Below are 57671 nucleotides of genomic sequence, written 5' to 3'. Positions count from 1 at the left end.
GTACGAAATGAACGCAACTATCTCTGATACTGCGGAATACGGCTGCTACCTGTACAACCACGCATGTCTGCCACTGCTGGAAGACTTCATGAAGGGTATCGACACTGATGTTATCGGTAAGGGCCTGGATGTTGCGGACAACGGCGTAGACAACGCCCGCCTGATCGAAGTGAACGCTGCTCTGCGCGCTCACCCGGTTGAAGCGATCGGTGCTGAACTGCGTGGCTACATGTCTGACATGAAGAAAATCGTTTAAGATTTTCGCCACCGCCATGATTGTCTGAGCCACTGGCCCGGACAATCTGGCAAATGAAGGCCGGCGCGCTTCTTAACGGAGCTACCGGCCTTTTTTATTGCTTAAACCTTTTGCAAAGTGTCCCTCCCCCGCGGCACTTTGCAAAGCGTTTTACTGTATTCAACCTGCGACTGGCCAAAGACTCTATTATGACTATCCGTTTTAACACCCTCAGCGTCGACTTTGACGAACGTTTTCAGCTGGAGCAGATCAACTGGCAGATCGACCCTCAGCAACACTGGGTCATTACCGGCACGAACGGGGCGGGTAAGTCAGCGCTGGCGGCGGTGCTGGCCGGTGCCGGCGAGATTATCAGCGGCAGCGTTGAGGGGATTCCTGCAAAAGTAGGTCTGGTGTCGTTTGAAGCTCAGGCGGAACTGATTGCCGCTGAACTGAAAAAAGACGATGCCGATATTATGGATGTTATTGCCGAGGGTACATCCGTACGGGATATTATCGGACAGGTGTCAGAAAACCAGCCACTGATTGATGATCTGATCGCCCGCTTTAAACTGGAGTACCTGCTGGAGCGGGCATTCCGCAAGTTATCCACCGGCGAATCCCGCAAGGTCATGCTGATCCGCGCCCTTGCCAGCGAACCGGATCTGCTGGTGCTGGATGAACCCTTTGACGGTCTGGATGTGGATACCCTGGCCATGCTGCAGGAGTATCTCAGTTCACTGATCGAAACCGTCCCGATGGTAATGGTGCTGAACCGCTTTGATGAATTCCCGGACTTCATCACCCACATTGCCTACATGGACCACGGCCGTCTGCAACTGACCATCGATAAACAGGATGCACAGGCCTACGACGAACTGTACAAACTGCTGCACCTGAAAACCACCGACCTGCAGGTGCCGGACGCTGATCCGGAAACCGCCATTCCGGCACTGAACCCTGAAGACCCGCTGGTTCGGCTAAACGGCATCAACATTAAATATGCCGATAAAGCCATCATTGAAGATCTGCACTGGACCATTAACCCCGGCCAGCACTGGCAACTCAGCGGCCCGAACGGCAGCGGCAAAACCGGCCTGCTGTCACTGATTACCGGCGACCATCCCCAGTGCTATGTAAATGACATTTTTGTGTTTGGTTTTCAGCGCGGCAGCGGTGAAAGCATCTGGCAGATCAAACAGTTTATCGGCTATGTTTCCACTGCCCTGCAATGGGAATACCGGGTCAGCATCAGCCTGCGCAACGTGATTATCTCCGGCTTCTACGACAGCATTGGCCTGTACAGTAAGTACACCGATCGGCAGCGGGACATTGCCGATCAGTGGCTGGCAGTACTGGGTATGACCGACCGGGCGGATCAGCCGTTTAACAAACTGTCGTACGGCGACCAGCGGTTACTGCTGATTGCCAGGGCAATGGTAAAACACCCGCCGCTGCTGATTCTTGACGAGCCCTGCCTGGGGCTGGATGACATGAACCGTCAACTGGTACTCAGCCTGATCGAAAAGATCTGTGCAGACAGCGAAACCACCGTGCTGTACGTGAACCATCATCCGGAAGATAAAATCCGCGGTATCGATCAGTATCTGGCACTGGAAAAAACCCAATAGCTGCCAAACTCAGTTGCCTGCCCCCGCCGGGCAGGTAGCCTCTTTCCGCCAGATACCTCTGTGTAATCCTCTGTTTTTGTTAGCAAAACCAACTTTTGACCACACCAAATAAGAATAGTTTGCAATAACATTTGCATTCTTTTACCATGCCTGCCGCTGTATTTTTTCCCACACGTAAAGCGTGTCAGAAAACAGCTTTTATAACGAACCAGCCAGCAGCCCGGAGTGCTTTCATTCTGTGCCGCAAGCCATTCGAAAAATAACTAAGGGGCGCTGCCCTGTTTGCTTCTGACGATTGGATGGCTCCGGTATGCAAGGCCTGCAACACTATTTCCGCGCCCGTACGGATACACTGCGTGCGCCCCGAAAATCGCTCTCGGTACAGTACACCGCATTTTTAATCCACAGCTTTGTGGGCCTCAAGCTGAGCCTGTTATTTACCGTTGTATTACTCAGTGGTGCACTTGCAGTACTGGCGCTGGAAATCGACTGGCTGCTGTATTCTGAATTCCGGGCATCCTCCGGCGAAGTTCGTCTGGGTGCCGGGGAACTGCTGGACCGCCTGCAGGCCGCCTATCCGGAATTCGGCCTGAGCTTTTTTGAAACCATGAACCAGCATCCGGGATTTGCTTCCTTTGCCATGTTTAACGATGCGGCCGGTGGTTTCCGTTATGCCTGGATCGATCCCTATACCGGTGAAGTTAATGGCGACACCCCGGTACTGACTCCCGGACGCTTTATCGGTTTTTTACATTCCACACTCTATCTGCCGGTCATTGGCCGCAGTGTTGTGAATGTCTTCGGAGTACTCACCCTGGTGTCACTGATTGCCGGCCTGTATGCCTATCCTAAATTCTGGCGCTTCTTTTTCCGTATGCCCCGCACCGGCAATGCCCGGGTCTTCTGGTCTGACCTGCACAAACTGATCGGCCTGTGGAGCCTGTGGTTTGTACTGATCATCGGTGTGACCGGTACCTGGTGGTTCTACAAAAACCCGCTGGTCAGCCATCTGGGGGCACCCTACCCGGTGGAATCTGCAAACATCAAACCGCTGCTCAGCTATGATGATATGGATAACATCTCCGGCACCATGCTCAGCGCATCCAGCATGATCACAACCGTCAGAAAAGCCTATCCGGACGCCCTGATTCTGGGCATTAACCCGCCGGAACATAATGCTGATCCTTACACAGTGACCTTCGCCGGAGATGCCTGGCTGGTACCGGATGGCCGCCAGAACAAACTCTACCTGAATCCTTTTACAGCAGAGATTATTGCCAGCCATACGGTGGATAAATACACGGCGGCACAACGGGCTGATATGGCGATGTCGCCGTTACATCTGGGGAACTGGGCGTCCGGTAACCCGGCCGACTTGCCGGTAAAACTGATCTGGTTTGTATTTGGCATGGGCATGACCGTGCTCTGCATCAGCGGACTGATTATCAACCTGAAGCGTACCGCCCGTGCTGCCCGGATTGTTTATTCCCGCAATAAGATCATTCGCCGGCTGCATAAATCCTGGCGGATTATCCGCCCGTGGGGACGGCCTTTCGGCCTGTTCAAATACATGAACGTGCTTTTAATTCTGGGGATCGGTGCCGGTTGTGGCATTGCCCTTACCCTCAGTAGCCAGGGTACGAAAGGTGCAGGCTTCCTGTACCAGCCCCAGCCGGTGGGGAACTGGGAAGTATCAATGAATGCGGTGGCCGGCCTGCTGGAAAAAGATCTCAACCCGATCCGGCCTGATGCCACCGTTAATTTCAACGTAGAGCTGCCGGACGGCGCTGCTGAAGCGTTCAAGTTCGCCTATTTGCGGGTCGGCGAACCCCGGACACTCCGTGCCCCGGGTATCCTGATTCACGGACCCAAAGGATCACGGCATGCGGATATTCACCTGCCCCGTACCCTGACCGGCAATGAAAAAATCTGGCTCACAGCCATCGGCTGGAACGATCAGGTATATCAGACACAATGGTCACTGAACGCCAACGGCAAGGAGACAATCGATGGACGCTAAAACCGTTAGCCGGCTGTTATTCACCGCCGCGACACTGCTGACGGCAACCCTGCCGGCATACAGCTTTGCACATGGTGCTGATGTCAGTTGCGAAGCAGAAGACAGCCACCACAGCTGCACACTTGAACTGGACGAAATCAGCCCTGCAAATCTGTCCATTGAAGTGATGAGCCTGGATCTTTACCGGCTCAGTAAAACCAGCAGCAATTCAAAAGGGGAATTTAACTTTATTGCCCCGAAACAAAAGTATTTCCTGCTCATTGATGCCGGACCCGGCCATGTATTCGATGTTGGTCCGGACAACTTTGCAGCGAACTGAATTTTAATAACCAGAATCTACCCCAGGCCCTCCCCAGCTAACGCCAGGCACCGCCTTTACTCTTTTTTCCAGGTATTCCACCCCGATTTTAAGAATAAGGAACACAGTTCTATGAATTCCCGCCTGAACTATTCTGTGCTGGCGCTGGCAATCTGCAGCGCAAATACGGCACTGGCAGCCGATACACCGGACACGGTCTCGCAAGATACTGTCGTCATCAACGCCAAGGCTCTGGGCTACGCTGAAACCGGTTCGGCCAGTGCTAACAAGTCTTCCCGGCCTGTCAGTGATTCGCCGTACTCAATTTCCGTCATCAATCAGACTCAGCTGCAGGATACCGGTGCCCAAACGCTGCAGGACGCCCTGACCTATAACGCGGGCGTCTTTGCAAGTGAATTTGGCGTCGACAGCCGGGCTGATACTGCGGTCATCCGTGGCGCGGGGGTTTCTTACTATCTGGATGGCCTGCGTACCGACTTTGGTCACTACAACCGGGCCCGTATCGAAACCTATATGCTGGACAACATTCAGGTACTGAAAGGTCCCGGCTCTTCTCTGTACGGCCAGGGCTCTCTGGGGGGCATTGTCGCTGCAGACTCGAAAACACCTGAAGGTGAAGACCGCACAGAAATCTGGTTGCAGGCCGGTAACCGCAGCCGTGCTCAGGTCGGCATTGATACGCAGGGCAGCGTGGCAGGCCGTGACGACCTGAACTACCGCCTGGTGGCATTAGGCCGTAAAGCAGACCAGCAGGTAGATCACGTTGAAGATGACCGCCTGCTGATTAACCCGTCTCTACGCTGGCAGATCAACGAAGATGCGGATCTGACCGTCATTGCCCTGACTCAGCGTGATAAATCAGGTTCCACCCTGCAGTTCCTGCCGCAGGAAACTACTATAGGCCTGCCGGAAAGCCAGCGCTTACCGACCGACACCTTCCTGGGACATCCTGATTTCGATAAATACGATACCGAAACAGACTCCATCACCCTGAAATACAATCAAAAAATAAACGACACCTGGAAATACAGCACCAACTTCCGTCATCTGAAAGGTGAAGGTGAGTACAACAGCCAGTATGCAATTTCCAAGCAAGGAATCATTGATGCCCTGGTCGCACAGGGTCAGACAAACGCGTTCGCAACCGCGCTGATTAACGCGCAGTTCCCGGGCAACAATGTGCCAATGTTGTCAGAAGCCATCCACCGCAAACTGAGCTCGACTGTCTGGGATCACCAGTTCACCACGAACTTCACCACCGGTGCAGCAGAACACGAACTTATTCTTGGTGTCGATCTGAGCCGTAACAAACTGGAAGAATCCCGCTGGAATAATCAGACTGAACTGCTGACCGCGATCCAGACCAATGACACAGCCACACTGGCTACCTTGCAGGTTGACCCGTTCAATCCGAACCCAAGCCTGCCTAGCAATGTAAACCTCACTAAGCGGCCAACCAATACCCTGAAGCAGGAAGGTATCTATATTCAGGACAGCATCCGCATTAATCAGTGGGATTTGAATGCAGGTTTGCGCTGGACCCATTACTCCAGCAAGTTTGATAACGGTACCAGAACGTCTGACAGCAAGGTATCCGGCCGCTTAGGTGCGCTGTATAACTTTGACAACGGCGTGTCTCCATACGTCAGTGTTGCAACCGCCTTCGAGCCGACAACCGGCAGCGACAGTAACAACAATCCGTTTAAGGCACAGGAAAATATCCAGTATGAAGCCGGTATCAAATTCCAACCGGACAGCAGCCTGTCACTGCATACGGCCATCTACCACACCACGGAAGAAAACCGTCTGGAGCGTGATCCGGATAACCCATTGCTGGGCAGCCGTATTCAGCTGGAAGAAGTCACAATCAAAGGCTTCGAAGCAGAACTGCGTAAAGACTGGGATCGTTTCAGCCTGCTGGCCAACTACACCCATGCCAAAACCGAAGTTACCAAAGACAGCACCGGCAAGTTCCTGAACAATGAACTGGCAGGCCGGCCAAAAGATATGGCGTCCGTATTCGGTAAATACCGCATTAACGAAGCGCTGGAAGTAGGCCTGGGCAGCCGCTATATCGGCTCCAGCGACAACGGTCTGGGCACCCTGCGTACACCTTCTGTGACACTGTATGATGCACTGGCCAGTTATGACATTGCCGACTGGCAGCTGTCTCTGAACGTGCGTAACCTGGCAGATAAAGAATTCATCTCTTCCTGCAGCGGCGACAGTGCCTGCTACTACGGCGAGCGCCGTACCGTACTGGTCAACGCCCGTTACGAGTTCTGATAAAGCCGTCACGCAAAAAAAAGCCGGACTGCCTGAGCAGCCCGGCTTTAAGCCCCTGCAAAAGGCTTAAACCTGTCTGTTATCTCACCGGATAACACTTAAATCGCAATCTTCAGCGCCAGCCCCAGTAAGACCACCCCACTGACTTTATCTACCGTTGCTGCGCCTTTCTGCATTTTGGTCAGCAGACCCGTACGCGCCAGCAATACAGTCAGAAGAATGTACCAGCCGGAATCAATCACGGTCACGGTAGACATCATGATCAGTTTGTCGGCCAGCAGCAGATCCGCCGACACAAACTGTGAAAACAGTGCAATGAAAAATACCGCCAGTTTAGGGTTCAGCACTGATACCATCAGCCCGTCCCAGGCGGCTGCAGATACCGGTACCTGCTGGCCTTCAAGTGCAAGCTGACCACCTTTGGAACGCAACGCCTTAATCCCCAGCCAGGCCAGATAAGCCGCGCCAACATAGGTAATCACCTGGAAAATCTGCGGAGTTTCCACCACCAGTACAGCCAGCCCCCAAATGGTCAGCATGGCCCACATCGCCACACCGATTGCATGGCTCAGGGCCGCAACCACCGCATGGCGGGTACTGTTACTTAGCGCATGGCGCAGCACCACAGCCAGACTTGGCCCCGGCGACATAGCCCCCAGACAACATACCGCCACCAGCGATAACCAGGTTAATAAACTCATTGCACCCTACCTGACTGAATTCTCAATGCAGGCAGTGTAGTGGCTTACAGACTATGCGAGAAATGCATTTTTCTTATGAATCGCTATGATTTCAAATCATACTCATGCGGCGAATAAAGGGACGCCTTGATCTGACCCGCTATGCATTCCCGCAGCCAGCGGTGTGCCGGATCAGCATCATGCAGCTCATGCCAGTAGAGGTAGTAATTAAATGCCGGCGCAGCAACCGGCAATTCACGGAACGTCAGCGGATAAAGTTCTGCCGCATTACGGGCAATATGTGCCGGTGTGATCAGCAGCATATCGCTGCCCGCCAGTGCCGGAAAAGCTGCCGCAAAGAATGGCACCTCGTAGCGAACCCGGCGCTGTTTACCCTGGCGTGTCAGCAAGCGGTCAAAGAAAGAGTCTTTATCCCCCCCGCTGCTTAACTGCAGGAACGGATACGCCAGCATTTCATCCAATTCAAATGCCTCCTGCCGGGTCAGCGGATGGTCTTCAGCCAGCAGGCAGACCGGTGAGTCCTGCCCCATGTGGAGATTGCAGAGGCTGTCGGCACTGTCCAGGCTGACAGTGGACACCAGATCCAACGCCAGTTGCCCGACCTTGTTGAGCCAGTCCGGTTGCCACATCCTGTAAGCAATATCGATTTGCGGGGCTTCAAGCGCCAGTTGCTGAAGAATATCCGGAAAGATGAACTGGGCGACATAATCGCTGCAGGCAAAACTGAAACGCCGCTGACAGGCCGCCGGATCAAATACCGGCGTCTGCTTCAGTTCACCGATCTGGCCAAGAATATCCTGCACCCGGGGCAGCAGTTGTTTCGCCCGGGTGCTTAACAGGTATTCATTCCCGTCACGGATCAGCAACGGGTCATCAAAATATTCCCGTAACTGGCCCAGCTGCCGGCTCATGGCCGACTGGGTCAGGTGCAGCTGATCCGCAGCCCGGGTAACATTCCGGGTTTGCAGTAATACCTGTAACGCCTTAAGTAAATTAAGGTTTAAGTGATCCATAGGAGTTGCCAGCAGATAATCCGTTTGAGCTGTTATGGTACCTTAATTACCCGCTTTGCAGCACGACACAACTGCCGGGCCGCCTTCAGTTAACCCGGTAAGGTTTATAACGGGCCAGCACCTCTGCCAGTTCATTAAACACAATGTTCAGCTGTGTCAGTTCATCGCGGGCCTGTTCTTCATCCCCCCGGCTGTGCATGGTTACCAGCCGGACAGCCAGCGCCTGAAACTCGGTCTGAGCTTCTGCCAGACGCTCCAGCCAGACCGGATCAAACACCTGTTCCTGACGGGCCCGGGTAATCCAGGCACGGAAATGACAGTTATCCGTTTCCATGATGGCCCAGGGGTCATCTTGCATCCGCGGTGCCAGTATTTTCGCCTCAAAATTCTGATACCAGTGCTTAGTGGTCAGCCGCAGTAACTGAATCTTATTGTCTTCATCGCTGCGCACGATTTGCGAGAAACGCCGCCACTGGGCATTCGGCGAATAGTCTTCCAGCCAGCGGGGAATTTCACTGGCCGGCATTGGCCGGGCAATGCCGTAACCCTGAGCCTCATTACAGCCCATGCTCAGTAACATCAGGCCATGCTCCGTGGTTTCCACACCTTCAGCAATGACATCACGGTTAAAGGAATCTGCCAGCCCCAGAACACCGTCGATAATGGCGTAATCGTTCGGATCCACCAGCATATCCCGGACAAAGCTCTGGTCAATTTTAATGGTACTGGCGGATAAGCTGCGCAGGTGCGCCAGTGAGGAATATCCGGTGCCAAAATCATCCAGGGCTATTTTCACCCCAAGGGTATTCTGACAGTTGCGGATAATGTCACTGATCACATCCAGATCCCCCAACGCACTGCTTTCCAGCACCTCCAGCTGCAAAGAACCGGTATCAATATTGGCGTAACGGGCCAGCTGGGTGGCAAAGTTTTCCAGAAAACGGCCGGAACGCAGGTGGTTGGAAGAGATATTAATGCTCACTTCCAGTGCGAGCCCCATTTTTATCCAGTCACTGAGTTGTTGCAGTGCTTCACTGATAACCCAGTCACCGATCTGTATTTCCAGTTCGGAACCTTCCACCGCCGGCAAGAAGTAGAAAGGCGATAACAAGCCTTTTTCCGGATGCTGCCAGCGGATCAGTGCTTCTACGCCAAATACTTTGCCGGTACGCATGTTCACTTTTGGCTGGTAATACAGGCAGAAGTGGCGCATATCCAGACTGGTAGCGATTTCATCCAGCAACTGATTTTGCTGAATAAGTTGCTGATCTTTTTCAGTATTAAAGAAGTGGTAACGGTTACGCCCCGCCAGTTTAGCCTGATACATGGACTGGTCAGCATGGCGCATCAGGGTATCCAGATCCGCATGGTCGTCCGGGTAGAGCGTCACGCCGATGGAAGCACTGATACTGATCACGTGGCCATCGATCATATACGGATGGGACAGCAGGCCGATAATCCGCTGCAGGATTGATTCACAATGTTCCAGTGACTCGATATCCCCCAGCAGCATAGCGAACTCATCGCCCCCCTGCCGGGACACAGTATCCTCTTCCCGCAGGGTGGTATTAATTCGTTTGGCCACCTCAATGATTAACTGATCACCCACTTCATGGCCATACTGGTCATTTACCGGTTTGAAATCATCCAGATCCAGGAAGCAGATCGCCAGCTGTTTACTGTGTCGTTTACTGTGGGCAATGGCCTGCCTGAAACGGTCCGCAAACAGGGTTCGGTTAGGCAACCGAGTCAGCTCATCATAGTGGGCCATCAGCCGCAGCTTATTTTCCTGCTCTTTATGCTGGGTAATGTCAGACGCCAGCCCCACATAGTTGATCACTTCTCCGCGACTGTTACGCATCGCAGAGATCTTCATCAGAATGGCATAGATATAGCCATCCTTATGGCGGTTCCAGATTTCCCCCTGCCAGTGACCGTCGTTACGCAAGTGCATCCACAGATCATCATAAAAACTGCGGGGATGACGGCCGGAGCTGAGCAGCCCCGGTTTCTGGCCAATCACTTCATCGGCGCTGTACCCGGTGAGTTCAGAGAAACGGCCGTTGACTTCAACAATCGATCCCTGAATATCGGTCACCATGATCGACTCATGGGTTTCATTAAAAATACGGGCCGAAAGCTGCAGCTTTTCATCGGTTTTATGCCGCTCAATGGCAATGGCCACCAGTTGAGCAGCAAACTCGATGAGCTTGATATCTTCATCTTCCGGGGCATGGGGCTGGTTGTGATAAATCGCAAATGTCGCCAGCACCTTGTTGTTAGCACCCAGCACAGGCTCAGACCAGCATGCCCTGAGATTGGCTTTATCAGTCAGCTCCAGGAATGGCGCCCAGTTAGGATGATTATCAATATCGGAGACAATCACCCGCTCCCCGGTATACGCCGCACGGCCACAGCTGCCCACCATTTCACCGATTTCAACACCATCAATGGCATCATTATAAAAAGCTGGCAGGTTCGGCCCCGCACCGGTATACAACCGGTTGGTCTTTTCATCCAGCAGCAACACACTGCCCAGGCTTCCGGGGCTCTGCATTTCGATGGTTTCAATAATGGCTTCGAGAATAGCTTCCAGCGAGGAACCTTCCAGCAGCAGTTCCAATACCCGGTTCCGGGTCATATCCAGAGCTTCAATTTTCTTCTGCCGGGTTATATCTGTATTGATTCCGATAACCCGCGAAGGCCGCCCATCAATCCATTCAACCGCTTCGCCAATGCCCTGCTGCCACATCCAGCCTCCAGCTGCGGTCTGAATACGAAATTCCGTTTCACAGGCTTCCCCATGATTCATCAGACGGTCGAACTCTGCCAGTATCCGCTCTTTATCCTCCGGATGCAGTGCCGCTTCCCATACCGGTACCGTGAGCTTAAACGTCTGCGGGTCGTAACCCAGCATCCGGGCGTACTCATCACTTACTAATACATCGCCACTGGCCACATCAATATCAAACCAGGCCTGATGGGATGCTCCCATTGCAAGATTCAGACGTTTGAGGCTGTCATTCAGGGTGCGGGTACGCTCATCAACGGTTACTTCCAGCATGGCATGGTTGTTTTTTAACCGGCTGATCAGCACTGAAATCAGAGTAATAAAACCGCAAAAAATCACCGCAATCATGATTTCCAGTGTTAGCAGAAAATTATCCCGATAGCCTTTTTCCGGAGACACGCGGAACATCCACAAACCATTTGGCACCCGGATGTCATAGCTTTCAAAGTCGTCTATCAGCGGCGCATCAGAACCGGCAATCAGTTCTTCTTTGCCACTGAGCGCATCGAGCCGGGATAACTGGTACGCAAACCCGCCGGATTCCAGCCGGAAAAGCGATGCCTGATCCAGAATTTCCGGAAAACGGATTAAAACAGAGGAGAATCCCCAGAAAATGTTTTTGCCCTGCTGATCAGACAAATAGACAGGTAAACGGCCGATAGCCCCCACCCCGCCCTGCTTCAGCTCGATAGGGCCCTCAAGGGTAAGCTGGCCGGTGGCCCGGGCCAGAAATGCAGGTTTATTTTTGCTCTGATCCTGTAACAGGTCATACCCGATAACGGCCTCATTTCCCGACTCAGGAATAACCTGACGGATGACCCCTGCCGGGGCCAGTTCCAGCGCCGATGCACCGGAATAGAACGGCAACATTTCTACAGCCAGCTTCTCAAACCCCTGGGTACTGCCATTCTGCATACGAACCATGGCCGCAGCCGGGTACGTCGCTGACAATGCCTGGCTGATATTCGCTTCAATCAGGCTGACATAGCTGGTTGAAAGCTTCTCCAGCAACATATGTTTTTGCTGGTAGCGGTAACTTTCAACAAAATAAATGACACAGCCGCTGATGATAACTGCCATAAGTAAAATAAGCCGGATCATCAGCGAACGTTTAAGTTCGTATAGCATTTACTACCTTCGGGTGTCTCAGGTCTGTAATACTCCCACAGACATAAAATGCTTTCCCTGCAATCACTTATAAACCTGCGCCGGCGAATAAAACACCTGTTTATAGACGCGTGTCGCAGAGTATCGTGAATTTCCGGTACCCGCCAGCAATCTGTTACCCAAGCTGACCGGCAAAACGAGACTTTTTACTGGCAACGCGCACTAAAGATTAACTGAATCTGAACAATTTATTGATCCAGATTAAGAAAACCCTCCTTTCCTCTCCGGACTACCGGACATTCAGATAGAATCGGTCGGCTAAATATGCTCCCCAGGGACCCGGCGTTGAAAAGTAGTCAGGTATGAAACTGAATAATAAAAATAAGCTGCTGTGCAGTATTCTGAGCCTGCTGGTTCTGGGCCTGCTCGCATCAGCACTGGTTGCTTATTTACATATCAGCAGTGCACAGCGTCAGGCACTGCAAAATGAGCATTTGGTCAAAGCCCGCGCCACCACCGAAAAACTGACCCACTGGCTCAGTGAAAACCTCGCCATCGTCAGCCACTATGCCGATGTTATTGCCGAACATCCTCTGGGGCTGTACGACAATCCTGCCCTCCAGGATTACCTCAGCCAGAGTACGGCCACCGGCCGGTTCGACTACATCAGCTACAGCCTGGAAAGCGACGGCTATATGTGGATCAACGACTGGGAAATCCCCCAGGGCTACAATCCCCGTCTGCGCCCCTGGTATATCAGCAGTAAGCAGGCCATGCGCCCCACCATCCCGGAACCCTATCTGAGCGTCGATGCCGATCCTCACCGCTATCTGGCTGTGACCGCACCTTTACTCCGTGATGGTCACTTTATCGGCATGGTACTGGGTGATGTACCTATGGAGTTCGTCAAGAATACCGTCATGGACACCCGACTAGACTTCAATGGCGAAGTTTTCATTACCAACCACCAGGGTAAAATTCTGATTCACAAAAATGAACAGATGGAAGGCTTAAGCCAGCAAACCCTGCTGGGGGAAAACCTTCCGGCCAGCAGCAAAGACGCTCAGGAATCCCTCAGCCCTGACCTGCAGCAAGCCGGCAATTCACAGATCCTGGAAACGGAAAATTACGTATATACGGTTTCATCAATCGGCGTGGCCGGCTGGCAACTGGTGCTGGCCCAGCAGAAGAGCATTCTCAATAAACAACTGCTCAGATCGACCCTTAATCTGCTCAGTGCATTTGTGGGTATTTTCCTGATGACGCTGACCCTGCTGTTCATTTCGAACCGCCATGTGTTTTCCCCCCTGCTGAACCTTCTGGAACAGGACGCCAATACCGGACTGGCCAATAAACGTACCTTCAAGGATCACATCAGTCATCAGTATATCGACGCCAATATTCCCGGCATGCTGCTGATCATTAACGTTAACAACTTCAACCTGCTGACCGCCGCGTTATCCGGCCCTGCCATCGCGCAGCTGCAAAACGAAATCAAATCCCGGATCCTGCAAACCTTACCGCCGGATATTCAGCTGGGCATGTTTTCTGAAAACCGCTTCATTGCTTTTCTGCCGAATCACGGCCATATGGAGCAACGTGATCAGCTGTTTAAGCTGCAGCAGCTGCAGGAAACTCTGACCCACTATTACACCGTCAAAGATCAGCAGATCACCTGTACGTTCCGTCAGGGTGTCAGTTTCTTCCCACAGCACGGTACCCATATTGAACAACTGATTGACCGGGCGTTTTCAGTGATGGGGAACGCTAAAAAAAACGCCAGCAGCGGGAATATTGCAGTCTACAGCCCCGACGTCGATCAGCAGCTCAGTGAAGACCTGCGTATCTTCAGCGCCATTCATAACGGCCTGCGCAACCATGAGTTTGAGCTGGCATTCCAACCCCAGTACGACCTTAACCAGGAAGCCTTTAAAGGCGTTGAAGTTCTGCTGCGCTGGTATTCAGGCGAGTTAGGCAGGCAAGTATCCCCCGCTGAGTTCATTCCTATTTCTGAAGCTTCAAACCTGATTATCAGTCTGGGGGACTTTGTTATTCGCGCCACACTGCAGCAAATTACCCTGTGGCGCGAACAGGGCATTCATTTTGACACGGTCAGCATCAACATTTCCCCGAAGCAACTACTACAGCATAATTTTGTCGATAAGCTGGTTGCTGCAACTGAACGGTTTCAGGTGCCTCCGGAACAGATCGAACTGGAGATCACTGAGTCCCTGTTATTTGACGACCCTGACCTGTGCATTGAACTTCTGCAACAACTCAGGTCGCTGGGGTTCACCATTGCCATTGATGACTTTGGTACCGGTTATTCATCCCTGCAATACCTCAAGCTGTTACCGGTGGATAAGCTGAAAGTAGACCGGGCCTTTATTAAAGAACTGGAGACCGATCCGAAAGATCAGGTAATCATCAGCATGGTGACGGACATGGCCAAGGCACTGGGATTCTCAACCCTTGCAGAAGGCGCTGAATCAGCACCACAGGTTGAGATACTGCGTCAGGCAGGCTACGACATGGTTCAGGGATATTATTACGCCAGACCGATGTCAGCGACCGCACTCATCCAGTTTATCAACAGGCAGACCTGACCCTTATCAGGCCAGAACACGGCCAGAAAAAAGATTCAATAACCGTTGTTTAATCATCCCGGTGAAGAAGTACGCGTTTCGGGTAATGACTGCTTAAAGCTGTTGTAAACGCATGATATGCTTCGCTCAATCAGATTTTACTTCAGTAATACGTCATCCGCACGACCCGGTATACATCAACCAGAGTGAAGTACATTAATGGCTGGACTAAAAGCAATCATTGTCGACGACGCCCGTTTTATTCGCGACCTTGTCACCAAGATTCTGCGGGATGCATTCCCGGACTCCCAGGTAAAATCCGCCGAAAACGGTGAAGCCGGCAAACAGCTACTCGCCAAAGAAACCTTCGATATTGTCCTGTGTGACTGGGAAATGCCAGGGATGTCCGGCCTTGAACTGTTACAGTGGACCCGCCAGCAACCCAGCTATCAGACCGTGCCTTTTCTGATGATCACCAGCCGGGGTGAACGGGAATACGTGCTCAAGGCCGTCAGCTCAGGGGTTAACGACTACATCGGAAAACCTTTTGAGCCACAGCAACTGGTGGACAAAGTAAAACTCTGGCTGGCAAAAGGCGGGGAAACCAGCCCAGCCGCCCGTCAGCGGGCTGCACAGTTACTGGCATCCGTTGATTCACCGGCAGCGAAAAAAGCCGCGCCCAAGCCTAAAGGGATGGCGCAGTTACGCTTTGGCGGCACCACCCATAAATGTGCCATCAAGGAACTGACCCTTCAGTTCGCCAAAGTCGCGATCAAACATGAAGGTAAGCTCCCGGCCATTTTTGAACAGGCGGTTGTGGATATTGAACAGCAAAACGGTAAAGGCGTGGCCCGGATCAACGGTTTTGTCCGTGCTATTTCTGCACTGGAGCCGGATATGAACTCCAGCTTCATTGACGTCAACATTCACTTCAGTGATAACGATGCGGACAAGATGGAAGTTCTGTCCCATTACATGTCGAGAATGAAATAAGCTAAACCTTACACACAAAAAAGCACCGCATAGCGGTGCTTTTTTATTTCATACCGGCTGTTCAGCCATCAAATGCCTGGCCAACTTCAGCATCTTCCAATACTTCTTCTTCCTCAGCAGACGCCGCCACCCACTCCATAATGGCCGGATGCGCCATCACGGTCTCAACATAGGCTTTACTCAACGGGCTGATCGCCGGACCATAAGTATTGAACCGCAGCGCAACCGGTGCGTACATGAAGTCAGCAATGCTCAGCTCACCAAACAACCAGGGACCAATTTCCTGATGTTCATAACGTAGCTCCTGCCACATCAGGTCGATACGCCAGACGTCTTTCAACGCTTCGGTAGAGAGGTCAACAAAACGCCGCGCCCGGCAGTTCATTGGCAATTCTTCACGCAAAGCCATAAAGCCGGAATGCATTTCACAGCTGATCGCCCGGGCCTGTGCCCGTTTAGCCGGGTCAGAGGGCCAGGCTTCGCCGTTCAGGCAGGTATCGTTGAGATATTCACAGATCGCCAGCGAGTCCCAGACTTTTACGTCACCATCAATCAGCGCGGGTACCTTAGCCGTCGGTGAAACAGCTTTGATCTGCTCTGCAAATTCCGGGGTTCGCAGCGCCAGACGGCGTTCATCGAACTCTATGTTGCAGGCCTTCAACATCAGCCACGGCCGTAAAGACCAGGATGAATAATTCTTGTTGCCGATGATTAATTCCAAAATACGTCCTCTTGTATCATGTGCGCATTGCGCATTTATGCCATAGACAAATAATTCTGTTGCGTCTGAATGCGCCCTATCCATGCCTGAATTGCCGGATACCCGGACAAATCAAAGCCGCCCTCATCCGCCACATGGGTATACGCATACAACGCAATATCCGCTGCTGACAGCTGGTGATCCACCAGAAAGGGGCTTTCCTGCAGCTGCTGTTCCATCACCTGCAGTGCCCGGTGACCGCCGGCCTGCTTGGCTTCATATTCTGCACGGCGGCTCTCCGGCAGCCCCAGATAACGGGCAATGAACCGGGCAACGGCAATGTAGGGTTCATGACTGTACTGTTCAAAAAACATCCACTGCATAATTCTGCCCCGGGCAAAACGGTCTTCCCGCCACAGTGCCGTCCCTTCTGTCAGATAACTCAGAATGGCATTGGACTCAGAAAGATAGCGGCCATCGTCCAGCTCCAGTAACGGAATCTTGCCATTAGGATTCTTCTTCAGAAACTCAGGGGTATGGGTCTGGCCCTGCAGAATATCCACAGCGACCCATTCATACTCAAGCTCCAGTAATGCTGCGGTCAGCAAAGCTTTGTAACAGTTACCTGACTGAGCATCGCCATAAATTTTCATGGGGTTCCTCTCCCTTCCTGTGCCGGTTACACGTTCGCCAGACCGGTCTTATCAGCTGTCCGGCCAGCACATCTTTTACCCGGCTATTCTGGCCTCTTGCATTTACGGCCACCAGCGAATAGTTTTGATGCCTCCCATTCTGATTGCTAATGAATACCTTATGGACATTGATGCTTTGCGCAGTTTCATCGCTTTTGTTGATACCGGCAGTTTTACCCGGGCGGCAAAGCAAATCTTCCGCACCCAGGGTGCGGTCAGCATGCAGATGAAAAAGCTCGAGGAAGAAACCGGGCGTTGCCTGTTTACCAAAGAAGGTCGCAATCTCAGCCTGACAGATGATGGCCGGAAACTGGTGAGCTATGCCCGGCGGATTCTGGCCCTGCACGATGAAGCATTGGGGGAATTTTCTCTGACCGCCGGCATGCAGCCATTACGCATCGGCTGCCCGGATGATTATGCCCAGGAGATTTTTCCGGATCTGGTCACCATGCTGCTGGAAGAATATCCACACCTGCCAATTCGCCTCCTGTGCGACAACAGCAGTGGCCTGCGACAGGCGCTGGATCAGGGCAAACTGGATCTGGCCATTCTGACCAGGGCACCGGATAAGGAAGAAGGTTACCTGCTGCGTCACGATCACGGCGTCTGGGTGCATGCCGGCTTTCCGGAATTACAGCACCAGGCAGTATTGCCACTGGTCCTGTATGAAGCGGACTGTAAATTTCACTCCAGCGCGGTAGACGGCCTGGAAAAACAGGGGCAGCGCTTTCAGGTACTCTGCGCGTCCAGCAGCGCCACGGCAATCAAAAGCCTGCTGCGCCGCGGTATCGGAATTGGTGCACTGGCATCTTCAACCATTGATGCCGGGCTGGAACCCTGCACCCGCTCAGACCTGCCAACCCTGCCGATGGTGGATATCGTACTGGCCGTTGCGCCTACCCCTCACCCGCTGGTCGGCACATCGATGGCCCGAAAACTCAGTAAAAAAATGCTTAGCCAGAGCGCAACCTGAGGCCATCTTTCTCCGGTTGCGCCAGCAATGAATTCAATTGCGACATCACTACCCAAAGTGACAAAGTAATCCCCGCCGCACCCTTGCTCCTGCTTATCTCATCAGCATAAAGTGCCCAAACCAAAGTCTAATACGTGTCATTAAAAAATCTAAAACAGACCGGCGAGCCTTTGGATGCCTCTTCGGAAAATGCATTTCACAATGCCGCATAATAATTAGATGTCTGCTCAGGAGTAGTCTGATGCCAATTCGCAGTCAGTTCATTTTAGCCCTACTTATAAGTATCGTGATTCCGGTCGCCTGTATCACCTCACTTGCCATATTTGAATTCAGAAAAAGTGCCGTCGGTAACTTTGAGCAAGCCAGCCTGAGCGAAATACGCCAGGTGGATAATGCTTTCAGCCTTTACCTGAACGGTTTAGCCGAAGATGTTGCTTACCTGGCCAAAAAGCCTGAACTGAGCCAGCTGGACGGCAGTGCTGCCAAGTACGTGGACAAAGCCCCTGCTCAGATGACACCGCTTCAAAACGGTGAGAAAGAAGCAGCGGTATTCCGCCTGTTCGACACCTTCGGCCAGGCCCGCCCTGATCTGACTTACGTATTTCTGGGCCTGAGCGACGGCGCCTACATCCAGTGGCCAAGCGGTAAAAACGGCCAGAATTACGACCCGCGTAAACGTCCGTGGTATGCATCCGGAGAAGCGGCCAACGGCCGGATTATCCGCGCGCCGGCCTATAAAGATATCAACACCGGTGCACCACTGGTGGATTATCTGGTGAAATTCAAAACAGAAAGCGGTCTGACCGGTGTCGTCGGGGTGGATGTAACCCTGGACAAACTGACCGAGATGATCAAACAGGTTAAGTTTGGCCAGTCCGGCTATGTCATGATGATTGAAGATACCGGCACTATTCTGGCGGACCCTTCCAACCCGGATAACAACTTCAAGCCAGTCAGCGAACTGGGGGATGCCTTTACCCGCCAGATTGCTGCTGAAGGTATTTCCGAAGTGGAAATCGATGGCCAGAACTGGTTTGCCACCGTATACGTTTCCCCGACTCTGGGCTGGAAGTTTGTTGGCCTGGTACCTGCCGGTGAAGTGTTCGCTGTTATCGATGAACTGGCCGGTCTGATTCTGCTGATGAGCCTGGTGTTAGTCGGTATCTTTATTGCGTTTGCTGCCTGGTTTGCCAACCGGATCACCAAACCGATGCATGTGATCACTACAGGACTGCAGGAAATCGCCAATGGTGAGGGTGACCTGACTCGCCGGCTGGATATTAAGGGTAAAAACGAATCCGCCCAAATGGCCGAAGCCTTTAACAGCTTTATCGGCACCATCAATACCCTGATCAGTGAAATTAAATCCAATGCAAATCAGGTAGGCAGCTTTGCTCAGGAAGCCAACGAAGTTTCCACCGAGGTCAGCCAGGTCGCTACTCAGCAGTCCCGCTCCATTGAGGGGGTTTCCACCGCCTTCTATGAAATGGTTACCGCCTCCAATGAAGTGGCTCAGCACTGTACCCTGACGGCTGATGCTGCAAACAACAGCCAGCAGCAGGTGGAAGAAGGCCGTAAGCTGATCGTGAATACCTCCTCTCTGGTGAATGAGCTGGAAGCGATTATCGTCGATTCGAACCAGGCGATGGCTGAGCTGGCGGATGAATCCCGCAACATTACCAGCATTCTGGAAACCATCCGCGGCATTGCCGGCCAGACTAACCTGCTGGCCCTGAACGCCGCGATTGAGGCGGCCCGTGCCGGTGAAAGCGGCCGTGGTTTCGCGGTGGTTGCCGATGAAGTCCGCACACTTGCACAGCGCACTTCAGAGTCTACCGAAGAGATCGACACCCTGATCACCAGCCTGACACAGCGGACCCAGGTGGTCTCTGAGAAGCTGTCCAGCAGCCTGGAAGGTTCGAAGCAAACGGTAGAAACCACTCAGCAAACTAAATCGGTCTTCGAGGCCATTGAGCAGTCGGTTGACAGTATCCGTGATCTGGCCACACAGATTGCCTCTGCTGCCGAAGAACAGAACCTGGTCACTGAGGAAATTAATAAGAACATTCATGATCTGAATGATGAGGCCAGCCGGGCTCAGGGAATCGCTGAAGACTCCCGCCAGACATCAGACAAAATGAATGAGATTTCCACTGATCTGAACACCCTGGTCGGTCGGTTTAAAACCTGATCAGCTGACGAGAACTGGCGGTAAGGTTACTTATGAGTCACCTTACCGCCGATAATTTTATACGCCGGCACACCACGAATCAGGGTTTCCCGGGCAAAGCTGATGCCACAGCCAGGGCACTGACAGGCCACCTCGGTATAGTCAGCAACAATCCGCTCCACAAAGCACTTTACCAGTGCCCCTTTACCGCCTTTACGGTACCGGAATAAAGGTGCCCTGCACTTGGCACAATAAATATCCACCGACTTTTCCGGCAGTTTTTTGTTCGGCTTAGCCATCTATTACTCTGTTAATAACTTTCCCTGCCCTTTACCGCTACCGGTTATAACGGCATCGCAGCCGTGACTGGCTCAGGGAATCGTGCGGTAAATTTCATCAGATGCGCCTAATAATAACAGTGGCGGCTGATAGCCCACCAGCTCAGCGCTCTTGAGGTTCACCGCCATTCTTACCGGTTCAACAAACAGTTGGGGTAACTGGTTAGGTTTGGCACCGTTAAAGATTTTCCCCATGGTCATGGCATGGAAATCCCCCACCGCCCGGTGACCGGCCTGAGAAATGCTCATCAGGATTCCCTGACGCACTTCCCTGCCGCCGTTCTGGGAAAACGTCGGGATTTTATGCTGATTCACGATGGATATCAGCCGGGGCAAACTGTTATCGGTAATCCCTCCCTGGGTCGTGACATAAATCGCATCCGTGTTTTTCACCAGGGTTTTAAAACAGTCAATCACACTGGCTTCGGCCTGCCGAGTATCACTGATATCACTCAGGGTATAACAGGGAACCAGTGTAAAACCGCGGCGCTTTGCCAGTCGCTGCGCTTCACTCCAGCCAGCATAGCTGCGCCCGGCGTCACTGTCTTCCAGTGCGATACCTAAACGCCGGAACCCGACCAGATCGTGAAACACCCGCAACTGGCGTAAATACCGGTCCGGATCGACCCTGGCATGCACGTGATCAAACCCGGAATCATCAGCGCTTTTGACAATGCCGGCAGAGAGCGGATTACTGGTTGAAATAATAAGCGTATTGGTCGCGTGATGGTCATTGGCCAGATCCTGTCCGGCCCAGGTACCGGCGGCAATCATCAGATCAATGTCCTGCTGTTCATTGAGACGGGACAATACTGCCTGTTGTACGCTTTTGCGCCGGTCATCATCCCAACCGGCGCTGTAATGGGCATCCGGCACAAAATGAATATAACGGCCGCTGGCTTCTTCACTGAGCCAGTGCCACAGATCGGCGGTTTGTTCCCCGGAGGTTTCCGGTAACGGCTTAGCCTCCAGCCAGCCCCTTTGCATCATGGCTCTGATGGTCGCGGTAAAGATCTTCCGGTAGTAAATGTATTCCCCGCCCTCCAGATAGCCAATACGCCAGGGTTTGCCGTTGTTGGTCGCCGGAGCCGATGAAAAGTCTGGAAGTGTATTGGCCGCTGCCGGGCCGCCAATAAACAGAATGCTGCCCAGTAGCAGTGTGATAAAAGTCCGGATCAGCATGGACCTGCCCCCTCAAAAATCGGTATATCGTGGTCCTTGCGCGGGCACTGTGTGCCTCTTTCTTGCCGTCCTGCTCACTGGCTGTTGATATCAGTTTCTGATAACCGGGACAACCTTACTGCACCTCCGGTGAAACTGTGTCTGCATGTTCAGACCGGTGGCCTTTTCTGACACCGGTTAACAGGCAGTAATACAGTTCTCAATTCCAGTATAGGCAAGCATATAGTGACGGCGTAGAATAGCAGCAAAATTATTACCCAAACCAGTGAATCCCTGCCATGACCATCGAAAGCGCCATCAGCTTCTTTATTGCCATTTTTATTTTTGGCATTACGCCGGGCCCCGGCATTTTCGCCATTCTGGCCAAGGCAATGGTTCAGGGTGGCCGCGCCTGTTTCCTGCTGGCGCTGGGAATGACAATCAGCGATATCTGCTACCTGATTCTTGCCTGTATGGGCCTGGCCACCATTGCTGAGCACTGGGGGGAAGTCTTTACGGTGATCCGCTGGGTCGGTGCAGGGTATCTGCTGTATCTGGGCTATAAACTCTTTACCAGCCCGATAAGTGACGCTGACAGCACAGAGGGTCACAGGAACCGCAGTGGCGACTTTCTGCAGGGCTTTCTGATTTCAGCCTCAAATCCTAAAGTTATTCTGTTTTATATTGCGTTTCTGCCCACCTTTATGGATCTGCAAAGCTTACAGGTTACCGATATCGCACTGGCATCGGTGCTGACCTTAGTTGCCCTCATGGCCGGGTTGATGCTTATCGCTCACAGTGCACACTGGGCCAGTGCAAAACTTAAATCCGACCGGGCTCAGCAAAACCTAAACCGCAGTGCCGGCAGCATTATGATGGGCGCTGGCGTATATCTGATTGCCAGCCGCTGATATCAGCGCTGTATCCCGTCCGTACTTTTTTACGCTGCAACCGTTAAACAGGCTTAATTCATGAACCAGCTGAATGCTCCGCAGGGCACCTTCACCCTTAACCGTTATCCCCTTCGGGCCAAAGATACCCTGCGTGCGTGGGACGCAGCGGACGAATATATTTTGCAGTTTATCGCCGAAGCGCAGGCCAGCGGTGAAGTATTTCAAAACGTACTGATCATCAATGACAGCTGCGGTGCGTTGGCCACTGCCCTGGCCCCGATGCAACCGGTGGTCATGAGCGACTCTTTCGTTTCCCATCAGGCCATCCGGCAAAACCTGCAAAGTAACCGGCCTGAGGAAGCCCCACTACACCTGATCGATTGCCTGCAGTCACCGGCTGATTTTTTGCCAACTACCGGGGCACCTGCCGATCTGGTAATACTGAAGATCACCAAAAGTCTGGCCCAGCTGGAAGATCAGTTACACCGGATCCGTCCGTTACTGAGTGAAAATACCCGGGTGCTGGCTGCAGGTATGGTCAAAGCCATCCATACTTCCACACTGGATCTGTTCGGGAAAATTATCGGCCCCACCCATACGTCACTGGCAAAGAAAAAGGCCCGCCTGATCCACTGCCAGCCGGATCTGTCGCTATCTCCGGCAGCGAATCCGTTTCCTAAAGCATTGCCCCTGCCTGAGCACCGTCTGGATATCGTTAATCACGCCAGCGTGTTCGCCCGCGACAAACTGGATATCGGTACCCGCTTCTTTCTGGAAAACATGCCCGCAAGTGATGAGCCAAAACACATCATCGACCTGGGCTGCGGTAACGGTTTACTGGGTATAGCAGCGGCCGGAACTCACCCGAATGCTACCTTTACCATGGTGGATGAATCCTTTATGGCAGTGGCATCTGCTGAACAGAATTTTGCCCAAAACCACCCTGACCGTACGACAAACTTTCAGGTTACCGACTGCCTGACCGGCATTGCTGACAACTGTGCTGATCTGATCCTCAATAACCCGCCCTTTCATCAGCAAAACACCATTGGCGACTTTATCGCTGTACAGATGTTTAAAGACGCCAAGCGTACCCTGAAGACCGGTGGTGAACTGCTGGTGATCGGTAACCGGCATTTAGGTTATCACGTAAAACTGAAGCGACTGTTCGGTAACTGCACCACGTTGGCCAGTAATAAGAAATTTGTCATCCTGCGCTGTATTAAACGCTAACCCCGGATTAAAAACGGCGACAACACCCTGAAACACAAGGTATTCACCTTAAAATCGGCGCTGAAAATAATACTGCCAACTGGATTAATAGCAGTTATTATGTAATTTGAAGCACGCAGTTTGCGTAGATAAATACCAACCAGGTTATCGTTACAGCCGGGGAAACCCGGATCAGACATTCAGCCTGCTGAGCCGGACGCATCACGGATAGCTGATGCCAATCAGGATTATTCCGGCACCTTCGGACACCCGATACAGCCTGAAGTCTGACCTGAAAATACAACGTTCTTATTTGCCTTAAGCGCCGGACAGCTATGCCGCAATCACACATTCGCCAGCCTGGTTTTCTGAATTTTACTGTGCGGCGCACGCTGCAGGTTATGCTGTCGCTGTCTGTGATTATGCTCGGTACAAGCGGATTGGCGCATGCCCAGCAAGAAACAGCGCCGGACGAATACATGGCGTATAACGATGATGCTTACACCATCTCCGAACTGAATTATCTGGCCGATATCCCGCTGATTTCAACGGCCACCCGACTGCCACAGCAACGCCACGAATCACCGGCTGCCATTACCGTTATTGACCGGGCCGTGATTGAAGCGTCGTCAGCTCTGACCATCCCCGACCTGTTCCGTTTAGTGCCGGGCATGATGGCCTACCACACCTCGACGAATACATCGGCGGTTGCCTATCACGGCATGAGTGACAGGTTCCCTTCCCAGATGGAAGTAATGGTCGACGGCCGCTCTATTTATGTACCGCTGTTTTCCACTGTCATCTGGGACACTCTGGGTCTCACGGTAGACGACGTAGATCGTATTGAAGTAGTCAGAGGCTCCAACAGTGCCACCCATGGTTCCAATGCCTTCATGGGGGCAATCAATATTATTACCCGCTCAGGCCTGTCCCAACCCGGCAGTAGCCTGAAATATACCAGCGGCAGCCTCAATACCCAGAACTTTGAAGCACGGCATAGCGGCAGTTACTCACTTGGCAGTTACGCCCTGTCTGCCGGTGAGCTCAGTAACGACGGCAGCGACACATTTGAAGATAAAGCAAACCGCCGGTACCTGAACTTTAATACCGTAGTCACCCCCAATTTACAGGACACTCTGACAGTTAACCTGGGCTTCGGCGAAGGCTTCACCGATGTTGGGGACCTCGACAGCGCACCCAATTTGGAAGAACGCACCTATCACAGCAATACCCAGCATATTAAGTGGCAGCGTATTCTTCAGAATGAAGCTGAATTTGAAGTCCGCTATGCCCATAGTTATAACAACCTTGATGCCGACAAACTGGATATCCCGACCGTTCAGCAGGCTCTGGAATTAACAGATCCGGTACTGATTGCCCTGATTCCAAACTTTATTGCTGCGAACCCTCTTCGAAAAACGGCTGAAGTCGGTGATATCGAGCAACATGAGCTGGAAATGACCTGGCGGAAACAAACTTCACCAGCCAACCGATTTATCATTGGCAGCGGCTACAAATTCAACCGGGCCCGCAGTCTGGAATTACTGGATACCCGGGACTGGGTCAGTGAAGAACGTACCCGGATTTTCGGTAACTGGGAATACAGCGGCATCAGTAACTGGGTATTCAATGCTGGCGCAATGGTGGAACATGCCACTGCCGGCAACAGTGGCACCCGGATATCACCGCGCCTGGCAGCAAATTATCAACTGACTCCTACCAGCGGATTACGCAGTTCTGTCAGCCAGGCATACCGAATGCCTTCATTGCTGGAAGCAAACCTGCAGACAGTCATTTACAGCCCCGCCGGTTTACCTGCCGGCACCCCGTCAATCTATCAGATTGAGTCCCTGGCCAATTCTGATATTGAACCTGAAAGGCTGAGAACCCTGGATGTGGGATATTTTAAAAACTGGCCCGAATATAACAGCCAGATGGATCTGCGGCTGTTTTACGAACGCATAGATAACGGTATCGAGACGGCTTACCGGCCCCTCACCACAGCAACCGCCAGCAGCGACCACCGCTACCGGATTGAAGATAATGGCGCTGAATGGAATAACCGGGGCTTTGAAACCCAGATCCGTTACCAGCCCAACATGCTGTATAACCCGCTGATTTTATTTAACTACAGCTATATTCACGTGCGGGGATTCCGTAATCGGGGTCACAGTACTGTTGGCAACCCCGACAACATTGACCGACTAGAGAACCGAACGCCGATGCACACCGCTTCGCTGCTGGCCAGTATTACCCTGCCGGATGATCTGCAGCTCAGCGTGAGTCATTTTTATATGTCTGAAGTGGAATGGCTGGAAGGCAGTAGCGGTGGACCGAATGAACGATACAACCGTACGGATATTAAGGTCAGTAAGGGCTTTAAATATTCGAACGGTAATGCACTGAAGCTTAACTTTATCGTACATAACTTACTGGATGAGCCATATCAGGAGTTTTATGCCGAGAATCTGTTTGGCCGGCGGGCTTATGTGCAACTGGAACTGAGCTTTTAAGCGGCCACGGAATGTTATCGCCGTGCTGCCGATCACTGTCAGAGTTAGCATATGGACAGGTGTGAACTGACCAGAAAGCCCCTGAACTTGGGGGGCAGAATAATACTTAGCCTGCTTGCCCTGCTATGTATTATTAAACTGTGTGTTGCCAGCGCTGCAGCACAGGCGCTTATCGTCCTGAGTAATGCTCAGCAGCCTTATCAGGTCGTCAACCGCGAAATTATTCTGCAATCAAAGGGTGCTGTTCCTCAGACCATTTCACTGGAAAACCTACGTCAGCGCCCTGCCGGTTATCTGCGACAGTTTAATCCGCTGATTACTGTCGGCAGTGCTGCCGCTGATTATATCTTTGCCAGCGCCCCTGCCGGCAGCCAGATTATCAGCAGTTTCATCCCCAAGCCCGGTTACCGGCGTTTGCTGAACCGTTATTCCGACCGGCTCCGGCAAATTGGCCATACAGCGATTTTTCTTGATCAGCCTTACTACCGCCACATTACGCTGGCACGGGCGGTACAACCTGACGCGCGTAATCTGGGGGTAATACTCGGCCCCACGACAGGTAAAGACCTGCCGGCACTGAAAACAGCCAGTGAGGCAATGGGCTTCAGACTCAGTCATGATGAGTTGGTGAGCAATGATAATCCGTTACAAATGCTGCAACCGATCATGGCACGCTCTGATATTTTCCTGGCATTACCGGATCAGGCAATTTTCAACCGGACAACCGCCAAGTGGATTCTGTTTATGAGCTACCAGCAGCATATTCCGCTGATTGGCTTTTCCCGCAGTTATGTGGATGCCGGAGCGCTGGCTGCTGTGATTTCCACCCCGGAACAGATCGGCCAGCAAACCGCCGAGGTTCTGAATATCTACAATGACACAGGCACCCTGCCGCCGGCCGGTTACAGCCGTTATTTTTCCGTCATTACAAACCCTCAGGTAGCCCGTAACCTGAATATTGAATTACCCGCGCCTTCTCAGCTTGAAGCCCGCCTGAAAGAGGTTGAACAACGATGAGTCTGCTGCAGAACGGTTTCGCAAAAGGCATCCGCCTCAAAGTATTTACCATCACACTGGTCCCCCTGCTGGTGATGACCCTGATACTGGCCGGCTATTTTATTTCCACCCGGATTGCAGACAACGAAACCGCCCTGATTGAACGGGGCGCCACCATGTCCCGGCTGATGGCCGCGGCAGCGGAGTTTGGCATCATTTCAGAACTGACACCCCAACTGAAAGCCCTGAGTAAGGGACCAATACAGGAATCCGACGTTAAAGACGTGATCTTCCTTAACGCGACAGGACAACTGATTTATCGCTCCACAGACATCGACTTCCAGTTCATTCCCCGGCCAACGCCGACATACAACCGGCAAAACGGTTACTGGTTGTTCGCCACACCGGTGATGGCAACCGGCATTCTGATAGATGACTCGCGGGAGTATTCTGAACCCCAAGCGCCGGAAATACTCGGCTGGGTTGTCATTGCGATCTCCAGTGAATCCATGCGGGAGCGTCAACTAGATATCATTATCAACACCCTGATCTTATTACTGATCGGCATTCTGGTGACCTTTATTGTGGCAGCCCGGGTTGGACACACCCTGACAGATCCGATTATTGATCTCACAGAACTGGTCGGCAAACTCCAGCAGGGGCAGTTATCGGCCCGGGCCACAGAGCAGTCTGATGCCGAAATCGGCTCTCTGGAACGGGGCATTAACCTGCTGGCAGAGCGGGTTCAGGCCTCGAATCAGTTACTGGAAAGCCAGGTGGATAAAGCGACCCAGCGGCTGCGCAAAACCATGCAATATCTGGAAACCCAGAACCATGCCCTGCATAAAGCCCGGGAACGGGCTGACCAGGCCAATATGGCGAAGGACGAGTTCCTTGCACGGATGAGCCATGAATTACGCACACCACTCACCTCGGTACTCGGCTTTACCGGCCTGCTGAAACAGACCGATCTGAGTTACGAACAGCAGGAGCATTGCCGGATTATCAGCCAGACTTCCACCATGTTGCTGGCCATCATTGACGACATTCTTGATTTCGCCAAGCTGCAATCTAATGCGATTCATCTGGAAAGCATTCCGTTTAACCCGGAAGAATGCATTCACAGTGCAATTGAAATGCAGGCACAAAGCGCCGCAACCAAGGGGCTGGAACTGATCTATCAGGTCAGCAATGATATTCCGCCGGTGGTACTGGGAGATCCGATGCGCCTGCGTCAGGTAGCTACAAACCTGATCGGAAATGCCATCAAATTTACCGAACACGGCCATGTAATCGTGAGCCTGAAGCGCCTTGAAAGTGAAGAGGACGCTGTACGGATAGAATTGACAGTGCAGGATAGCGGGATCGGTATTAATCCGGAGCAGCAGGCGCATCTGTTCAGCGCATTTTCACAGGCAGACTCATCCATCACCCGCCGCTTTGGCGGCTCCGGTCTGGGACTGGTTATCGTCCGCAAACTGCTGGAACTGATGGAGGGCGAAATACGCCTTAACAGCATGCCCGGACAGGGCACCGAGTTTATCTGTACCCTAAACTGCCTGCCAGCCGCCTCCGCGCTGACAGGTAGCGCCGCTCACTCCCTGACCCATACCAAAGAACTGATTATTTTTGACCGGCACCGCAGCAGCTTACAGGCTCTGGCCCAACTGGCAGAAAACAGTGTGGCGCGGGTATATCCATGCCGTACTCTGGAACACCTGAGTAATTACATAGAACAGGCAGCCGGAGCAAACAGTGCGCTGATCTTTGGCCTGAGCGCCGATCCGGAAACTGCACGCGAGCAAAAACGGCAAATCCCGGCGTTATTCCGGGGCTTTAAAGGCAATATCCTGTTACTGGTGCCTTCACTGAACAATGATGTCAGTGAACTTACCCGGGGGCAGAACCACCACAATATTACCGTGCTGACCAAACCCCTGCGCCGGGTAAACCTGAGCAAATGGCTGAGCCACTCGGCAACCAAATCCGGCCGCTCACAACTGGTCAGCAAACTGCCAACCCTGACGCCAGGCACCAGGGTATTAATAGCCGAAGACAATGACTTCAACCGCTTACTGCTGAGCCGGATTATGAGCACTGCCGGCGCGGTAGTATCAGAAGCGATTAACGGTTTGCAGGCAATACAGCTGGCAGAACAGCATCAGCCTGACATCATTCTGATGGATGTACACATGCCCCGGATTGACGGTATTGAAGCCACCCGGCAGATTCGTGGCCTGATGCCGAATGTGCCGATTATCGCGCTGACAGCCAATGTTGTCTCCAGTGAAGAACAGGCCCTGCACGAAGCCGGCGTTAACCGCATTGAGTATAAGCCCATCAACGATACCCGCTTACTGAATGCCATGCGCCTGTTACTGAAGCAGGAACAGGGGAGCTTACCGCCGGCGGCCCGCCCTCACGACGAAACCAGCGCAACGGATCTGAGTAATTACAAACTCAGTGCGGAAGATCTCCATGCGGAACTGCTGCGCCAGTTAGCAGCCCTGCAACAGGGATTTTCCGCTCAGGATATCGGTAAATTACGCAACCATGCCCACCAGCTTACCGGGTTGGCAGGCCTGTTCGAATTGCCGGCACTGGAGCTGGCCAGTATTGATTTAAGCCAGGCCGTAAAAGCGGCAAATATAAAAGACAGCTGGCACTGCCTGTGGCGGTTACAACGTCTGATTGAGCATCATCAGTATCAGGACAATACTGAAGATGACTAAGCTATGAATTAAAAAACCCGGACTAAAAACCCGGACTAAAAAAGCCGGGTCAGAAATCCCGGCTGATCGGAGTATGCTTAATAATGTCGATGAGCTCGTCCGCCTGTTCCTGAATATATGCCCTGCCGGCGGCATCATATAAGCGACCGTGTAATCCGGGCTTAACCGGTAAATCAGTTAAGCCTTCATCGAATTCGTAACAGTTACGGCGGATCTTCTCCAGCGCCTCATCATGGAAAATCGGCGAGCCCAGAAAAACCGCCCATGCCTGCTGATCAGTACTGCCTTCACTGACGCCTTTTAACAGCGCCAGCACAGATTCCCGGCTCGGCCGGTAGGTGGGCGTACGGCCAAATACCAGCGCAGCAATCAGCAAAAGCAGAAACAGTAAGGTAACGAGAAAAACAGCCAGAAACTGCATGACTGATCAGTGGTAACGGTCAAACGGATGCTGACGCAGCTTCCCGGCGGCAATCAGAATGGCCTCTTTGTGCTCATTTTCCACTTCATCCATTAACTGCATATGGGGCAGTTTCTGTTTGGTTTTTAGCGCTTTCCATTCCTTTAAGCGCGGAATATGCCGGGTCTTCTCGTACACTTCACTGAAGACAACAAAGTCATCATGCCGACACAGCTGCGGGTCCAGATTATCCAGCAGCATCCGGCACCGTATCGAACCTTCGATCACAGACATTTCATCGTTCATCAGCGTCTGGGCAATGACCTGAAGACTTTCCACCAGATACGCACGGTGTTCCTGTGCCTTCTGCGCCACTTCTTCCAGACGGCGCTGATTCTCTTCTTTGCGGGCTTTCTGCTCACCCAGTAAACGCACAATAAACCACAGAGCACCGGCACTGATCGCCAGCCCGACAATAATTAATCCGTAGACCACAGTCTCAGACATTCACAACCTCGATCATTTTCATTCACTATGTTGTGTATTATCCCCTAAAACCGGCCACAGCTATAGAGGCCGGGCCGGTTCTGACTCAAATCTGTGGATACTCTACGGAAATTTTATTTAAAGCTCCGCCGTCAGCTGTAATTGCTGAATGAAGCCGGCACGGTAACCAAACCGGTCTGCACCTTTGCCGTCACGGGCAAGATCAGCCAGAGACTGCCAGCTGAACGCTGATAACGCCTGATGATTACGCAGCTTCTGACTATACCCGGCGACTGCAGCAGCAAAGCGGTAATCCTGGCTGCAGGCAGTAACCGGCTGACAACGACTTGCAGCACGAACGGCCACCGCCTGCTCCTCACTGTTACCGCCCTGCCGGGTCTTATAGCGCAGGCGGATATAACCCAGCTCACCCTCATTAACGTCTTCAGCACTCTGTTCAGCTGGCTGATAACGTAACGGATAAGTTTGCGGCTGGTTCTGCAGCACTAACTCATACAGGGCAGTAACAGTTTGTCCGGCACCCACTTCACCCGCATCGGTACGTTCATCCAGAAAGGCCTCATCATCCAACTGGCGGTTTTCATACCCAATCAGACGGTAGCTTTGCACCACCGCAGGATTAAACTCCACCTGTATACGGGCATCCCAGGCCAGGGTATGGAAATTTGCCGTCAGCTGTTCGCTCAGGACTTTGCGGGCTTCCTGCAGGGAATCAATATAGGCCGCGTTTCCGTCGCCGGCGTTACTTAATGTTTCCATCAGGTGATCGTTGTAATTACCATCACCAAAGCCAAGCACACTGAGGCTGACACCTTGCTTTCGCTGTTCACTGATGTACCGTTCCAACTCTTTAATGCCAGTCATGCCCAGATTAAAATCACCGTCGGTGGCCAGCAATACACGATTCACGCCTCCTTCAACCAGGTGTTCCACCGCTGTGTTATACGCCAGCTTTAAACCGCCTTCGCCATAAGTACCACCGCCGGCATCCAGTGCATCAATAGCCTGCAGAATTTTGCTGCGCTCGTTACCCGGCGTTGCATCCAGCACCTGATTCACACTGCCGGCATAGGTAATCAGACTGATCCTGTCATCAGCATCCAGCTGTTTTACCAACAGCTTCAGTGACTGTTTAACCAGCGGCAGCTTATTGGCATCATTCATTGAGCCGGACACATCCACCAGAAAAACCAGATTTGCCCCTTTATCACTGTTGACGTCCCGGGCTTTCATGGCAATTTTCAACAAACTGGCCTGAGCATTCCAGGGGCTGACACCCAGCTCATAGTCCAACGACAACGGCTTACCGGTATCCGGCTCGGGATAATCATAATTAAAGTAATTCACCAGCTCTTCGGTTCGTACCGCATCTACCGGCGGTAACTGACCACCGTTAATGAAACGCCGCACATTGGCAAAGCTCGCCGTATCCACATCCAGACTGAAGGTACTCAGCGGTTGTTTTTGCGGCGACAGGTAAGGGTTATTATCAAACTGCTGATAATTTTCATGGGATGGTTCAGGGTGAACAATGCCGGGTGGGAAAATCCCAGGGTTAACAACGTGCGCCTGCATGGACATAGCATCCGCCTGCATGCTTCGTTTCACCATCTTCGAAGCACTCATGACTTCCTGTTCCTGCATGACTTCCGGCACCGGCTGCATCTGTACTACAGGTTGCTGATTCGCCTGCCGGGCACAGCCGGCAACGGTTGCAATAACAACAGCCGATACGGCCAGCGCAATGTGTGTTTTCCTGACTGACATACTGAATTCCTCGCATAAAGTATTAGCACCTATGCTAAATTTTCAGCAGGCTATGTACTGATACCAGTTTCATATAAAAACGGGCTTCTGATTTTATATTTTTTATGTTATGGCAAACCTGTACAGTAAAATTCACCGGTTGAAAGCACAGGGCTGGACCTGGGATGAATTTCTGCATCAAATCAGCCTGATTTATCCGCCGGGGATTGATGAAAAAACCCTCTACGGGCTTTACCGTCAGCCACACCGCAAAGCCTCCAGACATATCCGCCAGGTTCTGGAGCAGCTTCATGACCAGTGTTTCCCCTCCCCTTTCCCGGCGTCTGCAGAAGCACTGATCGGACTCTATAACCGCCAGTTTAATAACCCCCGTCATCCGGACCTTGCTGCTGAGCAGCAGGCCCTGAGCATTTACCTGCACGAAGCCCGGCAATACGGGCCGCTTCTGTACCGGGCAAGGCTCTACTGGCTCAGCGGCAATATTCAGCTGGATCAGTTGGGCGTTTTCCGGAAAAACGGCAAGCTCAGACAATTAAAAACCGCCCAGCAACAGGGCATTGAGTTTTATCAGCAGAGCCTGTCATTGCTGGAAGAGGCGCAGCAAAATACTGAAATACAGGCGGATATTGATGCCTTTACCTTTTATAAATTACGGCAAAACATGCTGGCCTGTTATCTGAATGCCCTGACACCGGAGACCCGCAGTGAAAGCAGCAAGTTGCTTGAATATCTGGAAGCCTGTGATTTTATCTGCAGCACCAAGCAGGTACTGGCAGCAGAGCCTTTTCAGTGGTTACCTGCCCGCAATGGCTTACGGTTCAGTTCACTGACCCATAATGCCGAAGATTGCCGCTGGTTTTATGAAGCTATGTGCATCGCCAATAAAGCCTTTACTGACCTGCACTACAGCCCTGAAAATACACCTTCTGTTGCCAGCAGCATTGAGTTTCGCTGGGCAATCGAAAATGTTTTATGAAATCTGACATGGAAAGGAACGGGATATGAGCCCAGTACGTCTGTTTATTGCTTTTATTATCAGCCTGTTGCTGATCAGCTGTGCGGTCGATTATCAACAGGAACCCGCACCTGAGCGGCAAACTCAGCAACAGCAGGGCAAACCCGCCGCCAGCAGTATCGAACAGGAATCACGTGAAGCGGTACAGGATGCAGCCGAACCAGCCCTGAAACGGGCACCGGCCGATGATGATGACGATATGTTACGTCTTGATTAAAGCTTCCAGACCAAATTCAGAAGCGGCCGGGCGGCGCTTCTGAATCTGCTGAAAAATAACCTGTTTGTCAGGTTTACAGCTCGTCGATACGGCGACGCAGCTCATCGACTTTGCGGGCAACAACCTTTTCCAGGTGATCCAGCTCTTCGATTAAGTGTTCTTTCTTGTCTTTTGCTTTCTTCTCACCGGCAACTAACTGGTCCAGTTCAGCAACGGCTTTCAGAAAATACGGAGACGCTTCCGTTGTATCGCGGAACGGCACAAAACCGCTATCTGTCGGAACCGCTTTATGGGCACGCTTAAACTTAAATTTCTTGCTCTTTGCCATCCACTCGCCCTGATGGCGGTGCAGATAGATCTTCAGCACGTCGATATCATTTTCGATGCGTGAAGAGTAACGCTGGATATCGTACGGATCTTCGATACCCATTTCTTTCAATGTTGGAAATTTTTCAGCAGACATCAAACCACTCCTTGTAACAAATTGACAAACCAAAGCCATTATAGGGTAGCCAGAGCCAATTCTTAAGAGAGTATTTCTAACGAATGACCCAGAATGAGTTCATCAATTAACATTAGCGAAAAAAACTGAAAGCAGGTAACTGAAAGTGAATCATTACTTACTTGGTACAGGCTTTATCTAATAGGCTCAGGGAGGTACGTCAGGTGATTCAGCAATGTTTTGAAATCCAGCCCCCAGCACTCAGTTAAATCATCCGCATTGCTTTTTAACACCGCTGCTGCCGTACAGGGCTGGTGCCGACAATAAATCACAACGTTCTCAAAATCTTCCATATGAAAGATGACTACATGTGAAAAATATTGACGAATAATTGTGACAACCTGAAGCAGCACTTCCTGCTCTGTCAGCAGGAGATTCACAGTAAGACAGCCGGTAGCACTCATCCGCTCATAGAGGTTAAGCCAGAGAGATTCTTCCTGTAGACGATCCTGACAGCGATCTGAGCCGAACAGATCAACACAGATCAGATCATAACGTTCAGTGCTTTGCTGCAGATACTCAAATGCATCAGTCTCAATAACCTTAACGTTTTTCGGAAGCGCAAAATATTGATGGGCGGCGGCTAATACATGAGCATTAAACTCGACGGACACAATCTCACAACCGGGTAAGTGCTTAGTCACGAAACGTTCAACAGCCCCGCCGCCAATGCCCAGATTCAGTAAGCTACGGGGTTCATTACCCAGCAGCAAACTCATCATCATTGCCTGGACATAGGCGAATACCGGCCTGGCCGGCTCACCGGTATCCATAGCGGCTTGCAGATAATGATCATCAAGCTGAAGCCAGCGAATATTGTTTTTTTCAAGCACCCTCAGTGATGAAGCGATATCGTCGAAGATGACCGTACCGTCGGTGAAACAGTGGCTGAATTCTTCCCGGCTTAAAAACATGCTCAGATCCTATTTACTTTATTGTGCCGGATAGACACAGCGAATGCCGTTTGAACCGTATAAATCAGGATTGCCTGTCACCGGCTTGGCAAAGCGGTTTGATACCCGTTGGGCCGGTGGTTTTTCATCCCAGGAACCACCTTTAACCACTTTGCGCTGACCTTCCTGTGGGCCGGTTAGCATCCCTTTGGCATAATACTCGCGGTGTGCCCGGGGATGATACCAGTCCATCAGCCATTCACTGGTACCGCCTATCATATCAAACAACCCATAATCATTCGGCGGAAAACTCCCCCGGGGCCAGGTCAGGTCACGCCAGCAGCCATCTGTTTCTGTATCAGCTTTACCGGGCGCAAAAGGATCAATAACCGCACGGGAGCAGTCCACTGGTGCATTACCCCATGGAAACTCAGCAGAGGAACCTGCTCTGGCTGCCCATTCCCATTCAACATCATAAGCAAGGCGGCCCCCCTGCCACTGACAATACTGCAGCGCCTGTTCCCAGTTAACACAGTTCTGCGGATAGTTATCACGCCCCGGCGCACCATAATTACAGTAGTGGGTCCGGCGGTAATCAAACGGAACCGTGCATATCCCGGCATCCACACAGGCACGGTATTCCCCAACGGAAACTTCATGGATACCGATACGGAAATCGTTCACTGTCACCCTGACACCGCCGGCCGGACCTTCATCAGTATCACACTCGCTGTCCCCCACGGAACAGCCAAGCTGATAACTGCCTCCCGGTATAAGTACCGTTTCCGGAGAACTGCTGAACCCCTGCGGGGAAACCAGCAAACCAAGCAGTAAAGCTGCATTTATGAGCCATTGCTTCTGTTGTAACGTCATATCATCGCTCAGATTTAATCCGGTAACATACTGACACAGCCGGTACCGAGCAGGCCAGAAGGCAGGCTTAACTGACATAAAAAATGGTGTATCGGACATAGTGAAGATTCTTCCACCACCTTAGCATTTCCCGCTTCCGTAAACTGTTCAGGTATATTCACATGAGTCACTCAGCATCTAAGGGGTTAATACACACCTCAAGCAACCATAGCTGCGCAAATACAATTGAACGTCTGGAACTGCAGATCACAGAAAAACAAATGGCGGTAATTGCCAAAGTTGATCATGCTGCAGCCGCAGAAAAAATAAACGAAACCCTGCGCCCAACCACTCTTCTCCTCTTCGGTAACCCGCAAGCCGGTACACCGGTTATGCAGAACAGCCAGACAGCCGCTATCGACCTGCCACAGAAATATCTGGTATGGGAAGATCAGCAGGGTCAGACCTGGATAACCCACAATGATCCGGCCTATATTGCCGAGCGCCATAACACAGAAGGTCTGGATCCGTTACTGGATAAAGTTTCAACTGCGCTACAATCTATAGCGACAGCAGCAGGAGAATAGCGGGTAACCTGAAACCATGAACACAAGTGATGCTTCCGGACTCACGGCTCAAGTCCTAGCCAGGCTGGCAGGACTATTAATACTGCTAATGGCCGTCACAGGGTGCAGCAGCATCAGTAAACAACCCGCGGCACATTCTATTGACGATGGCAGCATTATCGTCAGCCTTCATGATTACCCCCTCACTAAACATGAAAACAGTGCCTTCAAGCAGGTCAAAGCACAGATGATAACCGGTAAACCTACGGCACTGGTTTTCAGAGTAATCAGTGACCTGCCACTCACCCCCACATGGTTCAGCCACCTGCGAAGTATTGAAACCCTGGAAATATATTCCCCGAGAAGCTTCCTGACCCGGGCAACACTCGATAGCCCCTGGCCGTTTACAGACAGGGATATTATCAGTTGCGTGACCACACAGTTCGAGCCAGAGAGAATCATTATCAAGCTTAAGGACTGCCATGCTGAACACCCTCAACAGGACAGCACCCTGCGGGTCACCGCATCGGATTCCCGCTGGATCATTACCGGTAAGGGCGATAAAACACGTATTGAGTATGAGGCCTGGACCGACCCGGGTGGAAATGTGCCTGCGTTCATCTATAACGCATTACTGACAGAGACAACATTGGAAACGCTGAGCAAACTGAAGCAGCTACTCAAAACAAAATCACTGGCCGATTACAGCTACTGAACCGGCCGGCGGCTATCAGAATATGGCATCGCCCTGCTGATCAATCATCTGGCGGGCCTTACGTACCATCTCATCACGACAGGACTCCGCTGAAGGCAATAAATCCGCCCGTACAAAGGTGTGCGACTGATCACCCTTTGTGATCTCACCACAGATACGGTACTGACTGCCTTCCTGCTGTGGTGTCGGTGTAATCGTATAACCTTCATATTCGACCGGTGGAAAACTTTCTGTCACCGGCTCAGCAGGTGCTGAACTGCCTGAAAACATCGACTTTAACGCTGAAAAAAGACTCACACCATTCTCCTGATTAACCAACAGTTCTGTGTATTCTACTGTTGATAGTACTGCCTAGTGAAGCTTCTGCGCTTCAGACTCAATACGTTGCTGCTGTTTTGAATAGATTAAATCCCGAATCTCATGCTGCGGGTTATAACCATTCACTACATTTAACAAAACAGTCCGGACACGATCATAATCGAACTCATCCAGAGCACAACTCATATCAGCTAACACAGTCTCTAACTCATCCCAGCTCAGCATCACTTCGGATGCCCGCATGATCATCTCATGCTCAGTACGCTGAACGTTATCGCCAATCAGCAACTCTTCATAGAGTTTTTCACCGTCACGTAAACCGGAAAAAACAATCTCAATCTCACCGTCCGGATTTGCATCATCTTTCACTGAGTGCCCGGACAAATTGATCATTTTCTTTGCCAAAGATTTGATCTTAACAGGCTCGCCCATATCGAGTACAAATACATCCCCGGAACATCCCATAGAACCCGCCTGAAGTACCAGGCAGGCTGCTTCAGGAATGGTCATAAAGTAACGGGTAATCTCCGGATGCGTCACGGTAACAGGACCACCATCCTGAATCTGCTGCTTAAACAGCGGAATAACAGAACCGGAGGACCCCAACACGTTACCAAAACGCACCATGGCGAAACGAATCGCAGAGGTATCTTTTTCCCGCAGCGCCAGGCCCTGTAGAACCAGCTCAGCAAAACGCTTACTGGCCCCCATAACATTGGTAGGCCGTACAGCTTTATCAGTAGAAATCAGAACAAAGTTTTTAACGCCGCAGTTAATTGCAGCTTCAGCGGTATACCAGGTACCCAGCAAGTTATTACGAATCCCTGACAGAATATTCGCTTCCACCAGAGGCACATGCTTATACGCAGCAGCATGGTAAACAGTATCAATTGCGTACCCATTCATAACTTGTTCCAGCAATGCTTTATCCAAAACATTACCCAGAATCGGTATCAGCTGAATGTCTTCAGGCAGTATAAGCCGAAGCTCACGTTCAATGCTGTATAACGCAAATTCTGTTAACTCATAGATAACAACGGTAGTTGGTTGCTGCGCAATGATTTGCCGGCATAACTCTGAACCGATAGAACCACCCGCACCGGTTATAAGCACATTCTGGTTGCGTATACAGCGGTCAAGCAATGTCTGATGGGGCTTAACTTCCTCTCTGCCAAGCAGATCGGCGATATCGATTTCACGGACGTCACTGATGGTGACTTTGCCTCCAGCTAAGTCGGAAAGGCCGGGAAGGGTAAGAATGCGGATTTGAAGATTACTCAAAGAATCGACTACCGACTGACGTCGGACCCGCGAAGCCGAAGGAATTGCCAATAGGATGGAATCTACATCGTATCTCTCTACCAAAGCAGTGATTTCTGATGACGTATAAACTCTGAGTCCATTAACGTCTAAACCCGAAAGATTCTCATCATCATCAACATAAGCAATGGATAAAAACTCTTCGGAATGATATAACGCTGTAGCTAACTGCCGACCTGCAGAGCCTGCACCATATATAAGTACCCTCTCAGATTGACGTTTTGCCTTTTGCTCTCCACCAGGAAAATTGTAAAGAATGATCCATCTGGCAATCATTCTGCTACCGCCTACTGCAAAAATAACAATAAACCAAAAAATAAATATGACAGATCTGGGGGTGCTTTGCTCAATAGCTAAAAAGTAAGTAAAAACAGCCCAAACTAATATAGATAGAGTAACAGCTTTAATAATTACCCATTGAGCCTGATAGCCTATATACCTCACAACAGCTCTATACAGCCCCATTTTTATAAATATAGGAATTGCAACTAAAGGGGCTAAAACATATGAAGGCCAGTGAATGAAATCCTTAGCCATCATATCTCCATACCGTAGCGCAAAACTCAACCAGCATGAAAAAGGTAAAACCAAGAAATCAAAAAACAAAAAACATAATTTTTTTTTGTTCCTAGACATATTTAACACAGCAGATAACATCTAAATTACTCTTTGTTAAAAATCTTACTCGGCGATTCAAAAGAATCAAAACCTGCTCCAAACTTATTCACCAAAAAAATAACTGGAACATAAGCGACAAAAGAAACAAAGAAGCCATCAAGAACTTCAAAAGCAATAAGAATAGAAAGAGGTAGAAGCCATAAAATATTAATCATAATGACATATTTAACAACAACTTTATGAGAACCAAAGTATTGTGCGGCATGTTGATAGGCATGACTTCGATGAGCAATATGAATACTTTCCCCCCCCAGTAAACGACGAACCAGTGTGCTTGTAGCGTCTGAAATAAAAACAGCTAACAAGGTAATCCAACACCAAAATAAAATATTATTTTCAAGTGTAGCTAAGACAGAAACAGTTGACATGATAAAACCAAGAAACCCACTACATGCATCTCCCATGAAAATTTTCGCAGGAGGAATATTCCAAGACAAGAAACCTAAAATTGAAAAAAATAGTATAGTTAATATAATAGAAGAGTTAAGAAATCCACCATCATTAGCTATTAAACCACAGATAACAGCCCCTATACAGACAAATAAAGCCTCTATACTGGCTAATCCATCAATTCCATCCATGAAATTAAAAAGATTAAGAATCCAAACAATATAAAAAATGCCGAGCACTGCACCAAAATATGAAAAATCGATTGTATAACCAAAAAATAATAAATTTGGAAAATAATTCAGCGTAAAAACAAAAATAGAAGCCGAGAAAAAGTGAACTGTAAGACGCCATTTAGCTGATATATGACCGAGATCATCTAAAAAGCCAATGAATGCCACTAATACACTACCAAAAACAAACGCGAGTAAACTATAAAATGGTAATAACTCAAATATAAAAAAAGCTGTACATGCAAAGAAATATGAAATAATAACGGCTACCCCCCCCCCTCTAGGAGTAGGTACTGTATGAGAGCTTCTTTCGTTAGGAACATCTATTATATTATTACGTAAAGCATATTTATAAATCAAAGCTGTTAAGCACCATGAAGATACAGCTGTTAACAAAAATATAGAGAGATATAAATATAGCATAAAGTAAGCCCACTAAATTTTATTAAGCGATGTTAGTAGTTTTTTAGCTAGTACTGAAAAAGAATGATTTTTTAAAACAAAGTGTCGGCCAAGCAAACCCATTTTATTTTTTTCATCTTTATTCATTCTAGCCAATTGCTCCATACCAATAGATATATCTTTAGCCAAGTTACTTGGAACCACAATGCCTGCTCCTGATTGTTCAATTACGCTATTTGGAGAGTCAATTGCAAATAAAACAGGCTTAGCTTCAAGCATGTAGTCAAAAAGCTTATTCATACTAACCCCATATTTGTATAAGGGAGATTTTTTTGCAGAAATAACACAAACATCTGACTCTTTAATAAGTTGACTTGTACAGCTTTTGCTGACTTTATCGAGAAAAAAAACATTTTTCAAATCATGTTCTAGCGCTACTGAATAAAGGCACTGTTTTAACTCACCATCACCAACGAGAACTAATGCATAGTTTTCTGATACATATTGCATTGACTCAATTAATATTTGCAGATTATTAGGAATACCATGCGCTCCTGCATACAAAAAAACCTGTTCAAAACTTGAACAAATTTTTTTCATCTTTTGCAAAACCTGATGGTCATGTTGAGTCAAGTCACATTCTTTTGACTTATCTGACAAGTATATACCATTAGGCAAATACAAATACTTAGATTCAGAAACACCTTTGTTTTTTAAGTACTCTATGCCATTAGGTAAAACAGAAATCACTAAATCAGAATATTTATAGGCAATTAATTCAAAAAATTTCAACAATAAGCAAAAAGGATGATAAGGAGACAAGCCGAGTAAATTAGTCAAACTTAGAGGCCAAATATCTCTTATTTCAAACGATAACGTGGAGCCATAACGCTTCGAATATAGCCAACCAGCTAAAAAGTGAAACGGATGTGCAGAGGAAACGATAATGTGTTTAGGCTTGTCAAAATTAAATCGACAAACCGGATTCAAAAATAGTAATGAAATTGCAAACTGCAACATATTTAAAACTCGTGCTAAACCGTTTCCCTTATATGCTCTTGTTTTGATCCAGCAATAAGAAACCCCATCAACATTTTCAATAACTGCCTGTTTCTTTTGCATCCCATTATTTTTTTTTAAATGATGATAACTAGCAGCAAAAACAACGACATCTTCGTTAAGATCCTGTATACCACGCGCTAAATAGTAAGGCCGAAAAGACATGCCAACTTTTGGGTGGCCTGCATAATGATGTAAGTACCAAACACTCATGTCGAAACCTTATTTACTTTTTGAATAGCAAAATGTATACAAACAAAAATTGATATTCTTTAAAGTAACACGACTATAGAATATCCATAAAAGTACATTGCGTAACTGCAACTTTAAGTAGTCTATCTCAACAAAATATTTTTTACTGCGGTTATGACATGATCAACTTCGCAATCGGTCATAGAAGGAAATATCGGTAGACTAACATGTTGATTTGAAACTTTAGAAGAAACAGGAAAATTATGATCCTCAAGATGATACTTTTTTTTCCAATATGGCATTCTATGCAACGGGATATAATGAACTGACGTTCCCACTCCTAAACCCATCATTTTTTTTATAAAATCATCTCGCGATATAGTATTAGAGTCATCATCTAATTGTAATGAATATATGTGCCATGCATGTATATCATTAGCAGCAACATGCTTAGGAGTAATAACAGGCAACATCTCAAAAGCATCGCTATATTTTTTTGCAATTACTGCTCGTTTTTCTTGATATGAGTAGGCTTTCCGTAACTGATGAATTCCAATTGCTGCACACATATCCATCATATTATACTTATAGCCTGGAGCAATAACTTCGTAATACCAACTAGGTTTATTACTTGTAAACCTATCAAATGCATCACGATTAATACCATGTAGCCGCATTACCTTAATTCTATCTGATATTTCTTTATTATTAGTTGTAACCATTCCACCTTCACCAGTTGTTATTGTTTTATTTGCATAAAAGCTAAAAACAGTGGCGTCAGAAATACTACCGATCATCCGATTATTACTAGTAGAAGGTAAAGCGTGAGCAGCATCTTCAACAACTTTAATTGAATACTTATGGGCAATTTCAGTAATTTTAGTAATATTAGCAGCCTGACCAGCATAATGAACAGGGATAATTGCTTTAACACCTGTATGCGTTAATAACACATTTTCAATACATTCAGGACTAATATTATAACTATCACTTTCAATATCAACAAAAATAGGCTCTGCCCCAAGATATCTAATAACTTCGGCAGTAGCTGTAAAAGTATGCACGGTAGTAATGACTTTATCACCAGGACTTATACCGATTGCCTCTAATGCTAAATGAAGCCCTGCTGTTGCAGAATTTACTGCTAAAGCATACTTACATCCAATAAAATCAGAAAACATTGCTTCAAATTTATTCACCTTCGGGCCGGTTGTTAACCAGCCAGAGCGCAATGTATCAACGACCTCTGAAACTTCCTCTTCATCTAAAACAGGTCGTGCATAAGGTATAAAATCTAATTTTCTTGGCATAATTAAACAACTTAAAAAGGTTAAACATACATATCAATCTAGTCTTGCAATTACATATAACCTAAGATTAATACTAGTGATATTTTTTCTAATACAATATTCACGATATAAACAGCTATAAAAAACCAGCTAGCAAAATTAATATAACACAATCAAAGATTATTAAAAAACTTAGTACAAACTAAAAATCAATTATAATCTTCTATCAAAGCAGATATAATTTTACAACTAGACAAGCCATCACCATATATACTTTGATCAAACTCAACGTCCAAACTTTGTAAATTATTAAACACCTCTAAAACTGATTTCTTGGATGTACCTACTAAAAAATTAACGCCATGCTCAACCAGCTCAACCCATTCGGTTTCGTCCCTAATCGTCAAGCATATTTTCTCAAAGAAAAATGCTTCTTTTTGCAATCCACCACTATCAGTAATAACACAAAGTGAATTTTTTATGAGCCAAATCATATTTAAGTAACCCAATGGACTCATGATTAGAAAATTAGATAAATCTATTTCTAACTCTATTAATTTATTTTTTGTTCTAGGATGCAATGGTAAAATAACTTGTACTTTTTTTGATATAGCATTAAGTGCTGAAATAATTTCAATAAGTTTTTTTTCAGAGTCAACATTCTCAGCTCTATGTATAGTACAAAGTACATATTTATCAGCGAGATCATAATTTATGGGTTTACTGGCATACTGACTATAAAAAAATGCTCCATCCTGCATCACATCTCCCACAAGAAAATGCTTTGGCCGCCCTCCCCAAGACTTTACTCCTTCATTATTCAAATTCAACACAGCAGACTCTGTAGGACAAAAAAGAAGGTTTGAAATATTATCAGTCAAGATTCTATTTATTTCTTCCGGCATTTTCTTATTAAAACTTCTCAAACCAGCCTCTACATGTGCAACTTTAATCTGCAACTTAGCAGCAGCTAGTGCACCAGCTAATGTTGAATTTGTATCACCGTAAACTAATACGTAATCAGGCTTTTCCTTGATTAAAATACTTTCAATTTCTTCAATCATTCTTCCCGTCATTGCACCATGACTTTTGGAAGAAATACCCAAATTATAGGCTGGCTTAGGTATTTTTAATTCATCAAAAAAAACATCACTCATATTTGAATCGTAATGCTGTCCAGTATGAACAATAATTTCCTGGATATCGCTATACGATGAAATGACTCTACTTACGGTTCCAGCTTTAATAAACTGAGGCCTAGCACCTAACACTGTAACGATTTTCATAGTTAACCCTCTAGCTCATCAAGCTTCAAAAAAAGCGACTTAATATTATTATCCCACAAATACTTTTCATTCAAAGCACTTCTATTGAAATCAAAAACTTGCTGTTTATCTATATAATTAACATTCATGCAAAACTTCATACACGTTGCCAAATCAGACTTCACATCCGATACAAAAAAAGCGTTTTTATTGGATAATATTTCTCGGTTTGATGGCAAATCAGATGCAATGATTAGCATTTCACTTGCTAAAGCTTCCATCAATGATACAGATAACGCATCGCTAGTTGGAACAGTTACAAAAGTATGTGAGCTTCTCATAACAGCTAACAATTCATTTTCAGATAAATATCCTAAAAAAGTGACATGATCTTCTAACTCCAACTGATTAGCCAAATCTTCTAGCTTTCGCCGTTCTGGTCCATCATTTGTTATAATCAACTGAGCGTCAATATTTTCTTTTACCAAATCGCTAAAGGAGTATATAATCTCATCAACATTTGAGTTTTTAATTAATGTTCGAGCACTAACAAATGTAAAACTGTTATTTTTTTTTACATTTTCAACTATTATCTCTTTGCGAATCCCCATTGGAAAAGTAATTAATTCGCAATTCTTACTTAACTTTTCAATTTCAGTCGACACAGAACAACTATCGGAAGTAATGACGTCAGATCTATTCAATACAAATTTTGTAATACTCTCCAGCAAGAAATTCTTTTTGGGAGTTATTAAGATATCAGTACCCCATGCTGAAGCCACAAATTTGAATTTAACAAAAATTTTTGCAATCGAAGCTAAAAAACCATAACTAGTAAGAAAATGAGCATTTACAAAATCAGGTGAAATTTTTCGTATAACTAGTATCAACTTAAATAATCGATATAAGTAAGCCCACTTACCTCTTGGATTAAGCTTTCCGACAGATAATGATATATGATTTTCATATACATAATCTTTAGAGTCATGCCAAGAAACAACAAAAACTTCAAAGTTTCGTGATAATGCTAAATACCACTTAAACAAATGAGGAGAACCTGCATCACCCATTAAAACATATGATTTCTTATGCATAGCCACTTATATGCTTTGAATAACCTGACATTCCAATGAAAGTCGCTCCTTCCAAGGTAAAAGATTATTTTTAGCATATTCTTTCGCACCTAAATTAAGCAATCTTACTTTCTCAGGAGTATTTTTTAACACAGTGATTCTATTAATAACATCACGAACAATTTGATCTTCATTATTCGATGATGAAACTAAACTACCATTATAACCATCTATTATAAAATCCGATGTTCTTCCACTATTGTATGTCAATATTGCTTGTCCACACCATAAAGCTTCAAGCAAAGGATTCCCTACATTCGACAAATCATATAAAGAAACAAATAAATCGCAGCTCCGCATAATAGAGCTTACTTCGTCATTATTAATAAAACCTATAAATCTAGTATTTTCTGGATCTGATATACTTTCATAATACTCTTTCATATCACCATCCCCAGCAATAACCAGTTTAATTCCTGGCATATTTTTTACAGCTCTAATTATACGATCAACTCTTTTCCACCCTACTAATCTTGACGCACAGAATAAAAAAAACTCATTTTCTTTAACATCATACATTTCACGAATGCTGTTAATATCAATATTATTTGCGTGTTCTGACACCCCATTTACTACAAACCAAACTTTCTCTTTGGGAACTTTAAAATAAGCCGCCGAACTATCTCCTGATGTACCATCATTAGTAATTATATATTTATCAGCAGGAAGCTTAAATGCTAGTACTTCTTGGTAAAGTGCTAACATTCTTCTTTTTTCACCTAAGTAAGGTGAAGAGAAAACCCCATAGAACCGCACAATAGTTTTCAGATCTTTAAAGAACAATGACAACAAGTAAGCAGACAGTGAAAACTCTATTGTTGTATAAACAACTTTATTACCTTTTACTTTTCTTAAAAGCCTGAAAGCAAATGTGAAATAAATAATATTATAATATAAATACTCTATTATGCCCCACACAAACTTTAATACCTTTCTCTCTCCAATGCTAACTAAAGGCCTGAAGAAAAAATAATCCATCAAACTAGAATCATTAATATTAGACTTTTTCTCAGTAGTAAAAACTGCTCCTTTTCCACCTAACTCTTCATACGTATTGAGCAACATATATAAAGAAGGCATACCTACATTTTTCTTACCTGACAAGAAAATATCTTTAACCAAAAAAAGCGTATAGTTACTCATTCATTAATACTCAAATAACGCCTTATTAAAAACAACATCACTCTCAGACTTATGTATTTCTTTGTTATAAAAATCGAGAAGCTCAAATAAAACCCTTCCATCTTGTGATTCAAACTCTAAAGAACCATAACTCTCTCTTACAGGATAACTTAATACATTAAAATCAACCTCATAAGACTTTGACAAATACGTCAACTTTACAAACTCATCTTCTGATGTTGGATAAACCCGCAATTTTTTAATTCTTTTTTCCCGAACCGGCAGTAAATCATCCTCAATCATCGAGTTTATATAATTATCTAAGAATGGATAACCAAATACCTCTTCTAATGTATACTCGAATGATCCACCAGTCCTGTTACCAAAATCTATCCAATAAATATTTTCCTTAAAATCAATTTTAGCCTCTAAATGCCAAGCTCCATTTATCACACCAACTTCGTCTAAAAATATTGTCGCAAAATCAAATAGTTTTTTACGTAGATTTTCACTTATTAAAGGATCAAATAAAAACCAATGTGTATGCACCACACCACTATCATCTGATAAATATTTCTCTAAAGTTACTGAGAAGGGAAAATGTTTTCCATCAATAGAAATCCCCTCAATATCAAACTGATCACCCTCGACGAACTCTTCAAAAATATATTCTTCATCCGCCCCTTTCAAATCTTCACAGTAAGCTAACGCATCGCACCCTGAATTAAAAACCTTAACACCCAAATTACCCGCACCATCAACGGGTTTAATAACACATTTCTGGCTGTAATTCTTTATATATTTCCAATGTTCTTTTACGCTTAATGAACACTTAGAGTTTATAGTCTTTAACTTTTGAGGAATTAATGATTTATCATTACTAACTTCAGCACTATTTAGTCCAATCGAGCGTACACCTAATCGTTTCGACAGTATTGAGCTTGCTGATAGATAGTGTTCTCCACAGCCTGTCAAAACACCTTCAACCTTAAACCTCTCTAACTCATTACGTACGAGATCCACATCAAAATTTTCATAGTTAACTAAAATTAGTTTCGATGCCAACGATGCTTCAAAAATTTTCTTTTTATCAGTTACAACAACAACACTAAACTTTCTATCGACCAACTTACTTATAATATTGAATGTTGTCCCTGTTTTCCCCCCAGAAAAAACAACAACAACTCGCTTCTTCATAAACAAGCTGGCAATTCTTTTCAAAAGAACCTGAGAAAACGGAATAAACTTAAGTAAAAAATTTCGTATTGTATTCATCATACCATCAAATTAAGCATCTAATATCTTTATTATATTTGAAGCACATGCACTATAAGTAAAACGTTCACTGACAAAATCTCTACCCATGGAGTTTTCGCCAACAACTTCAATTCTATCGTCCAATATCGTTAATTCTTTTACAATCTCATCAGAGCTTTTTGCCAATCGGCAATGTGGAAATGGTCTATTATATACCACATACATTGAATTAGATAACGCTTCTATTACAGAAAAAGGAAGTCCATCATGCTCCGTTATTCTCAAATAAATACCACATTTTTCCATTAACTCTTTTACTGACTCAACCCACCCCAGACAAGTAACATTATCATTAAAACTATCTTTATAATCGGAACAAGTCGAACCTATTATAACGAACTCAAAATGTGGCAGTTTGTTTGACACTTCCAAAATTTCATTAATACCATAAAACTCTTCTTTACCTTCCCCAACATAGCAGAGAACTTTCCTATGAAGATTCTTTTTCTTACTTTCCGGCTTTTTAAAAAAACCATCTTCTAATACTGGAAGCCTTACCACGCAGGCTTTTATAGGTAGATTTTGCTCAACCTCATCTTTAACCCAGTCCACTTCAACCAAATATTTACTTGCTTTAATTAATCTTTCAGACTCATTTTTAGCTAAGTAGTCATTTATTGCTTTAGTAACATCACTACCTATAAAATGCTGACAAATTTTTGCTTTAAAAATTAGAGCTAGTCGTAACGCCCCTCCCAGCACTACTGATCCTGATATTGTATACACCACTCTAGCAAAAGGAATTAACAACATATACACAATCTTATCTTGTATATTATCGCTAGTATTTAGATAAATCACTCTTTCATTCGAAACGTCACTCAGCGCATATCTTATTTTTGATGCGAAATAACTATTTCCCAATATAATAATCATTGCCTTTCCAGCTTTTTCAATATTCTAGCAGGGTTACCTCCAATTAAAACATTATCTGGAAAGTCCCCATTAACATAAGAGTACGCTTGAACTATACAACCCGACCCAATTTTGCTATTTGGCATAATACAGCTGTAAGGACCTATAAAGCTATACTCACCAATAATGACGCCGCCCTGCCTAATAGCCTGGATTTGCTTTTCTTGATTACTATACTCCTCTTTAAGAATTCCTACAGCATTATGTGAACTATGATTTAAAATTGTTACATAGTTGGTAATTTGTGTTCCTTTACCTATAGTTATAGATACTGATGAATCAATTGTATTAAAGTTTCCGATAAATACATCGTCACCCATTTTAATTTTACTCGGGTAGTTTATATATGTATGACTGCCAAACCTGATATTATGACTAGCAAAAAAATATCTACCTGTTCTATAGTGCGGTGATAAATATTTATAAATAAGCCTTACAATTCTATCTTTCATTTCTTTCAACCACTAATCTATACCATTTAAAACAACCAAAATAATATAGCAAGTACCATGCCGACAGTATTGTGAGCATTGTATTAAAGTGATAATTCATCCAGACTGAAACCAAAACAACTAACATACTGATACCAACACCAAGTATAGCCAGCTTGGTATTAAACTTTAATTTCATATAAATAATAGGGGTATGAGAAAGTGCTGAAGCTATAAACCTTATCGAGTACCCAATAGTTAAAATCAAAACTATTTTTGATACATCCTTCCAACCCTCCGGAATAAACCCATCCCCATAAACCAGAATTAAATTAACTCCACAATAAGCAACCACTGAAAAAAAGACCATCAAATTAGAAAACTTATTAAATAATATCAAACTCTTCTTCTCACTCATCTCCCTTGCATAAACTTGAGAGAAAGAGCTCGAAATAAACTTTAACGGAGCACTAAGCAATCTTGTTGCCAAGGCATAATAACCTAACATCGCTGTACCATAACCTGTTCCAATAAACGAAAGAACTACTGCGGAACTTGCTTGATCAAGGCTATTTTGTAAGAAAACATAAAAACCTATTTTCTCAAATTTATACTTGCATCTAAATTTTTTTATCACAAAAAAAACAAATCGAAAATTTAACAAAATCGAAATAAAAAGCCCAAAAACAAAACTTAGATACAATGAAATCACGCCATATATTGGCACAACATTTGGCAATATAGATGTGCACAGTGAGCTGATCACACTCATAACCGCCATTCTAGCGAATAGACCAAATTTATTATTTAAATAATATAAATTAAAAAAAACAGATTGAACCAATGCAGCAAAAGGCAAAACCAGCCAGTAATTTTGATACTCAAAATAACGACCAAAAATCAAGACCACACATAATAAACATGCAGCAATCAAAATACATCGTTTAATATTTCCGTTTATAATTTTTATTGAGTGCAGCTTACTTTCCTTAGAGAAAACCAACACTTCCGAATTAAACGTAAATATAGCAGATAGCAAAGACGTTAGTATCATAAGCAAACTATACAAACCAAACTCACCTGGAGTATAATTTTGCATTGTCCAAGGTAAAATTAAAATAGATACAACTTGACAAAACGCAGTTCCGATTGAAAGACACCCACCTCCTTTTAAGTCTTTTAGCATTTCAATTTCTTCTTTATCTATTTAAATTCAACTGACATCTATCATTAAAAAAAACCACAAAACTATCTACTATTTTCTCTATGGCATCCTTTTCTATATATGGGTGCATTGGTAAACTTAAAACTCTTTCTGCTATTCGATCCCCAACCGGAAGCACGGCATTTACGTCAATGACAGCTGGCTGTTTATTCAGTGGTATCGGGTAATGCACCGCAGTTGGTATTCCTTCTGACTCAAGCATCTTCTGAACATCGCTCCGACATTCAACCTCTATTGTATACTGAGCCCATGCGCTAATATTGTGTGATACGTTATTCGGCGTTACCACCCCAATATCATTAAGCATAGAGGTATAATCTGAAGCAACTTTATTCCTTAAAACAATCTCTTTATCGAGAAGATCAAGCTTAGGAAGTAAAATTGCAGCCTGCAGCGTGTCCAGCCTGCTATTAACACCAACACGAACGTGATGATATCGGCGATCCTGACCATGTCTTGCAATTTGACGAATTCTCAGTGCGAGCTCATCATCACTGGTAAAAATAGCACCGCCGTCCCCATAACAACCGAGAGGCTTGCTTGGAAAAAAACTGGTTGTAGCAATATCTGACAGGTTGCAGGACTTCTTACCTTTATAACTTGCACCAAAGCTTTGTGCTGCATCTTCAATTACTGCTATTTTATATTTTTTAGCAATTGCATTAATTGAATCCATGTCAGGACACTGCCCATATAAAGATACAGGTATAATCGCTTTAGTTTTCGAAGTTACCGCCTGCTCAAGCTTCGCAGGATCAAGATTATATGTGTGCGGATCAACATCAACATATACAGGCTTAGCCCCCAGTAAAGCCACAGTTTCTGCTGTCGCAATGTAAGTAAAACCTGGTGTAATTACCTCATCACCCGATCCTATACCAAGAGCCATCTGAGCAATTTGCAATGCATCGGTGCCATTAGCACAAGTTATGCAGTATTTACTCCCTGTATACTCGGCAAGCCTCTCTTCTAACTCGTGAACTTCTGGTCCCAGAATATATTTACCGTGAGCAAGTACTTTTTGAATTCCGCTATCAATCCGATCTTTTATCAGGCGCTGTTGAGCAGCAAGATCTATAAATTGCATTAACAACTTACCTTTAACATCTGTTTGCCTACTAGCTTATAAACAGCCCCTGTTTTCGAGCATGTAGCTTCTGCCTCGCCCTCGACAGGCAAGTCAAGCTGCTCACCAAATTCACTCATCCAACCAATCTGCTTAGCAGGCACTCCTACCATCAGGGCATAATCAGGTACATCTTTATTAACAACGGCACCGGCTCCGACGAATGCAAAAGAACCTACAGTAACTCCACAAACAATTGTGCAGTTAGCTCCCAACGTTGCACCTTTTTTAACATGGGTATCTCTATACTCACTTTTTCGTTCAACCAATGAACGTGGATTATAGACATTTGTGAAAACCATACTCGGCCCACAAAAAACCCCGTCTTCCAGTGTCACGTTATCGTATACAGAGACGTTATTTTGAACTTTACAGTCGTTACCAATAATAACTTCATTACCAACAAAAACATTCTGCCCCAAAGAGCAACGTTTCCCGATAACCGCTTTAGAACAAATATGAACAAAATGCCAGACTCTGGATCCGTCACCTATCTGCGCTCCATCATCAACAATTGCACTTTCATGTACCTGATAGTTCATAATCAGACCAGTCGCTTAAGGAAAGGATGCCCTTCGCCCGGCTCAGCTTTCACTGCTGGCGCCGTGCGAATATAGTTAACAGTTTCAACACAATGACGGGCATCTTCTATTCCATATCCACGTCCAGCCAAAATCTCTTCGTAACTTACAGTGTGCAGATCTGTAAACCCGCCGGAAAACTCAATTTCATCCCCCTCACAAGTTATCGAGCGATAGGTTGGCTGTTTCCCCTTAACACTTTCAGGAAGATCATTTGCGTCAATTGATAAGAACCACGGAACCCGAGCCTTCTCATATTCTAAATAACCGGCAGCTTTGTACTCATTAGCATAGTGCAAAACATTCTTCTGCAAATCGCCAAATACAAAATGCAACATATCAAAAAAATGCACACCAATATTTGTTGCCACACCGAATGACTTTCGGGGATCCCCTTTCCAGCTCTCCATATACCACTTACCACGGGAAGTAATATATGTGAGCTCAACGTCGTATTTTTCATCACGCTGCTCAGTCGCAACTTTCTTCTTTAGATCCAGAATGGCCTGATGATGACGTAGCTGAAGAATATTGAACACTTTTCGTCCGGTTTCTTCTTCCAGCGCGACCAGCTCATCCAGCAAGTCGGCAGATGGCACCAAAGGTTTCTCACATATAACATCGCACCCCATTCTCAAACCTGCCGCAATATGGGATTTATGCAAATAATTAGGGGAGCAGACTGCAACATAATCCAATGCAGTTTCGGGTACACGCTGTAGTGTGCAAGCAAAGTCAGAAAAACGTTCAAACTCTGTAAAAAACTCACTCTGAGGCGAAATACTGTCAATTATGCCGACAGAATCATTAGTGTCATAACCACACACCAATGTATTTCCAGTTTCTTTAATCGCTTTCATGTGACGAGGTGCGATATAGCCGGCAGCACCGATCAATGCAAACTTTTTCATCCAATTCTTCTCCAAAGATCAGGCTTTAATAATATTGTTTTGTGGCATGCGATATTTACCACGCGTATCAACTAGTAACGGAGCATGGGCGGCAATCATTTCGTAATCAAATGCATCATGATCAGTTGCCAGGACAACAGCATCATATTCAGCAAGACTTTCCTGCGACAGAACTACACTCTTTAAATCAAACGAGTGCTCACGCATTTTCGGAAACTCAGGAACATGCGGATCGCTGTAACTAACGACTGCACCTTTTTCTTCAAGCAGCTCCATTATTTCAACAGAAGGTGATTCCCGCATATCATCAACATTCTTCTTATAAGCAATGCCCAGTACTAATACACGGCTGCCTTTGAGTGATTTAGCACGCTCGTTCAGGCCGTCCATCAGTTTGGTAACCACCCACATAGGCATTGCCGTATTAACCTCACCTGCCAGCTCGATAAAACGTGTATGCAGCCCATATTCACGGGCCTTCCAGGTAAGGTAAAACGGATCGATAGGAATACAGTGTCCACCTAGCCCTGGGCCAGGATAATAAGGTGTAAAACCAAAAGGTTTTGTCGCTGCTGCATCAACTACCTCGAAGATATCAATGCCCATCTTATCTGCAACAACCTTCATCTCATTTACCAGGCCTATATTGACAGCTCTGTGAATATTCTCGAGCAGTTTAGTTAACTCTGCAGCTTGGGTTGAACTAACAGGCACCACTCGGTCAATTGCTTTATGATAAAGCGCCTTACCTGCTTCAAGACAATCGGAGGTATGCCCGCCAACAACTTTAGGAATGGTTCTCGTTTCAAAATTAGGGTTACCCGGGTCTTCACGCTCAGGTGAATAAACCAGGAAAATATCCTTACCTACTACGAAACCATTCGACTCAAGCCGAGGTAGCAGCTCTTCTTCTGTTGTCCCCGGATAAGTAGTACTCTCCAGAGAAACAACCTGCCCTTCTCTCAGATAAGGTACCAATGCATCTGTCGTATCCGTTACAAAACTGATATCAGGCTCACGATATTTATTCAGTGGAGTTGGTACACATAATATCAACGCATCACACTCGGCTGAACGACTAAAATCAGTTGTCGATTCAAAACCATTGTCCACTGCTTCAGCTATAGCAGCAGATGATATATGTTCGATATAACTACAACCTTCGTTAAGTGCCGAAACTTTCGACTCATCAATATCAATGCCTAAAACCTTATAACCAATCGAGCAATATCGAAGCATCAAAGGCAACCCAACATACCCTAACCCAACGACACCTATAACCGCTGATTGATTCTTCAGTTTTGCAACAAGAGCCTGATGACAAGACATAACACATCCTAATATGAACGCCACTAGAGGGCCTTCTCAGTGGCAGATTTCAGCATAAATGAAAGTCACTTAGTAAAATGAAAATCCCCGAACCAAGTAACTTTAATAAAAAGGCTGTTATTATATCCAAATACGGTAAAAATCATATAATTCGGAAACGAAACATCGACACCCATTAGCGTTGTAACAACTCAGAAACAAACTTTCCAGCTCTCCTTAGGTAACGTTATTCCTTAACTATTCATAAGATCAAAGACTTGACCCAAACCAGCCCCCCAAGGACAATCGATCTATAAGACATCTGAAATCAGCATCATCAAATAAGTTTCAGAGGTTAGCGAATAGCGCACAACCCGCTATCCAACCATTAACGAGAGTACCTATGCTTAAAATCTGGTCACTTATCTTTGCATTGTTGTTATCAGTCTCATCAGCGACCTTTGCCGCTGACAGTTCCGGTGACGATGAATACTTGTACTCTTCTGAAAAAATGGCGTCTTTTCTGTTTATGCAACACGCAATAGACAGAAAAGATCAGCTCATCCGCAGCCTTAACAGCTGGTCTGAACAAACTGGTACCATGTGGCACAACATGACCAAAGGTCAGGGTACAGACGGTTTTACCGAACTGCTGCTAACTTTTGCGGCGATGATGATCATCGCTTTGTTTGTTGAAGCACTGGTCGGTTACAAGCTCAAACGCCTGTGTGACCGCATAACCGAACAGAACTCACTGGACTGGCGACAAAGCCTGGGGCTGCTTCTGCTTCGGTGCGTGTTCAGCTATATAGCGTTAGCCGTTTTTAGCGTGGTCGCTTATCTGATCCCACTCACACTGTACGACACAGAAGATATCTACCGGATTGCATTAGTTGCCATTCTTAACATGATCATCAGCATTCGGGCCTTTACCATTCTTGCTCAGCTTATCTGGGCGCCTCATGCATCCGGTCTGCGCCTGATGAACATTGAGTGCCATCTTGCCCGACGCTTTTATTTCTGGTCTGTGGGCTTTGTCGCGGCTTATAACATCTCAACAACGTCCTGGCAGCTGCTCTATCAGTTCGGCATAGATGCCATAATGTTCGCTCTCATCGTGCCTGTGAATGGTCTGCTCATGAACAGCATTGCAATTCTGTTCGTAGTGCTGAACCGTAAACCCATCACCAACCTGTTCACCGATGGTCGCGAAGCATCCACCCTGTTTACTCAGAACGTACGCCAGATGTGGCCAACGCTTATCAGCATCTGGTTACTGATTATCTGGACGATTTGGGCAGCTAACGAGTTCCTCGGCTATTACAGCCAGGCAGATCAGATTACACCTGCATGGTGGATCACTATCAGCTTCCCTATACTGGACCGCATTATTTTCATACTGCTGAGCAAACTGAAAGACATCACATGGCTGCAAAGCCACTCTTTCGAGCGCCGTTGCGATACGTTTATCACACGTACCTTATTTGCGATCCGTACCATCCTTATTTCAGCAGTGCTATACCACGTCATAAACAGCTTCGGTTACGACACATGGGAAATGCTGGCCGCAAATCTGGGACACCTGCTTGGTAAGTCTGTTGATGTCATCATTGTTCTGGTGATTGCTTACGCCATCTGGGAAGTCATTCAGTCTGCAATTGAGCGTCACTTACCTGCCGATGCATTTGTTGAAGACAACGGCATGGCAAGCCTTGAAGGTGAAGGCGGCGGTGCCGGCGCGACCCGCTCAGAAACATTATTGCCACTTGTACGCTCCTTCTTACTCGTATTCCTTCTGGTATGCGTCGTACTGACTGTACTGAGCATTGCCGGCGTCGAGATCGCACCGCTACTGGCCGGTGCCGGTATTGTCGGCATCGCCGTAGGCTTTGGTGCACAGAAACTGGTTCAAGACGTAATCTCCGGAATTTTCTTCCTGCTGGATGATGCATTCCGACGGGGTGAATACATTGAAGCGGCAGGACTACGAGGTACTGTAGAGCGGATATCCATTCGTTCCATTCGTTTGCGCCATCACCTGGGTGCTGTACAAACAATTCCTTTCAGTGAAATGGCCACCGTGACCAACCTCTCACGAGACTGGATCACCATGAAACTGGAATTCCGCCTGGCTTACGACACTAACGTTGAACAGGTACGCAAACTGATCAAGAAGGTCGGTCAGAAAATGCTTGAGCACGAAGAGTACGGCCCACACTTCCTGCTGCCGCTTAAGTCCCAGGGCGTCATCCGCGTTGAGGAATCTGCGCTGATCTTCCGTATGAAGTTTACCTGTGTACCGGGCGAACAGTGGATTATCCGCCGTGAAGCCTATCGCCTTGTGAAAGAAGCACTGAGCGCCAACGATATTCACTTCGCACACCGCTCTGTACATGTTCTATTACCGGATCAACCGGAAGAACTGGACAAATCAACGGATGCAGCGGCTTTACAACAACAAACCATTGCTAAGGCTGGCGCAGCAGCATTAACTGCAAGCCCCGAAATCAGACGTCAGGACAAAATCGACGATGATAAAGCCAACGTTATAGGGGCTGATGCAGACTCATCCTGACAGGTAACCAAGCTTTCACACCACAACCGGCTTGTGGTGTGAAGCACATTAAGCACCAATATATAGATACAACGCAGTAAATTTTCATCCCGTGTTAACATCCGTTCTCTCTGGGACTATCAATTACCATCTAGTCGATTGTAAGATAGCCCTTTTCATTGACCCATGAGCCAAATTCGTGCGCAATAAACTCGATAATTGCCGGTTACTTATTTATAGCCATGACTCATTTGGCCTGGGCCACCTGCGTCGCTGCCGCGCGCTGGCTCATGCGCTGGTTGACCAGTACAAAGGCTTGTCGATTCTTATCCTGACAGGCTCACCGATTATTGGCCGTTTTGACTTTAAAGCCCGGGTAGATTTTGTCCGCATCCCCGGTGTTATCAAAC

49 protein-coding genes and 1 pseudogene (2 of these 50 cut by a window edge) are annotated in these 57671 nt (G+C 47.2%); 21 read left to right on the top strand and 29 right to left on the bottom strand.

Translation table 11 applies throughout. The features are described 5' to 3' along the window. From ilvC to JYB63_RS15705, 6 genes and pseudogenes are all read left to right on the top strand, one after another. Positions 1–256 carry the final stretch of a ketol-acid reductoisomerase gene (ilvC, locus tag JYB63_RS15725; RefSeq protein WP_205658849.1) on the top strand. The gene continues 1220 nt to the left of window position 1, outside the view, so only the last 256 of its 1476 coding nucleotides appear in the window; its start codon lies beyond the left edge, outside the window; its stop codon occupies positions 254–256. Between the two features lie 188 nt (positions 257–444). After that, positions 445–1866: a molybdate ABC transporter ATP-binding protein ModF gene (gene modF / locus JYB63_RS15720; RefSeq protein ID WP_205658848.1), complete on the top strand. Its 1422-nt coding sequence runs from the start codon at positions 445–447 to the stop codon at positions 1864–1866. A 310-nt stretch (positions 1867–2176) separates the two neighbouring features. After that, positions 2177–3313: pseudogene (locus tag JYB63_RS15715) on the top strand (PepSY-associated TM helix domain-containing protein); the annotation flags it as partial. A gap of 123 nt (positions 3314–3436) precedes the next feature. Further along, complete coding sequence (locus JYB63_RS23735) at positions 3437–3886, top strand: PA2404 family protein (RefSeq protein ID WP_509149410.1); 450 nt, start codon at positions 3437–3439, stop codon at positions 3884–3886. Continuing rightward, on the top strand, positions 3876–4205 hold the full coding sequence (locus JYB63_RS15710) for a hypothetical protein (protein ID WP_205658846.1): 330 nt from the start codon (positions 3876–3878) through the stop codon (positions 4203–4205). Before JYB63_RS23735 ends, JYB63_RS15710 begins: the two co-directional genes overlap by 11 nt. Before the next feature lie 111 nt (positions 4206–4316). Continuing rightward, positions 4317–6491 carry a TonB-dependent siderophore receptor gene (locus tag JYB63_RS15705; RefSeq protein WP_205658845.1) on the top strand — a complete coding sequence of 725 codons (2175 nt, stop codon included), beginning with the start codon at positions 4317–4319 and terminating at the stop codon, positions 6489–6491. A gap of 98 nt (positions 6492–6589) precedes the next feature. Here JYB63_RS15705 and JYB63_RS15700 read toward each other — a convergent pair whose 3' ends face one another. From JYB63_RS15700 to JYB63_RS15690, 3 genes are all read right to left on the bottom strand, one after another. Next, positions 6590–7192 carry a LysE family translocator gene (locus JYB63_RS15700; RefSeq protein ID WP_205658844.1) on the bottom strand — a complete coding sequence of 201 codons (603 nt, stop codon included), beginning with the start codon at positions 7190–7192 and terminating at the stop codon, positions 6590–6592. A gap of 83 nt (positions 7193–7275) precedes the next feature. Beyond that, positions 7276–8205, bottom strand: coding sequence for a LysR family transcriptional regulator (locus JYB63_RS15695; protein ID WP_205658843.1), 930 nt, complete (start codon positions 8203–8205; stop codon positions 7276–7278). A gap of 85 nt (positions 8206–8290) precedes the next feature. Next, a complete protein-coding gene (locus JYB63_RS15690; protein ID WP_205658842.1) occupies positions 8291–12124 on the bottom strand; it encodes a bifunctional diguanylate cyclase/phosphodiesterase in 3834 nt (1277 codons plus the stop codon). Between the two features lie 341 nt (positions 12125–12465). On the opposite strand from JYB63_RS15690, the gene JYB63_RS15685 reads away from it, so the two are divergent. Continuing rightward, positions 12466–14709: a bifunctional diguanylate cyclase/phosphodiesterase gene (locus JYB63_RS15685; protein ID WP_205658841.1), complete on the top strand. Its 2244-nt coding sequence runs from the start codon at positions 12466–12468 to the stop codon at positions 14707–14709. A gap of 198 nt (positions 14710–14907) precedes the next feature. Then, complete coding sequence (locus JYB63_RS15680) at positions 14908–15681, top strand: response regulator (protein ID WP_205658840.1); 774 nt, start codon at positions 14908–14910, stop codon at positions 15679–15681. Between the two features lie 61 nt (positions 15682–15742). On the opposite strand, the gene JYB63_RS15675 is transcribed toward JYB63_RS15680, so the two are convergent. Both JYB63_RS15675 and JYB63_RS15670 read right to left on the bottom strand, forming a co-directional pair. Next, positions 15743–16402: a glutathione S-transferase family protein gene (locus JYB63_RS15675; RefSeq protein ID WP_205658839.1), complete on the bottom strand. Its 660-nt coding sequence runs from the start codon at positions 16400–16402 to the stop codon at positions 15743–15745. Positions 16403–16437: 35 nt separating this feature from the next. Beyond that, entirely contained in the window at positions 16438–17034 is a 597-nt protein-coding gene (locus tag JYB63_RS15670) for a glutathione S-transferase family protein (RefSeq protein ID WP_205658838.1), read from the bottom strand. Between the two features lie 127 nt (positions 17035–17161). On the opposite strand from JYB63_RS15670, the gene JYB63_RS15665 reads away from it, so the two are divergent. After that, a complete protein-coding gene (locus JYB63_RS15665) occupies positions 17162–18046 on the top strand; it encodes a LysR family transcriptional regulator (RefSeq protein WP_243432014.1) in 885 nt (294 codons plus the stop codon). Between the two features lie 241 nt (positions 18047–18287). Continuing rightward, positions 18288–20237, top strand: a complete 1950-nt coding sequence (locus tag JYB63_RS15660; RefSeq protein ID WP_205658837.1) for a methyl-accepting chemotaxis protein — start codon at positions 18288–18290, stop codon at positions 20235–20237. Positions 20238–20263: 26 nt separating this feature from the next. On the opposite strand, the gene JYB63_RS15655 is transcribed toward JYB63_RS15660, so the two are convergent. Together JYB63_RS15655 and JYB63_RS15650 are read right to left on the bottom strand one after the other, a co-directional pair. Further along, on the bottom strand, positions 20264–20515 hold the full coding sequence (locus tag JYB63_RS15655; RefSeq protein ID WP_205658836.1) for a hypothetical protein: 252 nt from the start codon (positions 20513–20515) through the stop codon (positions 20264–20266). Between the two features lie 72 nt (positions 20516–20587). Next, a complete protein-coding gene (locus JYB63_RS15650; RefSeq protein ID WP_205658835.1) occupies positions 20588–21736 on the bottom strand; it encodes an ABC transporter substrate-binding protein in 1149 nt (382 codons plus the stop codon). Between the two features lie 278 nt (positions 21737–22014). Here JYB63_RS15650 and JYB63_RS15645 point away from each other — a divergent pair, with 278 nt between their 5' ends. The 5 genes from JYB63_RS15645 to JYB63_RS15625 all read left to right on the top strand — a co-directional run bounded on the left by JYB63_RS15645 (position 22015) and on the right by JYB63_RS15625 (position 30061). Further along, entirely contained in the window at positions 22015–22626 is a 612-nt protein-coding gene (locus JYB63_RS15645; RefSeq protein WP_205658834.1) for a LysE family translocator, read from the top strand. Between the two features lie 60 nt (positions 22627–22686). After that, a complete protein-coding gene (locus tag JYB63_RS15640) occupies positions 22687–23841 on the top strand; it encodes a methyltransferase (protein ID WP_205658833.1) in 1155 nt (384 codons plus the stop codon). 314 nt (positions 23842–24155) lie between these two features. Continuing rightward, entirely contained in the window at positions 24156–26333 is a 2178-nt protein-coding gene (locus JYB63_RS15635) for a TonB-dependent receptor plug domain-containing protein (protein WP_205658832.1), read from the top strand. A gap of 51 nt (positions 26334–26384) precedes the next feature. Next, on the top strand, positions 26385–27350 hold the full coding sequence (locus JYB63_RS15630; protein ID WP_205658831.1) for an ABC transporter substrate-binding protein: 966 nt from the start codon (positions 26385–26387) through the stop codon (positions 27348–27350). Next, positions 27347–30061, top strand: coding sequence for an ATP-binding protein (locus JYB63_RS15625; protein WP_205658830.1), 2715 nt, complete (start codon positions 27347–27349; stop codon positions 30059–30061). The genes JYB63_RS15630 and JYB63_RS15625 overlap by 4 nt, the downstream gene beginning before the upstream one ends. A 49-nt stretch (positions 30062–30110) precedes the next feature. Here the strand turns inward: JYB63_RS15625 and JYB63_RS15620 are convergent, their stop codons facing one another. The 3 genes from JYB63_RS15620 to JYB63_RS15610 form a co-directional block, all read right to left on the bottom strand. After that, positions 30111–30482, bottom strand: coding sequence for a hypothetical protein (locus JYB63_RS15620; RefSeq protein WP_205658829.1), 372 nt, complete (start codon positions 30480–30482; stop codon positions 30111–30113). A 6-nt stretch (positions 30483–30488) separates the two neighbouring features. Next, positions 30489–30968 (bottom strand): DUF2489 domain-containing protein, encoded by a 480-nt coding sequence (locus JYB63_RS15615; protein ID WP_205658828.1) that lies wholly within the window; start codon positions 30966–30968, stop codon positions 30489–30491. A gap of 117 nt (positions 30969–31085) precedes the next feature. After that, positions 31086–32735 carry a vWA domain-containing protein gene (locus JYB63_RS15610; RefSeq protein WP_205658827.1) on the bottom strand — a complete coding sequence of 550 codons (1650 nt, stop codon included), beginning with the start codon at positions 32733–32735 and terminating at the stop codon, positions 31086–31088. Positions 32736–32844: 109 nt separating this feature from the next. Here JYB63_RS15610 and JYB63_RS15605 point away from each other — a divergent pair, with 109 nt between their 5' ends. Then, positions 32845–33711 (top strand): hypothetical protein, encoded by an 867-nt coding sequence (locus JYB63_RS15605; RefSeq protein ID WP_205658826.1) that lies wholly within the window; start codon positions 32845–32847, stop codon positions 33709–33711. 25 nt (positions 33712–33736) lie between these two features. Continuing rightward, the gene (locus tag JYB63_RS15600) at positions 33737–33967 is read left to right on the top strand and encodes a hypothetical protein (RefSeq protein ID WP_205658825.1); all 231 of its coding nucleotides are present in this window, start codon (positions 33737–33739) and stop codon (positions 33965–33967) included. 73 nt (positions 33968–34040) lie between these two features. On the opposite strand, the gene JYB63_RS15595 is transcribed toward JYB63_RS15600, so the two are convergent. From JYB63_RS15595 to JYB63_RS15585, 3 genes are all read right to left on the bottom strand, one after another. Next, positions 34041–34430, bottom strand: a complete 390-nt coding sequence (locus JYB63_RS15595; RefSeq protein ID WP_205658824.1) for a DUF3461 family protein — start codon at positions 34428–34430, stop codon at positions 34041–34043. A gap of 173 nt (positions 34431–34603) precedes the next feature. Next, positions 34604–35383, bottom strand: coding sequence for a spermine/spermidine synthase domain-containing protein (locus tag JYB63_RS15590; RefSeq protein ID WP_205658823.1), 780 nt, complete (start codon positions 35381–35383; stop codon positions 34604–34606). A gap of 18 nt (positions 35384–35401) precedes the next feature. After that, complete coding sequence (locus JYB63_RS15585) at positions 35402–36235, bottom strand: formylglycine-generating enzyme family protein (RefSeq protein WP_205658822.1); 834 nt, start codon at positions 36233–36235, stop codon at positions 35402–35404. 161 nt (positions 36236–36396) lie between these two features. On the opposite strand from JYB63_RS15585, the gene JYB63_RS15580 reads away from it, so the two are divergent. Beyond that, a complete protein-coding gene (locus JYB63_RS15580; protein WP_205658821.1) occupies positions 36397–36801 on the top strand; it encodes a DUF302 domain-containing protein in 405 nt (134 codons plus the stop codon). Between the two features lie 88 nt (positions 36802–36889). After that, positions 36890–37495 carry an START domain-containing protein gene (locus tag JYB63_RS15575; protein WP_205658820.1) on the top strand — a complete coding sequence of 202 codons (606 nt, stop codon included), beginning with the start codon at positions 36890–36892 and terminating at the stop codon, positions 37493–37495. A gap of 15 nt (positions 37496–37510) precedes the next feature. On the opposite strand, the gene JYB63_RS15570 is transcribed toward JYB63_RS15575, so the two are convergent. The 16 genes from JYB63_RS15570 to JYB63_RS15495 all read right to left on the bottom strand — a co-directional run bounded on the left by JYB63_RS15570 (position 37511) and on the right by JYB63_RS15495 (position 54728). Further along, complete coding sequence (locus JYB63_RS15570) at positions 37511–37792, bottom strand: HlyU family transcriptional regulator (RefSeq protein ID WP_205658819.1); 282 nt, start codon at positions 37790–37792, stop codon at positions 37511–37513. 54 nt (positions 37793–37846) lie between these two features. Continuing rightward, positions 37847–39673, bottom strand: coding sequence for a polysaccharide biosynthesis protein (locus JYB63_RS15565; RefSeq protein ID WP_243432013.1), 1827 nt, complete (start codon positions 39671–39673; stop codon positions 37847–37849). A gap of 122 nt (positions 39674–39795) precedes the next feature. Then, a complete protein-coding gene (locus JYB63_RS15560; protein ID WP_205658817.1) occupies positions 39796–40854 on the bottom strand; it encodes an MraY family glycosyltransferase in 1059 nt (352 codons plus the stop codon). Between the two features lie 12 nt (positions 40855–40866). Next, on the bottom strand, positions 40867–42105 hold the full coding sequence (locus tag JYB63_RS15555; RefSeq protein WP_205658816.1) for a glycosyltransferase family 4 protein: 1239 nt from the start codon (positions 42103–42105) through the stop codon (positions 40867–40869). Positions 42106–42227: 122 nt separating this feature from the next. After that, entirely contained in the window at positions 42228–43394 is a 1167-nt protein-coding gene (locus tag JYB63_RS15550; RefSeq protein WP_205658815.1) for a DegT/DnrJ/EryC1/StrS family aminotransferase, read from the bottom strand. Between the two features lie 188 nt (positions 43395–43582). Next, positions 43583–44659, bottom strand: coding sequence for a non-hydrolyzing UDP-N-acetylglucosamine 2-epimerase (gene wecB / locus JYB63_RS15545; protein ID WP_205658814.1), 1077 nt, complete (start codon positions 44657–44659; stop codon positions 43583–43585). A gap of 2 nt (positions 44660–44661) precedes the next feature. Then, positions 44662–45732, bottom strand: coding sequence for a glycosyltransferase (locus JYB63_RS15540; RefSeq protein WP_205658813.1), 1071 nt, complete (start codon positions 45730–45732; stop codon positions 44662–44664). 6 nt (positions 45733–45738) lie between these two features. After that, positions 45739–46914, bottom strand: coding sequence for a glycosyltransferase family 4 protein (locus tag JYB63_RS15535; RefSeq protein ID WP_205658812.1), 1176 nt, complete (start codon positions 46912–46914; stop codon positions 45739–45741). A 3-nt stretch (positions 46915–46917) separates the two neighbouring features. Next, a complete protein-coding gene (locus JYB63_RS15530; protein WP_205658811.1) occupies positions 46918–48114 on the bottom strand; it encodes an ATP-grasp domain-containing protein in 1197 nt (398 codons plus the stop codon). A 66-nt stretch (positions 48115–48180) separates the two neighbouring features. Then, on the bottom strand, positions 48181–49086 hold the full coding sequence (locus tag JYB63_RS15525) for a glycosyltransferase (RefSeq protein ID WP_205658810.1): 906 nt from the start codon (positions 49084–49086) through the stop codon (positions 48181–48183). Continuing rightward, positions 49083–49577, bottom strand: a complete 495-nt coding sequence (locus JYB63_RS15520; protein WP_205658809.1) for an acyltransferase — start codon at positions 49575–49577, stop codon at positions 49083–49085. Before JYB63_RS15520 ends, JYB63_RS15525 begins: the two co-directional genes overlap by 4 nt. Further along, the gene (locus tag JYB63_RS15515) at positions 49567–50742 is read right to left on the bottom strand and encodes a lipopolysaccharide biosynthesis protein (protein WP_205658808.1); all 1176 of its coding nucleotides are present in this window, start codon (positions 50740–50742) and stop codon (positions 49567–49569) included. The genes JYB63_RS15520 and JYB63_RS15515 overlap by 11 nt, the downstream gene beginning before the upstream one ends. 13 nt (positions 50743–50755) lie before the next feature. Beyond that, positions 50756–51868, bottom strand: coding sequence for a DegT/DnrJ/EryC1/StrS family aminotransferase (locus tag JYB63_RS15510; RefSeq protein WP_205658807.1), 1113 nt, complete (start codon positions 51866–51868; stop codon positions 50756–50758). Beyond that, positions 51868–52449 carry an acyltransferase gene (locus JYB63_RS15505; protein WP_205658806.1) on the bottom strand — a complete coding sequence of 194 codons (582 nt, stop codon included), beginning with the start codon at positions 52447–52449 and terminating at the stop codon, positions 51868–51870. The genes JYB63_RS15510 and JYB63_RS15505 overlap by 1 nt, the downstream gene beginning before the upstream one ends. Positions 52450–52451: 2 nt before the next feature. Next, on the bottom strand, positions 52452–53399 hold the full coding sequence (locus tag JYB63_RS15500; protein ID WP_205658805.1) for a Gfo/Idh/MocA family oxidoreductase: 948 nt from the start codon (positions 53397–53399) through the stop codon (positions 52452–52454). A gap of 18 nt (positions 53400–53417) precedes the next feature. After that, the gene (locus JYB63_RS15495; protein WP_205658804.1) at positions 53418–54728 is read right to left on the bottom strand and encodes a nucleotide sugar dehydrogenase; all 1311 of its coding nucleotides are present in this window, start codon (positions 54726–54728) and stop codon (positions 53418–53420) included. A gap of 382 nt (positions 54729–55110) precedes the next feature. Between JYB63_RS15495 and JYB63_RS15490 the strand changes: the two genes are divergently transcribed. Continuing rightward, positions 55111–57282 carry a mechanosensitive ion channel family protein gene (locus tag JYB63_RS15490; protein ID WP_205658803.1) on the top strand — a complete coding sequence of 724 codons (2172 nt, stop codon included), beginning with the start codon at positions 55111–55113 and terminating at the stop codon, positions 57280–57282. A gap of 178 nt (positions 57283–57460) precedes the next feature. Next, positions 57461–57671, top strand: the beginning of a protein-coding gene (locus JYB63_RS15485) for a glycosyltransferase (RefSeq protein ID WP_205658802.1). The gene runs 986 nt beyond the window's last position; the window shows 211 of its 1197 coding nt (coding positions 1–211); the start codon lies at positions 57461–57463; its stop codon lies beyond the right edge, outside the window.

The organism is Aliamphritea spongicola (assembly GCF_017051665.1).
GTDB lineage: Bacteria > Pseudomonadota > Gammaproteobacteria > Pseudomonadales > Balneatricaceae > Amphritea > Amphritea spongicola.
This window is presented reverse-complemented; position numbering and strand designations above follow the sequence as displayed.

Excerpts from the sequence above, each read along its gene's own strand:
- JYB63_RS15595 (WP_205658824.1), bottom strand. The coding sequence starts at position 34,430 with ATGTCTGCTGAAAAATTTCCAACATTGAAAGAAATGGGTATCGAAGAT.
- JYB63_RS15590 (WP_205658823.1), bottom strand. The coding sequence starts at position 35,383 with ATGTTTTTAAGCCGGGAAGAATTCAGCCACTGTTTCACCGACGGTACG.
- JYB63_RS15495 (WP_205658804.1), bottom strand. The coding sequence starts at position 54,728 with ATGTCTTGTCATCAGGCTCTTGTTGCAAAACTGAAGAATCAATCAGCG.
- wecB (WP_205658814.1), bottom strand. The coding sequence starts at position 44,659 with ATGAAAATCGTTACAGTGTTAGGTGCTAGGCCTCAGTTTATTAAAGCT.
- JYB63_RS15645 (WP_205658834.1), top strand. The coding sequence starts at position 22,015 with ATGACCATCGAAAGCGCCATCAGCTTCTTTATTGCCATTTTTATTTTT.
- JYB63_RS15555 (WP_205658816.1), bottom strand. The coding sequence starts at position 42,105 with ATGAGTGTTTGGTACTTACATCATTATGCAGGCCACCCAAAAGTTGGC.
- JYB63_RS15650 (WP_205658835.1), bottom strand. The coding sequence starts at position 21,736 with ATGCTGATCCGGACTTTTATCACACTGCTACTGGGCAGCATTCTGTTT.
- JYB63_RS15500 (WP_205658805.1), bottom strand. The coding sequence starts at position 53,399 with ATGAAAAAGTTTGCATTGATCGGTGCTGCCGGCTATATCGCACCTCGT.
- JYB63_RS15565 (WP_243432013.1), bottom strand. The coding sequence starts at position 39,673 with ATGATGGCTAAGGATTTCATTCACTGGCCTTCATATGTTTTAGCCCCT.
- JYB63_RS15515 (WP_205658808.1), bottom strand. The coding sequence starts at position 50,742 with ATGCTAAAAGACTTAAAAGGAGGTGGGTGTCTTTCAATCGGAACTGCG.
- JYB63_RS15705 (WP_205658845.1), top strand. The coding sequence starts at position 4,317 with ATGAATTCCCGCCTGAACTATTCTGTGCTGGCGCTGGCAATCTGCAGC.
- JYB63_RS15510 (WP_205658807.1), bottom strand. The coding sequence starts at position 51,868 with ATGCAATTTATAGATCTTGCTGCTCAACAGCGCCTGATAAAAGATCGG.
- JYB63_RS15655 (WP_205658836.1), bottom strand. The coding sequence starts at position 20,515 with ATGGCTAAGCCGAACAAAAAACTGCCGGAAAAGTCGGTGGATATTTAT.
- JYB63_RS15540 (WP_205658813.1), bottom strand. The coding sequence starts at position 45,732 with ATGCATAAGAAATCATATGTTTTAATGGGTGATGCAGGTTCTCCTCAT.
- JYB63_RS15660 (WP_205658837.1), top strand. The coding sequence starts at position 18,288 with ATGCCAATTCGCAGTCAGTTCATTTTAGCCCTACTTATAAGTATCGTG.
- JYB63_RS15580 (WP_205658821.1), top strand. The coding sequence starts at position 36,397 with ATGAGTCACTCAGCATCTAAGGGGTTAATACACACCTCAAGCAACCAT.
- JYB63_RS15625 (WP_205658830.1), top strand. The coding sequence starts at position 27,347 with ATGAGTCTGCTGCAGAACGGTTTCGCAAAAGGCATCCGCCTCAAAGTA.
- JYB63_RS15505 (WP_205658806.1), bottom strand. The coding sequence starts at position 52,449 with ATGAACTATCAGGTACATGAAAGTGCAATTGTTGATGATGGAGCGCAG.
- JYB63_RS15630 (WP_205658831.1), top strand. The coding sequence starts at position 26,385 with ATGGACAGGTGTGAACTGACCAGAAAGCCCCTGAACTTGGGGGGCAGA.
- JYB63_RS15575 (WP_205658820.1), top strand. The coding sequence starts at position 36,890 with ATGGCCGTCACAGGGTGCAGCAGCATCAGTAAACAACCCGCGGCACAT.
- JYB63_RS15680 (WP_205658840.1), top strand. The coding sequence starts at position 14,908 with ATGGCTGGACTAAAAGCAATCATTGTCGACGACGCCCGTTTTATTCGC.
- JYB63_RS15610 (WP_205658827.1), bottom strand. The coding sequence starts at position 32,735 with ATGTCAGTCAGGAAAACACACATTGCGCTGGCCGTATCGGCTGTTGTT.
- modF (WP_205658848.1), top strand. The coding sequence starts at position 445 with ATGACTATCCGTTTTAACACCCTCAGCGTCGACTTTGACGAACGTTTT.
- JYB63_RS15685 (WP_205658841.1), top strand. The coding sequence starts at position 12,466 with ATGAAACTGAATAATAAAAATAAGCTGCTGTGCAGTATTCTGAGCCTG.
- JYB63_RS15665 (WP_243432014.1), top strand. The coding sequence starts at position 17,162 with ATGCCTCCCATTCTGATTGCTAATGAATACCTTATGGACATTGATGCT.
- JYB63_RS15520 (WP_205658809.1), bottom strand. The coding sequence starts at position 49,577 with ATGAAAGATAGAATTGTAAGGCTTATTTATAAATATTTATCACCGCAC.
- JYB63_RS23735 (WP_509149410.1), top strand. The coding sequence starts at position 3,437 with ATGAACGTGCTTTTAATTCTGGGGATCGGTGCCGGTTGTGGCATTGCC.
- JYB63_RS15710 (WP_205658846.1), top strand. The coding sequence starts at position 3,876 with ATGGACGCTAAAACCGTTAGCCGGCTGTTATTCACCGCCGCGACACTG.
- JYB63_RS15600 (WP_205658825.1), top strand. The coding sequence starts at position 33,737 with ATGAGCCCAGTACGTCTGTTTATTGCTTTTATTATCAGCCTGTTGCTG.
- JYB63_RS15560 (WP_205658817.1), bottom strand. The coding sequence starts at position 40,854 with ATGCTATATTTATATCTCTCTATATTTTTGTTAACAGCTGTATCTTCA.
- JYB63_RS15525 (WP_205658810.1), bottom strand. The coding sequence starts at position 49,086 with ATGATTATTATATTGGGAAATAGTTATTTCGCATCAAAAATAAGATAT.
- JYB63_RS15615 (WP_205658828.1), bottom strand. The coding sequence starts at position 30,968 with ATGTCTGAGACTGTGGTCTACGGATTAATTATTGTCGGGCTGGCGATC.
- JYB63_RS15605 (WP_205658826.1), top strand. The coding sequence starts at position 32,845 with ATGGCAAACCTGTACAGTAAAATTCACCGGTTGAAAGCACAGGGCTGG.
- JYB63_RS15535 (WP_205658812.1), bottom strand. The coding sequence starts at position 46,914 with ATGAGTAACTATACGCTTTTTTTGGTTAAAGATATTTTCTTGTCAGGT.
- JYB63_RS15695 (WP_205658843.1), bottom strand. The coding sequence starts at position 8,205 with ATGGATCACTTAAACCTTAATTTACTTAAGGCGTTACAGGTATTACTG.
- JYB63_RS15490 (WP_205658803.1), top strand. The coding sequence starts at position 55,111 with ATGCTTAAAATCTGGTCACTTATCTTTGCATTGTTGTTATCAGTCTCA.
- JYB63_RS15640 (WP_205658833.1), top strand. The coding sequence starts at position 22,687 with ATGAACCAGCTGAATGCTCCGCAGGGCACCTTCACCCTTAACCGTTAT.
- JYB63_RS15690 (WP_205658842.1), bottom strand. The coding sequence starts at position 12,124 with ATGCTATACGAACTTAAACGTTCGCTGATGATCCGGCTTATTTTACTT.
- JYB63_RS15635 (WP_205658832.1), top strand. The coding sequence starts at position 24,156 with ATGCCGCAATCACACATTCGCCAGCCTGGTTTTCTGAATTTTACTGTG.
- JYB63_RS15670 (WP_205658838.1), bottom strand. The coding sequence starts at position 17,034 with ATGAAAATTTATGGCGATGCTCAGTCAGGTAACTGTTACAAAGCTTTG.
- JYB63_RS15700 (WP_205658844.1), bottom strand. The coding sequence starts at position 7,192 with ATGAGTTTATTAACCTGGTTATCGCTGGTGGCGGTATGTTGTCTGGGG.
- JYB63_RS15620 (WP_205658829.1), bottom strand. The coding sequence starts at position 30,482 with ATGCAGTTTCTGGCTGTTTTTCTCGTTACCTTACTGTTTCTGCTTTTG.
- JYB63_RS15585 (WP_205658822.1), bottom strand. The coding sequence starts at position 36,235 with ATGACGTTACAACAGAAGCAATGGCTCATAAATGCAGCTTTACTGCTT.
- JYB63_RS15550 (WP_205658815.1), bottom strand. The coding sequence starts at position 43,394 with ATGCCAAGAAAATTAGATTTTATACCTTATGCACGACCTGTTTTAGAT.